This is a genomic window from Campylobacter sp. P0109, from assembly GCF_002138755.1.
Lineage (GTDB): Bacteria > Campylobacterota > Campylobacteria > Campylobacterales > Campylobacteraceae > Campylobacter > Campylobacter devanensis.
Genome location: NZ_MJKK01000006.1, coordinates 40,788 through 85,250, shown reverse-complemented (window position 1 = coordinate 85,250; position 44,463 = coordinate 40,788). Strand labels below are relative to the sequence as shown.

Annotated in this window: 44 protein-coding genes, 3 tRNA genes and 2 pseudogenes; 26 read left to right on the top strand and 23 right to left on the bottom strand. The window is 34.0% G+C overall.

Going from position 1 to position 44,463, the window contains the following annotated elements; all coding sequences use genetic code 11:
• Positions 1-311: pseudogene (locus tag CIGNP109_RS07015) on the top strand (acetyl-CoA carboxylase biotin carboxylase subunit); the annotation flags it as partial.
• A 268-nt stretch (positions 312-579) separates the two neighbouring features.
• Here CIGNP109_RS07015 and CIGNP109_RS07010 read toward each other — a convergent pair.
• Positions 580-2,393 (bottom strand): annotated as a pseudogene (locus tag CIGNP109_RS07010) (PhoX family protein).
• 124 nt (positions 2,394-2,517) lie between these two features.
• On the opposite strand from CIGNP109_RS07010, the gene bioD reads away from it, so the two are divergent.
• Both bioD and bioA read left to right on the top strand, forming a co-directional pair.
• Entirely contained in the window at positions 2,518-3,201 is a 684-nt protein-coding gene (gene bioD, locus CIGNP109_RS07005; RefSeq protein ID WP_086228732.1) for a dethiobiotin synthase, read from the top strand.
• Between the two features lie 9 nt (positions 3,202-3,210).
• Positions 3,211-4,566 carry an adenosylmethionine--8-amino-7-oxononanoate transaminase gene (gene bioA / locus CIGNP109_RS07000; RefSeq protein ID WP_201789957.1) on the top strand — a complete coding sequence of 452 codons (1,356 nt, stop codon included), beginning with the start codon at positions 3,211-3,213 and terminating at the stop codon, positions 4,564-4,566.
• On the opposite strand, the gene CIGNP109_RS06995 is transcribed toward bioA, so the two are convergent.
• The 9 genes from CIGNP109_RS06995 to ribE form a co-directional block, all read right to left on the bottom strand.
• A complete protein-coding gene (locus CIGNP109_RS06995; protein WP_086228731.1) occupies positions 4,563-5,243 on the bottom strand; it encodes a biotin synthase in 681 nt (226 codons plus the stop codon). The two genes, bioA and CIGNP109_RS06995, sit on opposite strands and share 4 nt — an antisense overlap.
• Entirely contained in the window at positions 5,233-5,847 is a 615-nt protein-coding gene (locus CIGNP109_RS06990) for a pimeloyl-ACP methyl esterase BioG family protein (protein WP_086228730.1), read from the bottom strand. The genes CIGNP109_RS06995 and CIGNP109_RS06990 overlap by 11 nt, the downstream gene beginning before the upstream one ends.
• Positions 5,828-6,925, bottom strand: a complete 1,098-nt coding sequence (locus CIGNP109_RS06985) for an aminotransferase class I/II-fold pyridoxal phosphate-dependent enzyme (protein WP_086228729.1) — start codon at positions 6,923-6,925, stop codon at positions 5,828-5,830. Before CIGNP109_RS06985 ends, CIGNP109_RS06990 begins: the two co-directional genes overlap by 20 nt.
• A 150-nt stretch (positions 6,926-7,075) precedes the next feature.
• Positions 7,076-7,711, bottom strand: a complete 636-nt coding sequence (locus CIGNP109_RS06980) for an ABC transporter ATP-binding protein (RefSeq protein ID WP_086228728.1) — start codon at positions 7,709-7,711, stop codon at positions 7,076-7,078.
• Positions 7,712-7,713: 2 nt separating this feature from the next.
• Entirely contained in the window at positions 7,714-8,778 is a 1,065-nt protein-coding gene (tsf, locus tag CIGNP109_RS06975) for a translation elongation factor Ts (RefSeq protein ID WP_086228727.1), read from the bottom strand.
• Positions 8,778-9,554 (bottom strand): 30S ribosomal protein S2, encoded by a 777-nt coding sequence (gene rpsB / locus CIGNP109_RS06970; protein ID WP_086226837.1) that lies wholly within the window; start codon positions 9,552-9,554, stop codon positions 8,778-8,780. The genes tsf and rpsB overlap by 1 nt, the downstream gene beginning before the upstream one ends.
• A 133-nt stretch (positions 9,555-9,687) precedes the next feature.
• Entirely contained in the window at positions 9,688-9,894 is a 207-nt protein-coding gene (locus CIGNP109_RS06965; RefSeq protein WP_086228726.1) for a hypothetical protein, read from the bottom strand.
• A gap of 3 nt (positions 9,895-9,897) precedes the next feature.
• Positions 9,898-10,578 (bottom strand): peptidoglycan editing factor PgeF, encoded by a 681-nt coding sequence (pgeF, locus tag CIGNP109_RS06960; protein ID WP_086228725.1) that lies wholly within the window; start codon positions 10,576-10,578, stop codon positions 9,898-9,900.
• Positions 10,562-11,173, bottom strand: coding sequence for a riboflavin synthase (ribE, locus tag CIGNP109_RS06955; RefSeq protein WP_086228724.1), 612 nt, complete (start codon positions 11,171-11,173; stop codon positions 10,562-10,564). The genes pgeF and ribE overlap by 17 nt, the downstream gene beginning before the upstream one ends.
• 97 nt (positions 11,174-11,270) lie before the next feature.
• Between ribE and mnmG the strand changes: the two genes are divergently transcribed.
• From mnmG to CIGNP109_RS06920, 7 genes are all read left to right on the top strand, one after another.
• Complete coding sequence (mnmG, locus tag CIGNP109_RS06950) at positions 11,271-13,136, top strand: tRNA uridine-5-carboxymethylaminomethyl(34) synthesis enzyme MnmG (RefSeq protein WP_086228723.1); 1,866 nt, start codon at positions 11,271-11,273, stop codon at positions 13,134-13,136.
• A gap of 155 nt (positions 13,137-13,291) precedes the next feature.
• On the top strand, positions 13,292-13,798 hold the full coding sequence (petA, locus tag CIGNP109_RS06945; protein WP_086228722.1) for a ubiquinol-cytochrome c reductase iron-sulfur subunit: 507 nt from the start codon (positions 13,292-13,294) through the stop codon (positions 13,796-13,798).
• A gap of 10 nt (positions 13,799-13,808) precedes the next feature.
• Positions 13,809-15,056 carry a cytochrome b gene (locus tag CIGNP109_RS06940; protein WP_086225558.1) on the top strand — a complete coding sequence of 416 codons (1,248 nt, stop codon included), beginning with the start codon at positions 13,809-13,811 and terminating at the stop codon, positions 15,054-15,056.
• Positions 15,053-16,078, top strand: coding sequence for a c-type cytochrome (locus tag CIGNP109_RS06935; protein WP_086228721.1), 1,026 nt, complete (start codon positions 15,053-15,055; stop codon positions 16,076-16,078). Before CIGNP109_RS06940 ends, CIGNP109_RS06935 begins: the two co-directional genes overlap by 4 nt.
• 462 nt (positions 16,079-16,540) lie before the next feature.
• The gene (locus CIGNP109_RS08675) at positions 16,541-16,909 is read left to right on the top strand and encodes a hypothetical protein (RefSeq protein WP_236847571.1); all 369 of its coding nucleotides are present in this window, start codon (positions 16,541-16,543) and stop codon (positions 16,907-16,909) included.
• A 187-nt stretch (positions 16,910-17,096) separates the two neighbouring features.
• A tRNA-Gln gene (locus CIGNP109_RS06925) sits at positions 17,097-17,171 on the top strand.
• Positions 17,172-17,181: 10 nt separating this feature from the next.
• Positions 17,182-17,256: transfer RNA gene (locus tag CIGNP109_RS06920), tRNA-Met, on the top strand.
• Between the two features lie 7 nt (positions 17,257-17,263).
• Here CIGNP109_RS06920 and CIGNP109_RS06915 read toward each other — a convergent pair.
• From CIGNP109_RS06915 to CIGNP109_RS06895, 5 genes are read right to left on the bottom strand one after another with little or no spacing between them, the layout of a single operon-like run.
• Positions 17,264-18,523 carry a tyrosine-type recombinase/integrase gene (locus CIGNP109_RS06915; protein ID WP_086228720.1) on the bottom strand — a complete coding sequence of 420 codons (1,260 nt, stop codon included), beginning with the start codon at positions 18,521-18,523 and terminating at the stop codon, positions 17,264-17,266.
• Positions 18,524-18,569: 46 nt separating this feature from the next.
• Positions 18,570-18,923 (bottom strand): hypothetical protein, encoded by a 354-nt coding sequence (locus CIGNP109_RS06910; RefSeq protein WP_086228719.1) that lies wholly within the window; start codon positions 18,921-18,923, stop codon positions 18,570-18,572.
• A gap of 11 nt (positions 18,924-18,934) precedes the next feature.
• Positions 18,935-19,906 carry a hypothetical protein gene (locus CIGNP109_RS06905; RefSeq protein ID WP_086228718.1) on the bottom strand — a complete coding sequence of 324 codons (972 nt, stop codon included), beginning with the start codon at positions 19,904-19,906 and terminating at the stop codon, positions 18,935-18,937.
• 18 nt (positions 19,907-19,924) lie between these two features.
• Positions 19,925-20,245: a hypothetical protein gene (locus tag CIGNP109_RS06900; protein WP_086228717.1), complete on the bottom strand. Its 321-nt coding sequence runs from the start codon at positions 20,243-20,245 to the stop codon at positions 19,925-19,927.
• A gap of 18 nt (positions 20,246-20,263) precedes the next feature.
• On the bottom strand, positions 20,264-20,548 hold the full coding sequence (locus tag CIGNP109_RS06895) for a hypothetical protein (protein WP_086228716.1): 285 nt from the start codon (positions 20,546-20,548) through the stop codon (positions 20,264-20,266).
• Positions 20,549-21,495: 947 nt separating this feature from the next.
• On the opposite strand from CIGNP109_RS06895, the gene gyrA reads away from it, so the two are divergent.
• The 13 genes from gyrA to CIGNP109_RS06830 all read left to right on the top strand — a co-directional run bounded on the left by gyrA (position 21,496) and on the right by CIGNP109_RS06830 (position 33,242).
• Complete coding sequence (gyrA, locus tag CIGNP109_RS06890) at positions 21,496-24,189, top strand: DNA gyrase subunit A (RefSeq protein ID WP_086228715.1); 2,694 nt, start codon at positions 21,496-21,498, stop codon at positions 24,187-24,189.
• Between the two features lie 46 nt (positions 24,190-24,235).
• Complete coding sequence (locus CIGNP109_RS06885) at positions 24,236-24,724, top strand: LPP20 family lipoprotein (protein ID WP_086225565.1); 489 nt, start codon at positions 24,236-24,238, stop codon at positions 24,722-24,724.
• Positions 24,700-25,092 carry a hypothetical protein gene (locus CIGNP109_RS06880; protein WP_086228714.1) on the top strand — a complete coding sequence of 131 codons (393 nt, stop codon included), beginning with the start codon at positions 24,700-24,702 and terminating at the stop codon, positions 25,090-25,092. The genes CIGNP109_RS06885 and CIGNP109_RS06880 overlap by 25 nt, the downstream gene beginning before the upstream one ends.
• Before the next feature lie 3 nt (positions 25,093-25,095).
• On the top strand, positions 25,096-26,244 hold the full coding sequence (locus CIGNP109_RS06875; RefSeq protein ID WP_086228713.1) for a sigma-54-dependent transcriptional regulator: 1,149 nt from the start codon (positions 25,096-25,098) through the stop codon (positions 26,242-26,244).
• Between the two features lie 75 nt (positions 26,245-26,319).
• Positions 26,320-27,354, top strand: coding sequence for an aspartate-semialdehyde dehydrogenase (locus CIGNP109_RS06870; RefSeq protein WP_086225568.1), 1,035 nt, complete (start codon positions 26,320-26,322; stop codon positions 27,352-27,354).
• Entirely contained in the window at positions 27,347-27,874 is a 528-nt protein-coding gene (locus CIGNP109_RS06865) for a YqhA family protein (protein ID WP_086228712.1), read from the top strand. The genes CIGNP109_RS06870 and CIGNP109_RS06865 overlap by 8 nt, the downstream gene beginning before the upstream one ends.
• Positions 27,875-27,889: 15 nt before the next feature.
• Positions 27,890-28,921: a uroporphyrinogen decarboxylase gene (hemE, locus tag CIGNP109_RS06860; RefSeq protein ID WP_086228711.1), complete on the top strand. Its 1,032-nt coding sequence runs from the start codon at positions 27,890-27,892 to the stop codon at positions 28,919-28,921.
• Positions 28,921-29,829, top strand: coding sequence for a radical SAM protein (locus CIGNP109_RS06855; RefSeq protein ID WP_086228710.1), 909 nt, complete (start codon positions 28,921-28,923; stop codon positions 29,827-29,829). The genes hemE and CIGNP109_RS06855 overlap by 1 nt, the downstream gene beginning before the upstream one ends.
• 78 nt (positions 29,830-29,907) lie before the next feature.
• A tRNA-Asn gene (locus CIGNP109_RS06850) sits at positions 29,908-29,982 on the top strand.
• A 175-nt stretch (positions 29,983-30,157) separates the two neighbouring features.
• A complete protein-coding gene (locus CIGNP109_RS06845) occupies positions 30,158-31,360 on the top strand; it encodes a tyrosine-type recombinase/integrase (protein WP_086228709.1) in 1,203 nt (400 codons plus the stop codon).
• A 353-nt stretch (positions 31,361-31,713) separates the two neighbouring features.
• Positions 31,714-31,935, top strand: a complete 222-nt coding sequence (locus CIGNP109_RS06840) for a helix-turn-helix transcriptional regulator (RefSeq protein ID WP_086228708.1) — start codon at positions 31,714-31,716, stop codon at positions 31,933-31,935.
• Positions 31,932-32,279 (top strand): hypothetical protein, encoded by a 348-nt coding sequence (locus CIGNP109_RS06835; RefSeq protein ID WP_086228707.1) that lies wholly within the window; start codon positions 31,932-31,934, stop codon positions 32,277-32,279. The genes CIGNP109_RS06840 and CIGNP109_RS06835 overlap by 4 nt, the downstream gene beginning before the upstream one ends.
• 201 nt (positions 32,280-32,480) lie before the next feature.
• Positions 32,481-33,242: a hypothetical protein gene (locus CIGNP109_RS06830; protein ID WP_086228706.1), complete on the top strand. Its 762-nt coding sequence runs from the start codon at positions 32,481-32,483 to the stop codon at positions 33,240-33,242.
• 1,344 nt (positions 33,243-34,586) lie between these two features.
• On the opposite strand, the gene CIGNP109_RS06825 is transcribed toward CIGNP109_RS06830, so the two are convergent.
• The 7 genes from CIGNP109_RS06825 to CIGNP109_RS06795 form a co-directional block, all read right to left on the bottom strand.
• Positions 34,587-34,778, bottom strand: coding sequence for a hypothetical protein (locus CIGNP109_RS06825; protein WP_141031563.1), 192 nt, complete (start codon positions 34,776-34,778; stop codon positions 34,587-34,589).
• A 316-nt stretch (positions 34,779-35,094) separates the two neighbouring features.
• Positions 35,095-36,804, bottom strand: coding sequence for a sensor histidine kinase (locus tag CIGNP109_RS06820; RefSeq protein WP_086228705.1), 1,710 nt, complete (start codon positions 36,802-36,804; stop codon positions 35,095-35,097).
• 1 nt (position 36,805) lies between these two features.
• Positions 36,806-37,477, bottom strand: a complete 672-nt coding sequence (locus tag CIGNP109_RS06815; protein WP_086228704.1) for a response regulator transcription factor — start codon at positions 37,475-37,477, stop codon at positions 36,806-36,808.
• Between the two features lie 35 nt (positions 37,478-37,512).
• Entirely contained in the window at positions 37,513-38,268 is a 756-nt protein-coding gene (gene pstB / locus CIGNP109_RS06810) for a phosphate ABC transporter ATP-binding protein PstB (RefSeq protein WP_086228703.1), read from the bottom strand.
• The gene (pstA, locus tag CIGNP109_RS06805; protein WP_086228702.1) at positions 38,268-39,089 is read right to left on the bottom strand and encodes a phosphate ABC transporter permease PstA; all 822 of its coding nucleotides are present in this window, start codon (positions 39,087-39,089) and stop codon (positions 38,268-38,270) included. Before pstA ends, pstB begins: the two co-directional genes overlap by 1 nt.
• Positions 39,086-39,931 carry a phosphate ABC transporter permease subunit PstC gene (pstC, locus tag CIGNP109_RS06800; protein ID WP_086228701.1) on the bottom strand — a complete coding sequence of 282 codons (846 nt, stop codon included), beginning with the start codon at positions 39,929-39,931 and terminating at the stop codon, positions 39,086-39,088. Before pstC ends, pstA begins: the two co-directional genes overlap by 4 nt.
• Positions 39,931-40,761: a substrate-binding domain-containing protein gene (locus CIGNP109_RS06795; RefSeq protein WP_086228700.1), complete on the bottom strand. Its 831-nt coding sequence runs from the start codon at positions 40,759-40,761 to the stop codon at positions 39,931-39,933. The genes pstC and CIGNP109_RS06795 overlap by 1 nt, the downstream gene beginning before the upstream one ends.
• Before the next feature lie 161 nt (positions 40,762-40,922).
• Between CIGNP109_RS06795 and CIGNP109_RS06790 the strand changes: the two genes are divergently transcribed.
• Positions 40,923-42,230 (top strand): MFS transporter, encoded by a 1,308-nt coding sequence (locus CIGNP109_RS06790; protein ID WP_086228699.1) that lies wholly within the window; start codon positions 40,923-40,925, stop codon positions 42,228-42,230.
• The gene (locus tag CIGNP109_RS06785; protein ID WP_086228698.1) at positions 42,217-43,401 is read left to right on the top strand and encodes a molybdopterin molybdotransferase MoeA; all 1,185 of its coding nucleotides are present in this window, start codon (positions 42,217-42,219) and stop codon (positions 43,399-43,401) included. The genes CIGNP109_RS06790 and CIGNP109_RS06785 overlap by 14 nt, the downstream gene beginning before the upstream one ends.
• Here CIGNP109_RS06785 and CIGNP109_RS06780 read toward each other — a convergent pair.
• Positions 43,398-44,081, bottom strand: a complete 684-nt coding sequence (locus CIGNP109_RS06780) for a hypothetical protein (protein WP_086228697.1) — start codon at positions 44,079-44,081, stop codon at positions 43,398-43,400. The two genes, CIGNP109_RS06785 and CIGNP109_RS06780, sit on opposite strands and share 4 nt — an antisense overlap.
• Before the next feature lie 150 nt (positions 44,082-44,231).
• Between CIGNP109_RS06780 and CIGNP109_RS08670 the strand changes: the two genes are divergently transcribed.
• A partial coding sequence (locus CIGNP109_RS08670) for a hypothetical protein (RefSeq protein ID WP_236847570.1) occupies positions 44,232-44,463 on the top strand: 232 nt, incomplete at its 3' end.

The following is a 44,463-nucleotide window of genomic DNA, read 5'->3' as shown; positions in this document are numbered from 1 at the left end:
CCGAAGACCCAAAAAGCTTCACTCCAAATCCAGGTAAAATCACAAAATATGTCGCCCCAGGCGGTAGAAATGTCAGAATGGATAGCCATGTCTATGAAGGTTATAGCGTTCCGCCGTATTATGATAGTATGATAGGCAAATTAATCGTCCATGATATAGATAGAAATAGAGCTATTGCTAAGATGAAAGTCGCACTTGATGAGCTAATCATACAAGGGATTAAAACAACTAAAGATTTCCATATAAATATGATGAATAATGATGATTTTATCAATAATTTATATGATACAAACTATTTGGCAAAGCATTAAATCTACTTAAATCAAATTTGGTTTAGATAGCCAAATTTGATTACTTAATTATATTTTTTATTTGAGAAAATATTTTTTGTTATTTTGAATTTATTTAATATTTCCAATTTATAAAACCAAAAAATCTTAAGTTCTAAAATCATTTTTATTAAAGCTTAAAGAGTTTTAATAAAATGGCGTAAATCTGCGTCTATCGCAGTAACCTTAAGAGGCTTGTACAAAATTTTCGCAAAGACTAGCTTTGCTAGTCTGCGAAGTCAAAAATATTTTATGAGCCAATTACGCCGCCATCTTTTTTACGGATTTGGACTATTGTGCTTCGTGGAGTTGAGTTGCCGCCATTTGGATAGTGGCTATTTGCTAGATTTTCGCCTGGGTGTTGGATTCCTACAAACATAGTTGTATAATCTTCATTAAAGGCAATGCCCGTAATCTCACAAGCAACTGGCCCAGTCAAAAATCTTCTAACCTCGCCGGTGATAGGATTGGCGCATAGCATTTGATTGTTTCCCATCCCTTCATAATCGCCTTTATTTGAGTATTTTCCATCGGTTTGTATCCAAAGTCTGCCAAATTTATCAAATTTCAATCCATCTGGGCTATTAAACATATTTTCTACATTGATATTGCTAGTTCCTTTTCTTAAATCATTTGGATATTTCAAAGGATTTCCCGCAAGTAAAAATATATCCCATTTAAAGCCACTATCAGCGTGATTACCACCTTTTGGGTACCATCTTAGAATGTGGCCATAGATATTATTGGCTCTTGGATTTGACTCGCTTACTTCTGTTTTTTGGTATTGTTGGTTAGAGTTATATATAGGTATTTTCCATCTGGGTCTGCTGCTATCCACTCTGGTCTATCCATAGGTGTAGCACCAACTATGCTAGCTGCTAATCTAACATTTATCAAGATATCGCCTTGATTATGAAAGCCATTTTTCTCATCTAAGCCATTTTTGCCATATTCTAAGGCCACCCACTCGCCTACGCCTTTGAAATCGCCGGTATCTTTTAGTTTGGCTACATATAGTGTGCCTTCATTTAAGATATCTTTATTTGGTTTGTTTGGATTGTATTTGGCTTTGCTGACAAATTTATACATAAACTCATTAACCTCATCATCGCCCATATATACCACGACTTCGCCATTTTTGGCTATTACTACTTCAGCATTTTCGTGTTTAAATCTACCTAGGGCGGTGCGTTTGATTGGGGTTGAGTTTGGATTATATGGGTCTATCTCTACTACCCAACCAAAGCGATTTGGCTCATTTTCGTTTTTAGCAATATCAAATCTCTCATCTAGTTTCCACTCATAATTCTCGCCTTTTACGCTAAGGCCATAGCGTTTTTGCGCTGGATTAAATGCGTAATTCTCATCACTAGACCCAAAGAAATCATCGAAATTCTCTTCACAAGTAAGATATGTTCCCCATGGCGTTTTGCCACTAGCGCAGTTATTCATAGTTCCATAGACTTCGCTACCGCTCTTATCGGCTTTTGTTTTCATAAGATTATGAGCTCTAGCTGGCCCTTGAATCTCCATTTTGGTATTGGCTGTGATTCTACGATTGTATGGCGAGTCTAGCACAACACTATAATCTCCATCGCTATTTTTAGCTATCTCAAATATACTTACTCCAACGGAATTTTGCTCATATTTAACATCATCTAAGCTCATATTTTTGCCATGGTGATTAAACATTAGTTCTGGATTCATATACTCATTATTAACAGCTAAAATCGCTCTATCTTCATCAAGATCAAACCACGCCATACCATCGGTATTATCGCCAAATACCAAATTCGCATTTGCTATGGCTGCTTTATTTATAGTTTTGCTCTCATCAAAAGGTGTTGCCTTGCTAAAGAGCGGATCACCCCAACTAATTAACTTTTTAGTCTCATAACCTTCAGGGACTATGACGCTATCGCTTGTACTAGGGGCGATTTGTTTAAATCCTATTAAAGGTTTTTTCTCATTGGCTAACACGCTAGAAGGCGAAAAAAACCCCGCATAAGCCAAAACAGCGCTAGAAACTTTCAGAAAATTTCTTCTTTCCATAAAAAACTCCATATGATAAATTATGACGAAATTATAAAATCAGCTTGTAAAATTTTTATGATATTTTGGTTAAAAATATGTAAAATTTAGCCTTAAAATTTTAAAATACAAATTTAGAATATCCAAAGGAAGTAAGATGAGTAAAAAAATATTTATTTTAGGTACTGGGACTGATGTGGGCAAGAGCTATATAAGCGCCTTAATAGTCAAAAAAATGCGTGAATTTGGATTAAATATAGGATATTTCAAGCCTGTTTCGAGTGGGAATTTGTTATGCGATGATGGAGATATAATCCCGCTTGATGTGAAGTTTGTGCGTGAGTTTTCTAAGATTGAGCTTAGCTACTCTCAAATGAGTGAGTATAACTTTATTAAGCCTTATTCTCCGCATTTATCAGCTATAAATGAGAAAAAGCAAGTAAATTTAGATAAAATTCTAGCTAAATTTAAAATCCTAGATGGGATTTGTGATTTTTTGGTGATTGAGGGTGCTGGCGGGGCGATCTGCCCTTTTAGATATGATGGAGTAAAATTAATGCTACTTGATATAGTAAAAGCTATAAACTCAAGCGTTATAATAGTCTCAGACGCAGCGCTAGGAGCGATAAATCAAGTGGGATTAACTAGCTTTTATCTAAGGCAAAATGGGATTGATATAAAGGGGGTAATATTAAATAATTTTGATGAGAATTGCCCTATTTGCGTTGATAATAAAAAGATGATAAAAGAGCTTTTTAGCTTAGAAATTCTCTCTTGCGTTAAAAGAGATGAGCTAAGCTTAGAAATCAATAAAAATGATATTTTAAATATATTTAATTAAGGATAAAATATGCTTTTGGATATAGCAAAGATGGATTTGGAGCTAATCTGGCATCCGTGTTCGCAAATGTATGATTATAAGGAGCTACCACCGATTGTGATAAAGCGTGGTAAGGGGGTAAAAATCTATGATGAAAATGATAAAGAGTATATAGATATTATCAGCTCTTGGTGGTGTAATCTACTAGGCCACTCAAATGAGTATATCAATCAAGCTATCACAAATCAGCTTAACAATATAGAGCATGTGATATTTGCCAATTTCACTCACGAAGGCGCTGTGAAATTAGCTAGTAGATTAAGGCGAATTCTCCCACCTAAGCTAGATAAATTCAACTTTTCAGATAATGGTAGCTCGGCTGTGGAGAGTGCGCTTAAAATGGCATTTCAATATCAGCACCAAGTAGGCAACACACATAAGAATAAATTTATCTGCCTTAGCAATGCTTATCACGGCGAAACTATCGGTGCTTTGAGCGTTGGGGCGCTTGATTTGTATGCTAAAATTTATGAGCCGATGCTCTTAAAAGCCATCCGCATAAAAGCCCCTGATATGTATAGAAGCGAATTTGAAGGTGATAGCGATGAGATAGCTAGAGAATATTTTGAGCATTATGCGGTGCCTGTGTTTGAGAAATATGGCAAAGAGAGTGTGGCCTTAATAGTTGAGCCTATACTTCAAGCTGCAGCTGGGATGATGATATATCCGCCTTTGTATCTTAAAAAGCTACGCCAAATTTGCGATGAATATGGGGTATTACTAATAGCTGATGAGATAGCTACTGGATTTGGGCGGACTGGGCGAATGTTTGCTTGTGAGCATGCTGGTATCAGCCCTGATATCATAACACTCTCAAAGGGTCTAACTGGCGGATATATGCCTATGTCCATCGTGGCTACGACTAATGAAATTTACAACGCCTTTTACGCTCCATACTCGCAAGGCAAGGCCTTTATGCACTCTCATACTTATAGCGGAAATCCACTTGGGTGTGCTGCAGCGAATGCGGTTTTGGATATATTTGAGAGTCAAAATATCTTAAATTTAGCTCAACAAAACGCAATTTATCTAAATAATGAGATAAACTCTGCTTTAAACTCGCATAAAAATGTAGGTCAAATTCGCTCCATCGGACTCATAAACGCAATAGAGTTAGTAGAGCAAAAAGATAGCAAAAAAGCCTTTCATAAAGATCTAAGAATCGGATATCAAATTTACAAAAAAGCTCTAAAAAATGGTCTTATATTAAGGCCACTTGGCGATGTGATATACTTCAATCCACCGCTAAATATCCAAAAAGATGAGATGGATGAAGCGATAAAAAGGTGCGTAAAAAGCATTGATGAGATTCTTGGGGGATTTTAGTTTTTTAAGATTAAAATTGCGAATTTATAGCTTAGCCTAAAATCATCATTAAAGTGCGAATTTAAAGCTTTATAAGAGCTTTTTGTAAGCTTAAATTCGCCCTTAATATTATTAACTCCAGTATGTTTAAGGTGAGTTAAAAGTTCTTTTAAATTGCTAAATTTTAGCTTTATTTCTTGCTCTTTTATTGTGAGAATTTTAAATTTTTGGCTAAAAATCGCTTTTAACTGGGCTAAATTTTTATACTCCAATCCTTGATTTGTAAAGCTAGAAAGCTCCCTTAAAGTCCCATCAATAAATATACTAAAAGCCAAAATTCCATCACTTTTTAAGCTAAATTTGAGCCTATCAGCCAAATTTTCAAGGGTATTAATCCATTGAAAAACAGAGCTTGAGATGATTAGATCTTGTCTATTTTGAATTTGTAAATTTGAAATATCTCCTATTTGAGTGCGGAATTTACTCATAAATTCACTCTCATAAAGGTCATTTAAAATCAAATTTTCATAGCTCAAATTATCTATAATCAACCTTGTCAAAACTCCGCTTCCAGCGCCAATTTCATAGATATCTTTGAAATTTTGCCTATAATCTTTAAGAGTTTGTATCAAAGCATTTGCCGCATAAATCTGCGGTTTAGCATAAAGGTCATAAAATTTCGCATTTTTAAATTTCAACTATCTCTCCAAAGCTTTTAAAATTAAAAAATGCAAAATGCGGAGCGTTTATAATCCTAGCTTTATCCTTAAAATATTCTAAAACCGCCCTATTATCAAAGACCAAATCACGCTTACTCACATAAGCCCTATCCCACGAAATAGCGTTCTCACAGGGCAAAATAGCGTTTTTATAAAGATTTATAAGCTCTATTTTGGCATTTGGATTAAATGTAAAATCTCTCAATTTTTGCTCATTAATACCTAAAAAACAGAGCCTTTTAAAGCCCTCAAAATCAAACTCACTTATACTTTTATAAAAGATATCTTTTTTAATCCCATATTTTTCATCTATTCCAAAAGGGGTGCCATTTATAGCAATTGCGACCTTTAATGGGGTGTTTTTCAGCACCAAATTCGCAGCCCAAACGCCCATTGACCACGCTATTAAATATATATCTTTATCTATTAACATTTCCTTATCAAAGCCCAAATCACTATAATCACTAACCACCAAAAGCCCATAATCCCCAAGTTCTAAGTGGCTAATGCTACTTTTATCAAATCCATAACCTAAAAATAACACAATAAGCTTTTTGCTATCTTTAACGAGATCCATTTTCATCTAAAATCCTTTTTAAGCTCACCAAATCATCAATTTCTAAATCCGCCCTTAAGCTAATTCTAAGTCTAGCCTTGCCCTCTGGCACCGTAGGTGGCCTAATGGCTGGTATGAAATATCCAAGACTTTTTAAGCTATTTGAAAGCTTTAAAGTCTTAGCATTATCTCCTACTATAAAGGGCGAAATATGAGTGGAATTTAGCCCCAAAAAATTGATTAAATTCGCTAGATTTTCACGCTCTTTTGTGTAGTCTTTGCTTAGCACAAAGTTACTCCAAGCTACATTTATAGGTGGTAAGGCGGTCGAATATATAAGGCTTCTAGCACTATTTATGAATATATCTTTAAACTTATTTGAGCTTAAAATCACAGCCCCGCTGCTACCTAGCGCCTTGCCAAGAGTAATAAGCATAAAATCAATATCACAACTCAATCTAGCACCAATCCCAAGCTCATCTAAAGCAAAAAATGAATGCGCCAGGTCGATATAGAGCATCACGCCATCATATCGCTTTTTCAAAGATAGCATAAACTCTATATCTGCCCTATCGCCATCCATGCTAAAAATCGCCTCGCTTAATATGATAATATACTTAAATTTATCACAATTTTGCTTAACCAAACTCTCTAATGCTTCATTGTCATTATGGGCGTAGCGTTTGAATTTCGCATTTGATAACTTCAATGCATCTATCATACTAGCATGAATTAATTTATCAGCTATAAAGAGCGTGTCATCACTATTTAAGGCGCTAATACAGCTTAAATTCGCACAATACCCAGAGTTGAAAATCACCGCACTTTTATGAAATTTAGCCTCAAACCAACTCTCCAAACGATCAAATTCATCACTTGAAGTATATACCAATCTACTAGCCCCAGAGCCAAAATACCACTCACTACCCAAACAAATTTGTAAAAATTCATCTCTTAATGCCCTATTACTAGCTATTCCAAGATAGTCGTTACTACCTAAATTCAAGAGATTTTTACCATCTAAACTTAGAAATTTTGAGTTTATCTTAGAGTGCTTTAGCTCCCTAAAACTGCTATTTTGCTTCGCTTTTTCTATATCAAACATTATAACTCGCTTAAATTTGCCTTTTGAAAAGTTATAATTATATCAAAATGTAGCTATGGATTTTTAAATTTTCAATATTTTTCCAAAAGCATTGGCTTAGAATTTGCGACTTTACCAAAGATTGTATCGGAATTATAGATTTGGAGTGGATTAGCATTGGGTTAAATGCTGATTAGATAGTTGGTATTTTATATCGCATAATTGGGCTATATCCTTATCGTGCGTTACTAAGACCAAAGCGGCGTTATTGGTTTTGACATAGTCAAAGATTACGCTCATGACCTCTTTAGCGGTGGTTTGATCTAGGTTTCCAGTCGGCTCATCAGCAAAAATAATTTTAGGATTTTTAGCTAATACTCTAGCGATACTAACTCTTTGCTGTTGGCCACCGCTAAGTTCGCCAATTTTTTGATTTATTACATTGTCGATTTTTAATGCTTTAAGGAGGTTTAAATTAATTTTTTGACCGCTTAATATAGTGGCGAGTTCGATATTTTCAAAGCCATTAAATCCTTTAAAAAGATAATGTGCTTGAAAAATAATCCCAAAATCATATCGGCGAATTTTTAAAAGTTCATCACTACTTAGCTTATAAAGTGATTTATCATTATATATAACTTCGCCATCAGTAGGCGATAAAAGTGTAGATAAAATGTGTAAAATTGTGGATTTTCCGCTACCACTAACACCCATAATAGCAGTAGTAGTAGCGGGTCTGATATCTAAATTTATATCGTTAAAGAGCAAATAGTCAAATTTATGAGATAAATTTAACGCCTTTAACATTATTAAGCCATTTGAGCAGCTACTTCAGCAGCAAAATCCTCAGTCTTTTTCTCTAAGCCTTCGCCAACTTCGAATCTTACATAGCTTACAATTTCTATTTCGCCACCAAGTTTTTTAGCCTCTTCAGCTATTACTTGTTCAACAGTTTTTTTGTCATCCATTACATAGAATTGCCCTAAAAGAGTAAGTCGTTGGTCAAGTTGAGTATTGTCAGCTATGTATCTCTCTATTTGACCTGGAAGGATTTTATCCCATATAGCTTCAGGTTTGCCTTGTTTTCTTAGCTCTTCTTTTAATTTTTCAGTTGCTTTGGCTATCACTTCATCACTTAATTGTGCTCTACTAGCAAATTCAGGTATTTTGTGAAGTGGTTTTTTAAGGCGGACTAGCTCTTCATTCTCTTTTTCAAGCTCACCTTTAAGAGCTAGATACTCTTTTTCTACAAAATCTGGGCTAAACTCTTTATAGCTTATAACTTGAGGCTTCATAGCCGCTGCGTGCATACAAAGATTTCTTAAAAAATCGCCAATTTTGCTAGCTGTCGCTTCAGAGTCGCAAGCAGCACCGATCAAAACACCAACACGGCTATTTGAGTGGATATATCCAGCTACAATTCCATTTTTGCTAGCTTTAATGGTTTCAAATCTTCTTACAACTAAATTTTCACCAATAGTAGCGATTTGGCTTTGGAAAAACTCTTCAAATTTAACCCCGCCAATGCTTGACTCTTTAAGCTCATCAATTGTGGTGATTGCGTTAGTTTGGACATGTAGAGTTGTATTTTTAACCAAATCAACAAATGTAGCATTTTTAGCCACAAAATCAGTTTCAGAGTTAATTTCTGTTATGGTAGCTGTTTTATTATCGCTACTTACAACTACGCTTACAAGACCTTCGCTAGCTAAGCGATCAGCTTTTTTCGCAGCTTTGCCAAGACCTTTTTCTCTTAGTATATCAACTGCTTTTTGCATATCTCCATTAGCTTCTTGAAGGGCCTTTTTGCAATCCATCATTCCAGCTCCAGTGCTTTCACGGAGCTCTTTTACCATATTTGCGCTAATTTCCATTACTCTTCCTCGCCTTCAGCCATAGCTTCTTCCAATATTTCATCTTTTTCTTCTTGAGTTGGAGCTTCTATCTCTTCGCTGATTTCGCCATCTTGATCTCTTAAAGCTTTACCCTCATTGATCGCTTCAGCCATCTCTTGGCAGAATAGCTGAACGCTTCTGATAGCGTCATCATTGCCCGGAATTGGGTAGTCAATGATATCTGGATCGCAGTTTGTATCTATAGGAGCCACTACTGGTATTTTAAGTTTGTTAGCTTCTGCTACTGCGATTCTCTCTTTTACTGTGTCAATTACAAATATCATATCAGGGAGTGTTTTTATATTTCTGATACCGCCTAGAGTTGCTATTAACTTCTCTTTTTTGCGTCTTAGCATCAAAGCTTCTTTTTTGGTAAGTAAATTTATAGAGCCGTCTTCTTCCATAGCTTCTATAACTTCAAGTTTTCTAATTGATTGTCTAATAGTCCCAAAATTCGTCATCATACCGCCAAGCCATCTGTGGTTTACATATGGCATACCGCATTTTTCTGCGTACTCTTTGATAGCTACGCCGGCTTGTTTTTTAGTACCGACAAATAGTATTGTTTTGCCTTCAGCTGCGGCGTCTCTTACTATATTATAAGTATATCTGAAATATCTAATAGTTTTTTGTAAATCTATTATATAAATGCCTTTTCTCTCGCCAAAAATGAATTTTTTCATCTTTGGATTCCAGCGTCTTGTTTGGTGACCAAAATGTACACCACACTCTAGTAAATCTCTCATAGTAACCATGAGTTTCTCCTTAAAAAATTTGATTAGTTTATTCCTCTATGCTCCTTAACAGCGACATTAACTGCAACTAAACAAGGATTAGCATATGTGAAATGAAGTGTGAATTGTAGCTAAATTTAACTTATTTTTTGCTTTATTTGCTAAGTTGAAATTTCTCTTTAATACTTTGAAGTGAAGAGAAAATTTCTGCGATTTTTTCTAGGTCGCTACTTTCTATTTCAAATTTTTTTGGACGAAAAAATAGCTCCAAAAGTGTCAAATTCTCTCCAAATTCCAATCCATAATTCCTAGCATTTTGTGAGATTTTTAAAAGCTCGATATCGGTGAATTTTTCATACATAATCTATCCTTTTAACATTATAAAACCAGCAAATCTACCAGTTAAACCGCTCTTGCGATATGAGTAAAATCTATCATCGCAGTGGCTACAAATATCGCTAAATTCATAATCTTTGACACCGATACCATCAAGCTCAAATCGCAAAGCCCCATCTAAATCAAATTTAAAACCATCTTTAAATTTATTAAATTCTCCCAAATTTAAATCCCCAATTTCGTAGCAATCTTTTTTGATATTTGGGCCAATTATTGCTTTGATATTTTCAGGATTTGAGCCCATTTTAGCTATTGTTTTGGTTATGATTTTTGAGATGGCTCCAGCTCTTCCAGCATGGATAGCTGAGACTAAATTTAGCTTTTTATCATATAAAAGCACAGGCGAACAATCAGCCACCATAACACATAGCCCAACTTGGGTTAAATTAGTAAAAATCGCATCGCAAGGCTCTAAAATTTGGCTAATATCGCTTAAATTTTGGACTATATCAGAGTGAATTTGCTCCATGAAAATTAATTTTTTGGTTTTGATTTTGTGGGCTAAAATCTCTCTATTTTGCTCTACTTTTAGCCTATCATCACCCACATGATAGGCTAAGTTTAAGCTCTCATAAACGCCCTTGCTCACACCATCAAATTTGGTTGTAAAACCAGCAATAATCTTATCATTATCAATAGATACTAGCATAAAAATCAGCCTGTTGCCAAGTGAGAGTTTGGTTTTTTGAGTTTAAAATTCTATCAATATAACGAGCTAAAATATCGCTTTCTATATGGACTCTTCTACCTATTTGAAACTCACCAAATAGCGTATCTTTCATACTTATAGGGATTAGGGTTAGACGCATTAAATTTGAGTTAATATCATTGATTGTTAGGCTCACGCCCTCAACTGCGATGGCGCCTTTTTTGGCTATTAGATGTAAAATTTCATTTGGTAATTCTATGATAAAATCCACCCCACTTGATAGTCTCTTAATATCTCTAATAACCCCAATAGCATCTATATGCCCTTGAATCAAATGCCCATCTATCCTATCACCAATTTTCATAGCTGGTTCTATATGGACTCTGTTTTTGTAATTTTCCAAAGCCAATATATTAGCGCTTTCGCTGCTTAATTCTACTACAAATCCATCTTTATCAATCTTTGTTACGCTCAAACAAGCCCCATTTACCGCTATGCTATCACCTAAATTTGGCTTATGAGTAGCCTTGATACTTAGATTTTTACCATCAAAACTACGCACAACACCAATCTCACGAATCAGTCCATTAAACATAATCACCTCAAATTCGAATTGAGAAATTATAATCTAAATTTATAAATCTTTTACTATAAATTAGATAAAATCGCCCATAAAAATCACAAGGCAAATTATGGAATATGATGTTATCGTAGTTGGTGGCGGACATGCTGGGATCGAGGCCTCGCTCGCAGCAGCTAAAATGGGAGCCAAAACTCTATTAATCACAATTTTAGCCGAGCAAATCGGCGCAGCTAGCTGTAATCCAGCAATTGGCGGATTAGCCAAGGGGCATTTAGTCAAAGAGATTGACGCTTTAGGTGGTCAAATGGGGCTTACTACTGATGAGTGCGGGATACAATTTCGCCTCTTAAATGAGAGTAAAGGTCCAGCAGTGCGTGGTAGTAGGGCTCAAATAGATATGGATAGATATCGAATTTATATGCGAAATTTGCTTTTAAACACGCCAAATTTACAGATTACCCAAGAGATCGCTACTGAAATTTTAACGCAAAATAACAAAATAATAGGGGTAAAAACCCATTTAGACAACACCTATCACACGCAAAAACTCATCATAACAACGGGGACATTTCTCAATGGCTTAATCCATGTTGGCACAAATAAACTCCAAGCCGGTCGTGTCGGTGAGTTAAGCTCAAAAGAGCTATCAAGCTCGCTAAAAAGCCTGAATTTAGAAATGGGAAGATTAAAAACTGGAACATGCCCAAGAGTACTAGCAAGCTCAATTGATTTTAGTGTTTTAGAAATTCAAGATGGAGACGCAGAGCCAGTGCCATTTAGTTTTAGAACTAAAAACTGGACTCCAAATCAACTTCCTTGCTACATAGCATACACAAATACAGACACCCACGATATCATCAGATCAAATTTCGATAGAGCGCCACTATTTACAGGTCAGATAGAAGGAGTAGGGCCAAGGTATTGTCCAAGTATCGAAGATAAGATAAACCGCTTTGGAGATAGAGATCGCCATCATCTATTTATAGAGCCTCAAACCTTAGAAGCAACTGAATACTATATAAATGGCTTTTCAACTTCACTTCCTTATGATGCACAAGTAGCAATGCTAAGGTCTATTAATGGTTTTGAAAATGCGATTATCGTGCGCCATGGATATGCTATAGAGTATGATTATGTTAATCCAACCGAGCTTAAACATACCTTAGAAACTAAAAAGATTAGTGGGCTATATCTAGCAGGGCAGATAAATGGCACCACAGGATATGAAGAGGCCGCCGCTCAAGGGTTGATGGCTGGTATAAATGCTGCGTTGAATTTACAAAATAAAGAGCCTTTGATTTTACGCAGAGATGAGAGTTATATAGGGGTTTTGATCGATGATCTAGTCACAAAAGGGACAAAAGAGCCTTATAGAATGTTTACTAGCAGGGCGGAATTTAGATTGCTTTTAAGAGAGGATAATGCGAATTTAAGGCTTAGTAAATATGGATTTGAGATAGGTTTGCTTGCAAAAGAGGCTTATGATGAGGTTGAGACTTTAAGAGATGAATTACAAAAAGCTATGGAAATTTTGCTTACAAAAGAGATAACGCCCAATAAAGAAACTTTGGAGTTTTTAGCCGCCATCGGTGAAGAGCCAATAAGTGAGAAGATAGCGCTACAAAAATTGGTCGCTAGAAAGAGCTTTGATGAAAATAAGCTTAGAAAGCTTGAGCCGTTTTTTGAGAATTTAAGCAAAAATTCAATAAACCAAATTCTCACAGAAGCGAAGTATTATCACTATATCGCACAACAGCATATAGAAGTTGAGAAGATGAAAGGGCTTTTAAATATCAAAATTCCAAATGATTTGGATTTTAAGACAATTAGTGGCTTGAGTAATGAAGTGGTCGAGAAGTTAATTAAATTTGCTCCACCGACTTTAGCGGCCGCATCAAATCTCAGCGGAATCACTCCAGCGGCGATAGATATCCTTCATATCGCTATTAAAAGGCACAAATCTACACTTAGCTAAGCCAATGAGCTTGGCTGCTTTTGTTTATAAAAACAATTCTAATTAAATAAAATTTTAACTTTAAAATGGTAGAATTGTAGCTTTAGTTTCACTTTTATATTATAAAAGTTAGCTTAATTTCAATGCTAATAATTAAATCAATAGAAAGGAAAGAAATGTCTGTTCAAAAGCAAGAAAGACGAGATTTCATCGGAATGGCATTTGGCGCTGTCGCAGCTGTGGGTGGTGCTTTTGCTTTAGTAGGGATGAAAAAGTCTTGGGATCCGCTTCCTAGCGTTAAAGCAGCAGGTTTTACCACAGTAGATCTAAGCCCTATGCAGCCTGGCGAATTTCGCCAAGTAGAGTGGCGTAAAAAGCCTATTTTTATCATTAAAAAAGATGAGAATATGAAGGCTAACCCTTCAAGAGATGTAGTGGTAGGTAATGAGAATTATATAGTTACAATCGGTCTTTGTACGCACCTTGGATGCATACCTAGCTGGAGTGCTAGTGATAAGATGTTTAAGTGTGCCTGTCATGGTGGAGAGTTTAATTCTGATGGTATGAATGTATTTGGTCCGCCACCACGCCCACTAGATATTCCACCATTTAAAATTGATGGGACTAAGCTTGTGCTAGGCGAAGAAGGCCCTGAGTACAAAAAATTAGTCGCTACAGCGTAAGGGAGAATTTATGGCACATATTACAAAAGCTACAAGTGTAAGAGATTGGTTCGATCAGCGTATAGCTCTTACAAAATTATGGAATGTCCTAGCAGGGCAATACTGGATACCTAAAAATATCAATTTTCTTTGGGCAATGGGTGTAGTTTTAACTGTACTTTTTACCCTACTTTTTATAAGCGGTTTATTATTGCTAATGTACTATAAACCAGATGCAAATTTAGCCTTTGATAGTGTGAATTACACTATTATGAAAGAGGTTGAGTATGGTTGGTTATGGCGACATATTCACGCAGTTGCGGCATCTGTGATTTTTTTAATTATCTATATTCACGCATTTGTTGGAATTTACTATGGTTCATATAAAAAAGGCCGTGAGATGATATGGATTAGCGGTATGTTGCTTTTCTTGATTTTCTCTGCTGAAGCATTTAGTGGATATATGCTACCATGGGGGCAGATGAGCTACTGGGCTGCGCAAGTTATCACTCAACTATTTGGCGGAATTCCATTTATTGGCGGTGCGTTAGTTGAATGGATTAGGGGGGATTACGCAGTTAGCGATCCTACACTTACAAGATTTTTTATGCTTCATGTTTGCTTATTACCAATTGTTATTATAATGGTTATAGGTGTTCACTTCTATACTTTACGTATCCCTCATGTTAATAACCTTGAAGGTGAAGAGATTGATTTTGAATTAGAAGCTGAAAAATATCTAAAAGGCGATACTGTAAATTCAAAAGTTATTCCATTTTGGCCAGGATTTTTAAGTAAAGATTTCTTCTATGTATCTTTATTTATGATTTTCTTCTTCTATTTAGTAAGTTTCCATTTCAATTTTGCTATGGATCCAATCAACTTCGATCCTGCAAATGCTGCTAAAACTCCAACTCATATCTATCCTGAGTGGTATTTCTTATGGCAATATGAAATTTTACGCGGTTTCTTCTTTGATATTGGACCTTTAAAAGCAGCTGATATTGGTGCTTTAGCTATGGCATTTGCTGGTATTTCGCTATTCTTTATGCCTCTATATGATAGAAGCGATGTAGTAGCTCCAGCTCATAAAAGAAAAGGTTTCTTTATATGGTTCTGGTTACTTATTATCGATTTAATTATCCTAACAGTGTATGGCAAACTTCCTCCAACGGGATTTAATGCTTGGATAGGATTCTTCTCTTCAGTTGGCTTCCTTGTGTTGCTACTTGTAGTACTTCCTATCATCACAATCAAGGAAAGAAAGGCAAATAAATGAAAGAATTAAAAGCGTTTTTAATTGTCGTCCTTGTTACAGGCGCTATTTATTGGGGTGTTGAGCCTTACGCACATTCAATTTTACACCCACATGTTGAACCAGCTAATTTTGACTTTGCCAAAGAGGATACAACTCTAGCAAAAACAAATGTAGAAAAAGCAGAAGCTGCTTTAAAAGCCGCTCAAACTAGCGGTGATAAAAGTATTATTGATGGTGCTACAAAAACTCTAGAAAATGCAAAAGCTGAACTAGAAAAATATAGTGCATTTTGGGCAGGTATCGAAAGTATAGACCTTACAAAAGGCGATGCAGCTTCAGGTGCAAATTTAGTAGCAGCTGCTGGATGTACAGCATGCCACAGCATTAAATCAGCTGGTTTTGAACCGGCAATGGATGATAAAAGTGCTAGCGAGGCTTATGGTGTTGCTCCTCCAGATCTTAGCAATATCGGATATCTTTATGATGGTAAATTCCTAGCTGCTCTTATTAAAGATCCAGCTATGGCGTTAAAAGTTACTCATAAATTTAATGATACAAACCCATTTCCTATGACAGCTTTCTATGGTGCTGGCGGTGATTTAAATCAAGAAATAGCAGACTTAGTAGCATATTTCAAAAGCATAGCACCAAAAGAGATGAGCGATAGAGATGTATTTATAGAGTCTTGTGCTAGATGCCATGATATGAAATATGTAAATGTATTTGCTAATGGCAACAAACAAAGCATAGCAAATTATCTAGGTATGACGCCTCCTGATCTATCTATGTATATTAGATCTAGAAGCGAACTATATCTAAATAATTTCATCAATGATACTCAAAAAATGCTTCCAGGCACATCTATGCCGCGTGTAGGCTTAAATGAAAAAGCTCAAAAGCAAGTTATTGAGTATATGAGAGAAGCCGGTGATAGCAAAAAAGAAGAAAGAGAGACAACAGGTATCTATATCATGATTTATTTTGCTATTCTTAGTGTATTTGCTTGGGCATGGAAACGCAAAATTTGGTCTAAACTACATTAATATACTTAAAAGATTTAGGGTGATTTTCACTCTAAATCTTAGTAAGTCTTACATATTTCTAACTTTTTGTATTGTCTATATTTTTTGAATTTTGTTTTGCCATGTTTAAGGGTGTATATTTTAAATTTCGTAATAAATTTTTATTTCTATTTAGATTGATGTGATATAACTATATTTTAATGCTAAATTTATAAAGGAGATTTAATAAAAAATTTCGCTTTAAAAATATCTCTTGTTGCCTCTATGGTTTATTCATTTGCACTTGCTGATGGTCTATTTACAGGAATTGAGAGCGACTACTCTTTTCAATGAAATTTAAAAGTAAAATATAATAACGCAGGAGATACTGGAATAATAAAATATAAAAAGGCTCAAGCAGGTATTAGGCTAAAAGCTGGTTACGACTTTGATAGATATAGGGTTTATAGCTCTTACATATATGATTTTCAAGCTAGTAAAGATATGAGTTATGATCCAGATTATACTGTAAAATGGCTAACTCATAAATTCATCCTTGGAGCTGACTATACCCCATCTATAACAGATAATTTCAAATTAGCAGTTGGTCCATATGGTGGATACTCTAGATTAAAAGTAAAAATCAACGATATTACAGGATATAGTGATAAAGATAGCAAAAATGGTTGGCTAATTGGTGCAAAAATAGGTGGAATTTATTCATTTGATAAAAATAATGAATTGGAAATTGGCTTTAAAGCTGATAGGACAAATTATGGGAAAATGGCAGAATTTGATTCTGAAGAATTTAACGCTGATAATGTAAAAGAGATAAACTATGGCTTATATTTAGGATATAACTATAAATTCTAAAAACTTAACAGATCCTATTTTATGGCCTACTTAAACTAACTTTATAATAAATTAAAACTATATTTATACAAACTTTTGCGATATTAAGTAAATTTATTTATTATAAATTTGATAATTTTGAGTAATTTTTGCCAAAATGCTTGACAAATATCAAAAAATATTGTATAATTACAACTCATTTTTAGATTGGGGTATCGCCAAGCGGTAAGGCAACAGGTTTTGGTCCTGTCATTCAGAGGTTCGAATCCTCTTACCCCATCCACCTCTTATGACGCGAGATGGAGCAGTGGTAGCTCATCGGGCTCATAACCCGAGGGTCGGGGGTTCAAGTCCCTCTCTCGCAACCAATCATCTTTAACATACACCTACACCAATTCCATCTCTTATATCATCGATATTTAGATGGACATACTTCAAACTACTCTGTATATTTTTATGTCCCAAATACTGCATTAACCTATAAGCTGAAAACTTCTTTAGGCTAACCAAACGACTTGCTACAGTATGTCTTAAGGCATATTGGTTATACTCTTTAGCGTTTATTCGCTTATCAAAACCTAAAGCCTTATTCATATCTTTCCACCTTGATACACATATGCTGTGTGTCAAATTATTTATCTTACAATTCTTATAATTTTCTCTATCTAATCCTTTGTAACGACCTCTAGCTATTGAGTAATAAACTCCCTTCAGATATCCTTCAGGTTCCTTCAGGTATAACTCCATAGCTTTTGACCTTTCTAAAGATAAAGCTAAATTAACCCTATCGCATATATCACTTAAAAGTTTTAAGGTTATGCCACCTAAGGGTAAGGTTCTACTATTAGCGTTCTTAGTAGTCCCTACTTTTAATGTAGTAGAGTGTGTTTTTAAAGCTCTACTGATGGTAATAGTCTTGTTTTCTAAGTCTATATCACCTACCCTAAGTTCATAGTATTCAGCTGGTCTTAGTCCTAGATTAGAGTTAATTACAAAATACTCATACATCTCTCTATCTACTAGGCTACCTGTCTTATCACTGATACTCTTAAAGTATTCAGCAATATCATTTATCTCAACATCGCTATAGCATACTATCTTAGTCTCTCTTATACTAGCTGCTAGCTTTTTAAAATTAGGTTTATTCTTAAACTCATAAACCCCAGTTCGCTCTAGCGTCTCAAAGGTTGTCCTAAGAGTGCTTAACAGGTGATTAAAGGTTCTCTCTTTGTACCGCTTACCATTTACACCACTGATTAACATAGTTCTTTTTAAGTTCATCAGTAGCTCTGTGGTAATAAGAGATAAGTCTAAATCACCAACCATTTTTATTAGAGTGTTAATCCTTGATGGTGGATTTTTATTGTCCTCCAAGTATTGCCACACACTCTCTACCATATAATCCCTAGCTTCACTAAGTAAGAAGGATTTGGTTTCTTTAGGTGGTTCTAATAACCACTCTAGATTATTAAAGCCTAATTGCGTAGGGGATAATAAGGCTGCTTGTAGGCTAACCCTTAAATCCTTTTCGCATTTCTCTGCCACTTCTATATCAGTGGTGTTCCAAGTTCTTTGGTATCTTTTACCATTTATATAAAAGTCGCTTTTGTAGCGACCATCTTTTAATTTAAACATACCTTACCGCCTTTGCTTATATTATAAGACCCTCTTATAATTTTGCTTAACTTCTCTCCTTTCTTAATAAGTTTTCTATAAACTCCCTTCCTTTTGGCGTTATAAATAACTTTCTAGCTAAGTTTCTCGTATCTCTATCATCATAGGCTTTACTTATAAAACCATTATCATAGAGATATCCTGTATGTATGCTAGTATTAGCCGTAGTCCAGTTTAATAACTCCGAATAGAAAGCCTGTGTTTCTCCTTCGTGTTTCGCTATTGTAAATAACAATATAAAAAGCTTTATAGAGTAGCTCTTTACATTCTTACCATCACCATTAGTAGGTGGTTTAAAATTATCTAATCTATTTAAAAGCGTTAGAGCTTCACTAACCCTATCTAAATATGTGTTTTGCATTCTGTTCTCCTTTATATTAACTTTGCTTTAATTGCTTTATCTAATGCTTTATCATCTTCTAATGCTCTATATGCATCAGGATTAAACCTTTCATCAACTAACTCTACTATTTCCCAGTCTTCTATCTCTTTATATACTGTAAAATCACCATAATCATTATCACTAATTTTAGGGTAAATTATTACAGCTAGCACCCTAAAAGCCTGTGGTTTTATCCCAACCGCTTTAGAGCTTCTATAACCACTATCTAAAACAACCCCTACATCATTATACACAGCCTTAGAGCTAAATAGCTTATTAAAAGACCTACCGTCCATCTCAAAATTATTCGTAAAGCCCCCCATACCTTGTATATATTTTTCATATTTCTTTAGCTTTGCTATCTCTATAACTACTTTTCTATCTTTCGTAGTTACTTCTATAGTTCTAACTCTATCAACAAGTTTAAAACATATCTTAGCATTTAACCAGTTATGGCAACGCCTACTTAAATGTATTTTCTCATAGGTTATAGGATACCTATACATAGTATGCCCCTTTAGTATCCTACACTCAGCTTCAGCCTTCTCCTTTAGCTCCTTTGGTATTAAGCTCATACCCATTAATTGTAACTGAGCTATGTAGGTAACATCACTATCACTATCATATCTAAACCCATTATTCCTAGCCGTTAGCCACAATGAGCGTCCTGAGTTGTGCCCTGATATTACCCCAGTAGCCCCTATACAGAATATAAACCCAATTACAATAACTGCTATAAACCAAGGGTTATATCCATAGGCTATACAAGCAAGTAAGGCTATACCCCACACAGCCCATATTCTTAATAGCAATTCATTAGCTTTTGCTATTTCTTCATCAGATTTCTTTGGCACTTCACCTGTTCTAAGTAATTCTATATCGTGCTTAAAATGTTTCCTAACCCATATAGGGTCAGCGTGGTGAGCTTCTATTATTCCACCTTGAGCTTTTATAATTGCCATCTTGCTTATCCTTTAGTATTATTTTTTGTTACATTTAGAGCATAAGCATAGCTCTATATTACCTTGTTTTTCTAATACTTCCTTAACTTCTGCTTCACTAATGGGATATATTCTTTCTCCGCATTCTTTACAACTGCGTTTATACTTATACTTAGTAGCCATTTCACAAAAACCTTTAACCCCACCTACTTCATTATAAAAATCTTTAGCTATCTTAAAGACTTCAAATAAAAATAATACAAACATAAATACTATTGAGAAAAGTATCCAAAAGGGGCTAAAAGCCAACTTAATTTTTTGCCTAGTTTTTATTACTTTTAATACTTCTGCTGCTCTCATTATATTCCTTTCACTATCTTAAAAATCAATACAATGTTTCATATCATATATAGCATCTTTAAAACCGTTGATATAAGCTATATACCACGGTTCAGCTCCCTTTAGGTTCTCTTTAGATAGTTCAGCTTTGGATATTTCATAACCTTGCTCCATAGCTGTATTATATCCTTCGATATACCATTGCTCCAGTTCTTTACTACTGTTATTATCCCAATAAGAATAATATAATTCACTCTTATACAACGCCTTATAAAGCGTATCATCATCTACAAAAAATGGCTTAGATGATAGCTCATCAACCATTAGGTAGGGGTATAGCCTAAAGGGTCTTTAGCTGTTTATGAGCCGTTTAGATAGCTTTATGAGCCTATATAACTTTAGCGTATCTCTTTTTATTTGAGTACTTAATATTATTGATATCTTTCATATACTCATTTAAGAGTTCTTCATCTACACGACGCTGGTAATCCTCTCTCGCAACCAATAATACTTTTTATATAATTCATCTTATTTTGTATAAATCTATTTAAATCTCAATATTGTAATTTTGATACGATTAATGTAAAATAATTTTTAGTATTTTAAGGAGTATTGTTACTCTTAGGAGTATTTTACACTAATCAAGGATATAAAATGAGCAGAGCATCAAATACAAATTTACAAGATAAAGACATAAGAAAATTACAAATATTAGACTAAAAGATATAGTAGAATAGTTAGTAAATTATATACTTAGCATTTATGCTATTTGAGCTACTATTTACAACTCTAGTAATATAATCAACAGTAGTTTTTCCTACACCCACCGCCTTTTTCGTTGATAATTGCAATAGTCATTTTATCTCTTTGATATAATAATTATTATATAAATATATATATTGATTATATTTCTTAGCATTATGGCGCAAATTAAACCCTAGTGTTTCATTATCTTTTTAACTATAGTCACTTTGGGATTAGCTTAGATCAGTTATTTTGCAATTTAAATAATTATCCTTGTCAAATCCTTAACTTTACCACTAGCTATAAGGGATCAAATCTCTCTATTTTAATCATAGTAGAATACGTTTTAACTGCTCTGATAATGGTCTATATACTAAAAATTGACAAAAACAATCAAGCATAGTATTGACTTCACCACTCTTATTATCTACTTTATAAAGTGTGATTTAAATAAAATAATTCCATACTTTTTAGCTAATATTTATTAAATTTGGATAAAATATTGAGCAGATTTTTCAAGGAAAAAGATGGAAGATAATATTTTTAACTCAAATCAAGATGTAACAACCATAGATGTAGAGGACTCGATAAAAGCTAGCTATCTAGACTATTCGATGAGCGTTATTATTGGTAGAGCTTTGCCTGATGCTAGAGATGGTCTAAAGCCAGTACATAGAAGAATCCTATATGCTATGAATGACTTAGGCGTAGGTAGTCGCAGCCCGTATAAAAAGTCTGCTCGTATAGTAGGTGATGTAATAGGTAAATACCATCCACATGGCGATACAGCTGTATATGATGCGTTAGTTAGAATGGCTCAGAGCTTCTCTATGAGAATTCCAGCTGTAGATGGCCAAGGAAACTTTGGCTCAGTAGATGGTGATAACGCAGCTGCGATGCGTTATACCGAGGCTAGAATGACTGTTTTAGCTGAAGAGTTATTAAAAGATTTAGATAAAGATACTGTTGATTTTATTCCAAACTATGATGATAGCATGGTTGAGCCAGATGTACTTCCAGCTAGAGTGCCAAATTTACTCTTAAATGGCTCAAGTGGTATTGCAGTAGGTATGGCAACAAATATTCCGCCACATAGCCTTGATGAGCTTGTAGATGGGCTTTTGGTATTACTTGATGACAAGGATGCCACACTAGAAGATATAATGGCTCATATCAAAGGGCCAGATTTTCCAACTGGTGGTATAATCTTTGGTAAAAAAGGGATAATAGAAGCTTATCGCACCGGTAGAGGTAGGATTAAGCTGCGAGCCAAAACTCATATAGAAAAAAAGCAAAATAAAGATGTAATAGTAGTAGATGAACTACCATATCAAGTAAATAAAAGCAAACTACACTCTGATATTGCTGAATTAGTCAAAGAGAAGCAAATAGAAGGCATTAGCGAAGTTCGTGATGAGAGCGATAGAGATGGAATTCGCCTTGTTATCGAGCTTAAGCGTGATGCGATGAGTGAAATAGTGCTAAATAATCTATTTAAATCCACCCAAATGGAAGTAACCTTTGGTGTGATTATGCTTGCTATAAACAACAAAGAACCAAAGATTTTTTCATTAATTGAGCTATTAAAACTATTTTTAAATCATAGAAAAACGGTAATAATCAGAAGAACTATATTTGATTTACAAAAAGCTAGAGCTAGAGCGCACATTTTAGAAGGGCTAAAAATCGCTTTAGACAATATAGATGATGTGATAGCTTTGATTAAGACCAGTGCTGATACAAATATCGCTAGAGATGGATTGATGGCTAAATTCGGTCTAAGCGAGCTACAAAGTAACGCAATTTTGGATATGAGATTAAGCAAACTCACTGGATTAGAGCGTGAAAAACTAGAGGCTGAGCTAAAAGAGATCTTAGAATTAATTAATAAGCTTGATGCGATCTTAAAAAGCGAGGAGCTAATTGAAGCCATTATAAAAGATGAGCTTTTAGAGATCAAATCTAAATTTAAATGTCCAAGAATTACTGAAATTATCGATGATTATGACGATATTGACGTAGAAGACCTAATCCCTAATGAAAATATGGTAGTAACCATCACTCATAGGGGCTATATCAAGCGTGTACCAAGTAAAAGTTATGAAAAACAAAAACGTGGCGGTAAAGGCAAAGTCGCAGTAACTACATATGATGATGATTTTATAGAGAGTTTCTTTACTTGTATGAGTCATGATACGCTGATGTTTGTAACTGATCGTGGGCAACTATATTGGCTAAAAGTATATAAAATCCCAGAAGGCAGTCGCACCGCTAAAGGAAAAGCTGTAGTAAATTTAATCAATCTTCAACCAGATGAAAAGATTAAAGCAATTATTCCGACTACTGATTTTTCTAAAAATAAATCTTTAGCATTCTTTACTAAAAATGGTCTTGTAAAAAGAACAAATTTAAGCGAATATCAAAACATCAGAAGTATCGGTGTTAAAGCTATAAATTTAGATGAAAACGATGAATTAGTAACAGTAGTTATAGCCACAAGTGACTATGATGAAAAAGTATTAGATGACCCAGATATAATAGTAGAAAATGAGCTTGAAGAGAGTGGATTTGATGCTCTTGAAGAGGTTATTGATAGCGAAATAGAAGCAATATCCGAACTTGAAGAGAGCGAGATAGAACATATTCTTGAAAGTATTGATGAGCTTCCAGAATCTAGTGATGAAAAGATGTTATTTGTCGTAACTAAAAAAGGTATGTGTATTAAATTTCCACTAAGCAAAGTTAGACAAATTGGCCGTGTAGCCCGCGGAGTAACTGCTATCAGATTTAAAGAAAAAGGCGATGAAGTAGTAGGTGCTGTCGTTATAGAGAACGATACGCAAGAAATTCTAAGCGTTAGCCAAAAAGGTATAGGCAAACGTACAACTGCTGATGAGTATAGACTTCAAAGTCGTGGCGGTAAAGGTGTTATTTGTATGAAACTAACATCAAAAACCAAAGACCTAGTCGGTGTAGTTATGGTGGATGAAAGCATGGATTTAATGGCTCTTACAAGCAGCGGTAAGATGATTAGAGTAGATATGCAAACAATCAGAAAAGCTGGTCGCAACACAAGCGGCGTAATCGTTGTCAATGTCGGTAGTGATGAAGTTGTCAGCATTGCAAGATGCCCTAAAGAAGAGAGCGATGATCAAGATATGGATATCATCGATGATGATTTTATAGCTGAACAAATGGCTAAAATTGAAGAAGTGGAATAATATTTGCTTTATGAAATTTAAATTCAAATTTAAAAGGTTGTAAGGTATGAAAAGAGTTTTATACACACTGGTTGCAGGTTTAGCATTAGCAGGTTGTGCAAATGCATCTGGTTCTAATCAACAACCAGCTGAAGTAATTGTCCAAAAAGTCGATAAAGAGGATATTAGAGAGATCATTCAAAATGAAAAAATGATCCCAGCTATGAATGCTGATAATGAGGTAGCATTTAGTGCTATTGGCGAGGGAATTCCGCCGCTTGATACTGTGAGTCCGGCTCAGGCTCGTGCATTAGCTAAACGTTCAGCAATTACAGATGGTCATAGACAGCTAGCAGCTAAACTTTATGGTGTTAAAATTAATGCTAAAGATACAGTAAAAGATGCAATGTTGCAAAGTTCAGTTATTGAAGGCAGAGTTTTAGGCCTTATCAAAAATGCTTCAGTAATCAACCAAGACTTTAAAGATGGTCTATATAGAGTTGAAATGGAGCTAAAAATAGATAGAGAAAAGTGGCTAGAACTTTTTGCTTATTAATATTTGCACTAAATAACCTATTTGGCGGTGATGAGTTTATCTTTTGGGCTAGATTAATTACCGTCAATGGGATACTTAGTAGCGATGAGATCACTATATCTAGATCGATGGTTAAAGGATATAAAAGTAGTCAAATTATATGTTCTATCCCAATCTCAAAACCGACAAATTTAACTGCTTATGAGTATTTAAATTTACACAAAAATGAACTATTTGACTGCTTTGTTTCAGAAGAAGTAAGAATTCTAGATAACTCAACTACATATCCAAACTCAGCTCTTTTTACCACAGAATTAACTATCATCCCTATCCGCTTTATAGTGGAATTTAAGCCCCAAGGTGCTACAATAAGCAAAATTATAAGGTAAATCATGAATGTTGTAATTGTAGAAGATGATATAAATATGCGTAAATCCCTTGAGATCGCTTTAGGTGATTATAATGAGTTTAATGTAAAATCTTATAAAAGTGCTACTGAAGCACTTAAAAAATTAAGTAATGATACTAATGTCATAGTAACTGATATAAACATGCCTGGAATGGATGGACTAGAGTTTATAAAAGAACTTGGTGGCAAATACGATGTAATTATTATGACAGGAAATGCTACACTAAATAGGGCTATTGAGAGTGTTCGCCTTGGGGTGAAGGATTTTTTGACCAAGCCATTTGATATTGATACTTTAGCTACAGCAATTAAACGAACTAGCGCAATAACTCAAAAAACTAAAACTAAAACACCAGATACCACCACAGAGATAAAAAGTAGTAATTTTTTAGCCGCTTCTGCAAATTTAGACAAAACTCTAAATATTGCCAAAAAGGCAGCCCAAACCGATGTAAGCGTGATGATAATGGGAGAGAGTGGCGTAGGTAAAGAGCTTTTTAGCAGATATATCCATGAAAATTCAAAGCGAAAAAATTCAGCATTAATGGCTATTAATATGGCTGCAATACCTGAAAATTTACTTGAAAGTGAACTATATGGATATGAAAAGGGTGCTTTTACCGATGCTACAGCAACTAAAAAAGGGCTTTTTGAACTAGCAAATGGTGGAACTCTATTTTTAGATGAGATTGGAGAGATGCCACTAAATTTACAACCTAAGCTTTTGCGTGCGATTCAAGAGCGTGAGATCGTTCGTGTAGGAGCTAGCAAACCAATTAAAATAGATGTAAGAATCGTAAGCGCAACCAATGCGAATTTAGAACAAAAAGTTGCAAATGGTGAGTTTAGAGAGGATCTATTTTATCGTTTAAATACTGTTCCGCTTAAAATCCCACCACTTAGAGAACGCAAAGATGAGATTGTAGATATCGCAAATGCTACACTTAAGCGAGTTTGTGTTGAGTATGAATTAGGTCAAAAAGAGTTTAGTCAAGAGGCTATTGATGAGCTTTTAAATTATGATTATCCAGGTAATATTAGGGAGCTTATTAGTATTGTTGAGCGTGCTGCTATACTAAGTGAAGGTGGTAGTATTAGTAAAGAGGATCTGTTTATTTACGCTAAAAAGTAATTTAAATTCGAATTTGACTTATATTAAGCTAAATTTAGATAAAATAGCGACCTAAATTTAAATCTAAGGCGTAGTATGAGAAAGTATAGTATAGCAGTAGTTGGAGCTACCGGAGCTGTAGGCGAAGAGATTTTTCGTGTTTTAGAAGAGATGGATTTTCCAGTTGGTGATGTGTTGCCACTTGCAAGTGCAAAGAGTGTTGGGAAAGAGATTGAATTTAAAGGCAAAAATTATCCAATTGTAGAGCTTACTGATACTGTATTTGACGAGCATGAAGTAGATATTGCATTTTTTAGTGCTGGCGGTAGCATATCGGCTCATTTTGTACCATTTGCAGCAGCAAGTGGAGCAATAGTTATAGATAATACTAGCCATTTTAGAATGGATCCAGAAGTACCATTAGTAGTGCCTGAGTGCAATCCAGGAGACATTGCTCAATGGCAAAATAAAGGCATAATAGCAAATCCAAACTGCTCTACAATCCAGATGGTCCAAGTGTTAAAGCCTCTTGATGATGCTTTTGGTATCCAAAGAGTAGATGTAAGCACATATCAAGCTACAAGTGGTGCGGGTAAAAAAGGAATGGAAGAGTTGGTTATGCAGATGCAAAAATTCTTTGAATTTAAGCTTGATGAGTGTGAGCCAAGTGCATTTAAACACCAAATAGCACTAAATGTAATTCCACATATTGATGTGTTCTTAGATAATGATTACACAAAAGAAGAGATGAAAATGGTTAAAGAGACCCAAAAAATCCTTCACAAAGATATACAAGTGAGTGCAACTTGTGTGCGTGTGCCAGTTCTTAGAAGTCATAGCGAGAGCATAACTATTAAATTTAAAACTCCAATTGATGCACAAAAAGCAACTCAAATTCTAAAAAATGCTCCAAGCGTTGTAGTTCAAGATAGTCCAAAAGATAATCTTTATCCAATGCCAATTCACGCAAGTGATACAAATGAGACATATGTAGGCAGAATCAGAAAAGATAATTATGATGATAGCATATTACATTTATGGTGTGTGGCTGATCAGATTAGAGTTGGTGCAGCGACAAATGCGGTTAGAATCGCACAAAAATGGATAGAGATGCAAGAGCAGAATGGATAATATTAAAAACAAGATAGAAAAGCTATTTGAAGGGCTTTTGTGGAAGTCTAGAATGGTAACCTTGCTTCCAGTGATCTTTGGATTGCTAGGAGCTTTTGTGATGTTTATTGTTGCTAGTTATGATATTGTTAAGGTAATAGTTTATGCATGGAATTACCTAATTCTAGGCGACCATAGTGTAGATCTGCATAGCGATGGCGTAGCTCTTATTATTGGGGCTATAGATCTGTATTTGATGGCATTGGTCTTTTTTATCTTTAGTTTTGGGATTTATGAGCTTTTTATTAGTGAGATTGATACAACTAAGAGTTCTAGACAGGCTAGAGTGCTTGAAGTGCATAGTTTAGACCAGCTAAAAGATAAGATAGGTAAAGTCATTGTGATGGTTTTAGTGGTTAATTTCTTTCAGCGTGTTTTGCATGCTAAATTTACTACACCTCTTGAGATGGTCTATCTAGCGTTATCTATTTTAGCTCTTTGTTTAGGCTTATATTTCTTGCATAAGAGCTCACATCATTAGGATTAAAGGATATTTATGATTTTTATAGATGCATGTTTAGGCAAAAAAACTCCTTATACTCCAGTTTGGATGATGCGTCAAGCTGGTAGATATCTGCCTGAGTATATGAGAGTTAGAGCTGAGGCTGGGGATTTTTTATCACTTTGTAAGGATTATGAAAAAGCTAGCGAGGTTACACTTCAACCAGTTGATATTTTAGGCGTAGATGCAGCAATTTTATTTAGTGATATATTGGTAGTACCTATGGAGATGGGTATGGAGCTTAAATTTGTAAAAGGCGAAGGCCCGGTATTTCCTAAGCCAATTGCTACAATGGAGGACTTAGATAGACTAAGTAGCGATAAAGCAATTAAAAATCTAAGCTATGTCTATGATACAATTAAATTAACTAGAAATAAGCTAGCTAAAGATAAAGCTTTAATAGGATTTTGTGGTGCTCCATGGACGATTGCTACATATATGATAGAAGGAGGCAGCACAAAAACATATAATATCTGTAAAAAGATGGTATATGATAATCCTCAATTCCTTCATGCTATTCTTCGCAAGGTAACAAATGCTCTTAAATTATATCTAGCTGAGCAGATAAAATCTGGAGTAAATGCTGTTCAGATTTTTGATAGTTGGGCTGGAGCATTAGAAAAAAGTGCTTATATGGAATTTGGATTTAGCTATATTAATGAGATTGTTGATTATCTAAAAGCAAACTTCCCAGATACTCCTATAATAGTATTTCCTAAAGGAATTAGCGGATTTTTAGATGATATTAGTGGTAATTTTGATGTATTTGGTGTGGATTGGAGCACCCCGCTTGCTAATGCTAAAAAATCTTTAGGTGCTAAATATATTTTACAAGGCAATATGGAGCCTACAAGATTGTATAACAAAGATGCGATTGATGAAGGCGTAGATGAAATTCTATCTATAATGGGCGGCAAAAGACATATATTTAATCTTGGTCATGGTATTTTACCAGATATTCCAGTTGAACATGCTAAATATTTTATCAAATCTGTCCAAGAAAAATCTGCAAAATATGCAAAATAATGGGATATAAATTTATATTTGGTCCAGTGAGTAGCCGCCGCTTTGGCAGCTCTCTTGGGATTGACCTTAGTCCAGATCAAAAAAGCTGTAATTTTGATTGCTTATATTGTGAGTTAAAAAAAGCTAAAACCATCAGAGCTATAAAAAATGAACCAAATTCCAAAGTTATAATAAATGAGCTTAAAAATGCTCTTAATGAGTTTAAAGATATCGATGTTATCACGCTTACAGCTAATGGAGAGCCAAGTCTATATAGTGATTTATTAAATTTAATTACTCAGATAAATACTCTTAAAACCACGCAAAAATCACTAATTCTTAGCAATGGTAGTGCTGTTTTAAATCCTAATGCTATTGAGGCTCTTTTAAACCTTGATATTGTTAAGTTTAGCCTTGATAGTGCAAATCAAAAGACATTTCGCAAAATTGATAGAAGTATTGATAATATAGATGTAGATAAGTTAGTAGGGCTTATGTCGCAATTTAGATCTAAATTTAAAGGCGAGCTTATTATGGAGGTTTTGGTTGTAGCTGGATATAATGATAGCGATGATGAGTTTATGGCTTTAAATAGAGCTTTTAAAAAGATTTTACCTAATAGAATAGATATCAGCACTATAGATCGCCCACCAGCTCATAATGTTAGAGGCGTTAGTAGTGAAACATTACACTATTTAGCAACTTTTATAGATGCTGCACCAGTTAGTATAGCCTCTAGAACCCCTTTAAAATCTAAATTTGATTATAGTAAAGATGAACTTGAAAAGCTTTTAAAACTTCGCCCTCAAAGTTTATATGATATAGAAAACAACTTTACTACAAATGCAAAGATAAATTTAGAAACGCTGATAAATGAAGGCAAGGTTATAGAATGCGATTTAGCTGGGATGAAATTTTATAGAATTTAAAAAAATTTCTAATTTAAGCTAAATTTAATTGACAAATAGCTAATTATTAGCTATAATTCCAACTCATTTATACGATATTCCGGATTAGCTCAGCGGTAGAGTAGTCGGCTGTTAACCGATTGGTCGCTGGTTCGAATCCAGCATCCGGAGCCATTACCCTTTTTTATCACTTTCCTTAAACTCTAAAAAGTCTTAAAAACCCCCAAAAATACGAGCTCTCAAGTAATTTAAGCTTTATTTTGATATTATTTCTTTTCAGTTATTTTCAATCTAAAGTATATACAAAAGTATACACACGAAAAAACGAGCTCTAAGCCAAGGAATATAAATGAGTTTTACAACTGATAGCCAATTAAAATTTTTAACTCTTACAGATGGTAAAAAAGAACAATATGTAAAAGATGGAAGTGCTACAAATCTTTTTATATTATTACGAGAAACTAGCAAGGCTTTTATATTTAGATATAAAATAAACGGAAGCAAGATTAAAAGCATCACCATAGGGCAATACCCATCTATATCGCTAGCAGAAGCAAGACAAAAGGCTAACGAGTTTAAAGCTCTACTAGCTAAAGGGATAGACCCAAGAGAATACACAAACGAAAACGAGCTAACCTTTCAAGATATAGCGGATAAATGGCTACAAGATAGAGCCAAACAAAAGCTAACCAATTATAAAGATATACAAGGGCGACTAAATAACCATATATTACCAAAGATAGGCAATATCAAAATAAAAGATTTAAAGCGAGATAAGCTAATAAAGTGCATTTTAGAAGTAAAGCTAAAAGGAGCGGGAAAAGATGGACACGAGACTAAACAAAGAATATTTATACTTTTAAAAGATATTTTAAATTATATCGCTATCCAAGGAATTATCCAAGATTATACCAGCCCACTAGCGGGATTTAAATTTAATAATATTTGCAAAGATAAACACGAAGTAACAAACCATAGATTTATAAAAGACCCTACAAAGCTAAGAGAGTTTTTAACCGCTATTGATAGCTATAAAGGCAACATTTTAACAAAATACGCCTTACAGCTAGGAGCCTACACGGCTTTAAGAAGCGGGACTATAAGAGCACTCAAGTGGGATTATATAGATTTTAAGCAAAATATCATCAATATCCCAGCCGAGTTAATGAAAATGAAAAAGCCCTTTATAATGCCTATCAGCTCACAAGCAAAGGCAATTTTAAAAGAGCTAGAGACCTACCGGCTAGGCCAATATCTATTTAGCATTAATTCAAAAATAATGAGCGAAAACACGCTAAACAAAGCTATAAAAATCCTAGGATTTGGAGATGAAGCCACATTTCACGGATTTAGAAGCCAATTCTCTACTATTTGTAACGAACACACACAAGACCACGGGCTAACAAGTGAAGTAATAGAGCTATGCCTTGCCCACGAAGATAAAAACAAGGTTAGAAGCACTTACAATAAATCCGAAAGACTACAAGAGAAAGCCCAATTAATGGAGTGGTATGGAAATTATATTAATAATCTAAAAAAGAGTAACTATTGACAAGCTAAAAAAAATATTATAGAATTAGAATTGTAATTAAAGAGTTATAGCCAAGAGATAGCAATTTATTTATCTTTAAGGTTTGTAACTTTATAATTACAACATAAAAAAGGAGCAATCCTAAGATAATTAACTTTTTAATGTTATGTTAGCTAAGATTTGGTTATAACTCCAATCAATAAAACACTTCGCCAAAAGTTTTTTTTATTGATGGAATTATAACCTATTGGAGCTTAAACCCCGCTTATACAATTGTCAAGTTGATTAAGCCCTTATTCTCTTATACTAACACATTAAAATCATTAATTACGGATGGATATTCTCCTTTAAAAATTATATTTTAGGAGAACTAAATGAGTAATTTGGATAAATTCCAAAATAATGGCGGTATCGTTTTATTAGATACTAAGCAATTAAAAACCCTACTACACATCAAAGGAGACGCTACATTATGGCGTTATTTAAAAGACGGGATAATACCACAACCAAGATTAATAGTAAGCAGGAGCAAACGCTTATGGGCTTTGGATGAAGTTTTATCTTATCTAAGCAAAAATAACGGGGGTGAGATATGAGCCCCGCTAAAGCTATAATCGCCCCAAGAGTTAGGGGAAGTAATAGGAGCATTAAAATGCTTTTAAATGCCTTGTTGGATGGTAAAAAGATTACCAACCACGAAAATAGTAAATACGCTACCAATAGCGTTAAAGATATTTTGGGCGATTTAAAGCGAGATTATGGCTTAAAATTGCTTGATGAGTGGGTAAGAGACCCTAAAACGGATATTAGATATAAAAAATATTATATCAATAAATCCGGAGTAGCATATGCTCGTTTATTGCTTAGCTATTTTACTACAAAGAATAGAGCAATCCTTGCCAAGCTCAAAATCAGAGCAAAGGAGCCTAAAAATGGATAAAATATTAGGGGCAATTATCATTCAGTCCCTAATAAGCGTTTTATGCTTTATTTGTGCCGGATGTTTGTATTTAATCCGCCATCTATAAGCTAAATACGCAAGATAATCAAATATAAATAAATCGATTTTAGACCTAAGGAGATATCCTAATATCTCTTTAGGCGTGTAATCCTTTTGTAAATCACATATAAAAGGATTTTAATGGCGTTTAGCCTTATAGAAGCGATTTATCAAAGCATAGGCGAGAAAGAAGCACAAAAAGCCCAAAGCAATATCACGCAATTTGCCCAGCCTAGCTCTCTTAATTGTGATAGCTTAAGATTTATAGCTACCAAAAGTTTTTATAGCAAGTTTAGCAAATGGCTAAAAGATTTAAATATACAAATGCACGAAACGCAAATTAACGATAAAAAGTTTAATCTATTTGACCTTTATACCCCACAAGCTCCAAAAATAGCTTTTAAATGCAAAATAACCGACAAGGTAACACTAATCACCTATTACTCTAGCATTAGCTTTAAAAAGGCAAGACAAGCCAAAAGAACATTAAATAATTTTATCTTTATAGAGCTACACGGATTAGCACAATACAACCCACAATCAAAAATCCCAATAAAGCTAACCAACCCCATCATAAGAATTTTAAAATATATATTCAAATATTGCGATAATCTAAAGGAGCGTAAAACGCTAAATTTACTTAGCTTTGATATAGCATTAGATTATCACGATAACGAGCCAATAACAAAAGAATATGCAATAAACAAAGCCGCATATTTAGAGCATATACCAGCCGATTTTAAAACCTACCAAGAGAGCATTTACATACAAACCGATAAAAAGCATAATGCACCTAATATCAATAGCAACTTACAAAAAATTATAATTTATAGCAAAACAACAAAAAACGCCCTATCCTATCCGCTCAACCGCTTTGAGCTAAGATTTTTAATAAATGACTAAAAATAAGTGACTAAAACCTATAGTAGCCAGTAAAGCTATATGAACCTAATTCACCCAGCTTTAAAGGGTGCAGTATTTTGCCACGCCCTTTAAACTCCAAGCCCTAAAAGTCAATTTAAGTGATAATTGTTACCAAAATCCCGCCTATGCTAATAATTAATTATTCTTAAATAAAAAATTAATTAATCATCAATATTTTTTTAATAGTGTGAAAGGAATTGAAATAAGTCCCCGCACTATTTCGGGGTTTTTGTAACTTTACAAAATGGGCTTAAAGCACTATACGCACGAGCGGGGGCGGTATTTGGCTTTTTGGCTCTCTAATGGAGATAAAACTAAATTATAAATTCTCTACCAATTTCATTTACTTTACAGCTCCCATAAATAGAGAGTTTAGAGAATATAGGCTATATAATCGGGGCTTTTTTCTTGCCTAAACAACACTAAATCAAGTTAGCAATCATATCTAAATCCTATATGACCTAACCGGCAGTTACCCCACCCAGCTAATTTACTATTTAAGCATTTTTAGATATAATATCGCTATTCAAATTAGCTTTTAATATCAAAGCTATTTTTAACCATATTGATTTTTAAATAATCTTAATAACCTATAATCATAGGCTATTAACTTTTAACTAAAAATCAAGGGATAAAGCTATCCAGATTAAATCTAGACAGCTTATTAAAGCGTGTACATCAGATGTACGCCCTTTACAAAGTCAAAGCTCTCCACGCATAAGGTGGATAGCCAAAACACAAGCTAATACAACCCCAATCTAATCAGCCAAAAAAGATAAAATCTAAAGCAAAATAAAAGGGGTGATTTTATCAAAGTATACATAAAAGTATACACACGCAAACCTTAAGACCTTTAGCTAATAGCGGTATAATAGATATTAGAGCCATTTTCTAATTGCTCCAGCATCCGGATCCACTTATTTCTTGAATATCCATATATTAATCAATTATCAGTTTTAATAAATATCAATTAACTAATATATAGCTTTAATTAATTCTATACAATGACTAAACAAAATACACTTTGCTATTTGATAATATTAATTTTTAGAGTTTATAAATCCTATCTAGATAAAATTTATAAACTCCTTTTAGCAATAAGCTATGCTTCATTTGACTAAAGTATTTAATTTAGATTTTGTATGCAATATTTTCTTTAGCTTTTCGTTCAATACAAAACACTATTCTTCTGTTGTACTCATATTCTTGGAATTTATCATATCTATAGTTTTAATATTTTATGCTCTTTAATTATTAATTGGCTCACTATTTTAATTAAGCTAATATACTAATGATTCATAAATCTAAAAATCAAAGTATATATCAATAACAAAAATTCTCACCAGATGAATAACATTCATAGCTATCTATTGCCTCTTGAATCTTATTACGAGATTCGCTTACTACACACTTTGTATATCTCTCTAAATCTTTAATATAATCTTCTACATCATCTCTACAAGAATTTTTAAATGTTTTAAAAGATGTCGATGAACCAATACATATAGGTTTCATTGGCTCTCTACAATAACTATATAAAGTAGATACTAAAACTAAAGAAACAAAAATATATCTAAACATATTACGCTCCAAAATAAACATATAATAAAATAAAAAATAGATTCTACAATAAAAGAACTTATATAGAAATTACCTCTTAGGCTAAATCAAAAGTTAAAGGATAAGCTAAACATAAGAGTTCTTATTATTTTACATAGTTATAAACTATGCAATAATCTTTTGCATTGCTTTAATTAGCACAGTTTACTTTATTAATATTATTTTTTAACTAATCTAATCGTTTTATTGCTTATATTTACTTAATTTTTATCTATTTTATATCCTTAGCAAATGTGATAATAAACTCGCTTCCCATATCTTTTTGGCTTTTTAGCTTTACTTTGGCGTGGTGCATATTTAAAACTGATTTAACTATTGATAGTCCTAATCCTGTGCCACCTACTTTTTTGCTATAACTTTTATCCACGCAATAAAATCTCTCAAATATCCGCTCTTGTGAGCTTGGCTCAATTCCTATGCCACTATCTTTTATGCTAAGCTCTACACAATCTTTTAAATTTTTTATCTTGATTTTGACATATCCGCCTGGGTGATTGTATTTAATAGCGTTATCGCATAGATTGAAAATAGCGTGTTCTAATAGCTCCTTTGAGCCGTGTATATAGGCCTCTTCAAGCTCAAATTTAAACTCAATATCATATTTTTTAGCTACGCTTTTTAAGTTAGAATAGACTTTTAAGAGTAGATTTTTAAGCTCTACTTTGGCAAATGGGATATTCTTAGTGCTAGATTCATCTAAAAATGATAATTTCAAAATATCTTCTATTAGGTGTAATAATCTTTTAGATTCATTATAAATTGTATCTATAAAATGCGGAATATCATCACTTTTTACAAGATTATTTCTAATCATCTCGGCATTTCCCATTATAGAAGTTAGCGGAGTTTTAAGCTCGTGAGTTACATTAGCGCTAAATTCTTTGCTTAAATTTTGGTTTCGCTTAAACTCTGTAATATCGCAAATAACGATAATTAGCCCTTTAAATTTGCCTTTTTGCGAAAAAATCGGCGAAAAGACAATCTCACACTCCACCAAAGTCTCTTGCATAAATACTATCTGCTCTCTTATCTCGCAAGATATCTTGCCATCTTTGAAATCTCTTAAATTTTGTAATAAAAGCTTTAAAAATAGATCATTTTGAATTTGAGATATATTTGTATTTTTAGCCAAATTTGAAAAATATCGCTGAGCACTTGGATTTATGCTTAGTATCTCGCCGGAGCGATTGATGATGATAAGACCATCTTTCATACCTTTGGTTAGGGATTGTAGCTCTTGTCTTTTTTGTTTTAGATGCTTAAATTGGCTTTTGATAATTTTGTTTTGTTTTTTGAGAGTTTCTATCAAAACTCTAAGCTCTGGATATGGTAAATTCTCATCTAAATTCTTTAAATCTATATTGTAAATTGGGCGTAAAATTATATGCGTAAGGTATTTAGCTAATAAAAATGAAAATATCAGCACCGCTATAATCTCAGCAACAATATAAGGGATAAAGCTCATAAATATCGCATATAGATAATCTTGTTCTTTTGAAATTCTTAAAACAAATTCCCCTTTTTCATTAGAGATTTTAAGCCCATAATATAAATTTCGCTTTAAAAGTGTATTGGAATAGCGTATATTTGTGGATTCTCCATCTTCTATCGCCTCTTTAAACTCGGCTCTATTGCTGTGATTATCCAAATTTAGATTATTGGCAAAATTATCATATATCACAACTCCATTTTGGTCAATTATGCTAATTCTATAAGTCTCATCTAGGTCTTTTAAGCTTTGTATAGAGCCATTTTGGATAGATGATAAAACCTCACTTTTAATGCTATAAGCATAATTTTTCAATCTATCAAAAAGCTCATTTTTAAGCACAGATTCTATAGAAAATATCAAAAATATATTGATAAATAAAGCTAGTGCTAATGTAGAAAAAATAATGAAATAAAATACCCTTTTTTGCATCCTACTCTCTTACTAACTTATAGCCAACTCCGTGAATTGTCCTAATCATATCTGACATATTGCCAAGCTTTTTTCTTAGTGTTTTAATATGCATATCTATCGTTCTACTCTCTTTATCATAGCTATAGCCCCATATCATCTCCAAAAGCATATCACGGCTAAAAACTTGATTTGGATTTTGTAATAAAAACCCAAGTAATTCAAATTCTTTTAAGGTTAATTCCAAAGGCCTGCCATCAACCTTAACAATATGATTTTTATATGAAAACTCCAATCCATCAAAGCTTATATCGCTATTTGGCTCTTCTTTGGCTTTGCGTCTAGAAATCACCCTAATACGAGCCAAAAGCTCCATCACTCCAAAAGGTTTTGCGATATAGTCATCTGCACCTAGATCAAGGCCTTTTACCTTATTTATCTCACTATCAAGAGCTGTAAGCATCAAAACGCAAATATCTTTATATTTAGCACTATTTTTAAGATCTTTTAAAATCTCAAATCCATCACCATCTGGAAGCATAACATCCAAAACCAAAATTTGAGGGATTTGATCTTTTAAAGCTTTATAAAAATCTTTAGCTAGGCTAAAGCCTTTTACTGGGATATTTTGGGATTTTAAAGCATAGCAAATAAGATCTAAAATCGCCCCTTCATCTTCTAAGACATAGATCACTTAAATTCCTTTAAATTTACCAAATTATAGCAAACTTACCCAAATTTCCCCATAACATAATCTTGAGTTTTTTTGTTTTTTGGTTTGTTAAATACATTTTTTGTATCATCGTATTCGATCACTTCGCCCATCAAGAAAAACGCCGTTTTATCCGAAATTCTATGAGCTTGTTGCATATTGTGAGTTACTATTATGATTGTATAATCTTTTTTGAGCTTTAAGACTAACTCCTCTATTTTGGCCGTAGATATAGGATCAAGTGCGCTAGTTGGCTCATCCATCAAGATAACTTCTGGATCTACAGCTAAGGTTCTAGCGATACATAATCTTTGTTGTTGGCCGCCACTAAGCCCTAAAGCCGAGCTATATAATCTATCTTTTAAATCATCCCATAAAGCAGCGTCTTTTAAGCTCTTTTCTACTATGCTATCTAGGGTATCTTTATCTTTTACGCCATGAGTCTTAGGGCCAAAGGTGATATTATCATATATGCTCATAGCAAATGGATTTGGCTTTTGAAATACCATTCCTACACGCTTTCTAAGCAAATTTATATCATAATCTTTGCTATAAATATCCCTATCATGAAACAATATCTCCCCTTCAATCTTACAACCTTCTACTAAATCATTCATACGATTAAGGGTTTTGATAAATGTAGATTTACCACAACCACTAGGGCCAATAAAGGCCGTAACTTCGCCTTTGGTAATCTCCATATTGATATTTTTTAATGCGTGAAATGTCCCATAATGTAAATTTAGTTTATTAATATCAAAGCACTTTTTCATCAACTATCCTTTAAAATCTTTTTAGCTACAAAATTTGAGATAAAATTCATAAAAAATACAATAACAATAAGCACCATCGCCGTGCTATAAGCTTCATTTATGTGAAGGCCTTCGCTAGATATAGCATACATATGAACGCTTAGAGTCCGCCCAGAATCCAATGCCCCAGCGATTTGCGCTACACTTCCAGAGGTATAAAGTAGCGCCGCACTCTCACCAACTATCCTACCAATGCTTAGGATAACACCGGCCAATATCCCAGCTGTGGCGCTAGGCAAGATGATAGCAAATATAGTGCGAAGTTTGCTAGCCCCAAGAGCCAAAGATGCCTCTTTATAACCCATTGGGACAGATTTTAGAGCCTCTTCGCTACTTCTTAAAATCAAAGGCAAAATCATAATACTAAGAGTCAAAACCCCCGCTATAAAGCTAGTTTTAAATCCAAAATATATAACAAAAGCAAGATAACCAAATAACCCATACACAATACTTGGAATTCCCACCAAAGTATCAGAAGTAACCCTAATGAGATTTAAAATTTTGCTATCTTTTTTGCTATATTCATTTAGATAAATCGCCCCAAAAATCCCAAGCGGCATAGCAATAGCCAAAGAGCAAATAACCATATTTATAGTATTTATAAGTGCTGGCATTAAAGAGACATTTGTGCTATTATACTCCCACTCAAAGAGACTTGGCGAGATATAGATAATCCCTTTGATGAAGATAAAAAGCGTAATCCCCAAAAATACAAATAAAACGCTAAAAATAGAAAATTTAAGTAAAAATGATAAAAATATAGATAGATAATCCCTACTCACTTTTTACCCCCTTTTAAAGCGCTAAAGCTAATATTTATAATCAAAATAAAGACAAAAAGCACAACCGCATTAGCTATCAATACATCTTTATGTAAATCTGCTGCATAGCCCATCTCAAGCACGATATTTGTAGTTAGAGTTCTTACTCCATCACTTAGTGAGTGCGGGATTTGGACTTGGTTACCTGCTACCATGATAACGGTCATCGCCTCGCCAATAGCTCTACCAACGCCTAAAATCACAGAGGCCAAAATACCGCTTTTGGCTGCTGGGACTATAGCGAAAAAGACAGCTCTCTCAGGCGATGCCCCAAGGGCCAAAGCTCCTTCATAATAACTCTTTGGTAAAGCCTCAATCGCTGCTTTTGATACTAAGATAATTGTAGGTAAAACCATAATTGCCAAGATCAAAGAAGCTGCCAAAATACTCTTTCCAGATACACCATCAAAGATATTAGATACCAAAGGCACCACTATCACAAGCCCGAAAAATCCATAAACAACAGATGGAATAGCGCCTAATAGCTCAACGGCTGGCATGATAATCTTTTTTAACCCTTTTGGGCAAAAATATGCCAAATACACAGCACTCAAAACCCCAATAGGCACGCCCAAAACTATAGCCAAAGCCGTTACATATATACTTCCTACAATCATAGGAAATATACCAAATATCTCCTCATCTGGATACCAATCCATACCAAAAATAAACTCCAAAAAGCCTATTTGTGATATAGTTGTAAAAGCGTTAAAAAACAAAAATAGAGCTATAGCGCCAACAGCAAAGATAGAAAAGCCGGCGCTAAGGGCAAAAAGCCCTCGAAAAAATCTCTCTTTAAGCATTATTTTACTTTTTCCCAAGTGGTAATATCGCCTGTAAAGATCTTTTTAACACTATCTTTGCTTAGCGAGTCGATTGGATTTGATTTATTTACTATTACAGCTAGTCCATCTAGGGCTAAAACTTGAGTTTTTAAGCCATTTTTTAACTCACTATCTTTAAATTCTCTTGATACCATTGCGATATCGGCTATTTTTTCTATAGCTGAGTTAATCCCTGTTGTAGAGTCGCTTTGTTGGATCTCTATAGTTGCGTTTGGATTTAGTGATTTATAGCTCTCTTTTAATTTTTCCATTAATGGAGTAATTGAGCTAGACCCAGCAACTACAATTTTACCGCTAGGTTTTTTTGAGCTAAATTCATTATCATATAGTGCGATATAGCCAGCTTTTTGGATTATGCTTTTAGCTTGATTTGAGCTAGTGTAACCTAAAAAGTCATTTACTAACTCATTATCGCTACTTATAGCTAGATTAAATGGGCGAAAAACTGTGTAAGATTTGTTATTGATATTTTCTACACTTGGTGCTACACCATCTATTTTAACAGCTTTTACTGAATCATTTAAAGAGCCAAGCGAGATATAGCCAATAGCATTTTTTGAGTTTGCAACTGTGGTTATCATAACGCCTGTTGAGTTTGTAACTTCAGCTTTTTTAGAAGTTGCGTCGATTTTTTTCTTACCAACTTGCTCTTTAACATCAAATATATCCACAAATGCGCCCCTTGTACCAGAGCCCATCTCACGAGATATAGGATAGATATTTTCAGCTAATAAATAGCTATTAAGACCAAATAGCACAAATAGTGCAACGAGATATTTTTTAACCATTTTAACTCCTTGAATTTTAAGTTGCAAAATTATAAATAATAGTTGTAAAGTCAAAATGTAAAAAATGTAAATTTGATGTAAAGTTTGAAAATTTAAATTTAAAAGAGTTTAATCTTAATTATGATAAAATTACTCTTTTTTAAATTTAAGGATTTTTTGATATGATAAGATCAGTTTTGCCGCTTGGATTTATCGCAGCTTCTAGGTTTTTTGGGCTTTTTATTATTTTACCTGTTCTTAGTCTTTATGCGCTTGAGCTTGATGGGGCTAATGAGTTTTTAGCCGGGCTTACTATCGGTGCTTATGCTATTACTCAGATGATTTTTCAACTCCCTTTTGGTAGCTTAAGTGATAGATTTGGGCGTAAATTTATGATATTTGTAGGGCTAATTATATTTATAATCGGCTCATTAATTTGTGCTATTTCAACTGATATTTATACAATGCTATTTGGTAGATTGCTCCAAGGTTGCGGTGCTGTGGGTGCTGTAGCAACTGCTATGATAAGCGATCTAGTTAGCGAAGATAAACGCTCCAAAGCTATGGCTATGATGGGTGGGATGATTGGGATTGCTTTTGCTATTTCTATGATTCTTAGTCCGTTATTAAGCCGTGAATTTGGGCTTTCTAGTCTATTTTATCTATCTATTATCGTAACTATTTTTTGTATATTTTTACTCTTTAGCGCTGTGCCAAAAGAGCCAAAAATTCATCATCACGACCCTAAAATTCCACTCACTAAACTACTTAAACAAAAAGATCTAGCCATAATGAATTTAACAAATCTAATGCAAAAAATGCTTATGAGCTGTGCCTTTGTGGCTATCCCGATAGTTTTAGTAAAATCCTTAGAATATAGCGGAGATAACTTATGGATTGTATATTTGATCTCTATGATTTTTGGATTTTTGGCTATGGGAATGGCAGGATTTTTAGGTGATGGCAAAGGGCATAGCAAGAAGCTTTTATTGATCGGTGTAGTGCTATTTATCATCTCATTTATAGGCTTTGGTGTAGCAAATTCAGCTGTGAGCTTCATCATATTTGTAGTTATATTTTTCATAGGATTTAATATCCATGAGCCAATCATGCAAAGCTGTGCTAGTAAATTCGCCAAATCAAACCAAAGAGGCTCGGCACTTGGTATATTCAACTCATTTGGCTATTTAGGTAGCTTTCTTGGTGGGGCAGTGGGCGGATATCTATTACATAGCTATAATATCATGGCTTTAGCTGCTGTTTTAGCTGTGGCCTCAGCTATTTGGCTTTTAATCTTATTTCAATTAAGCGACCCAAGAATATTTCAAATCATACGCCTTAAAAACGCCGATATATCAATATTAGATAGCGTTAATGGTATAGTAGATCGCTACAAACAAAATGGATATAGTGTAGTAAAATTCAACTCTCATATAATAAGCCGTGATGAGATTATCTCTATTTTAGGAGTAAGCAATGAAGAGCTATAATGAAAATCTACAAAATTTACTAAATCTCGCCCCAAAATGGGACTTTATAGAGAGAGTTTCGCTTGATAGAGCACTTGGGAGAATTTTAGCAGATGATATAATAACCAAAAGTCCATATCCAGCCTATCCAACTTCAAGTATGGACGGCTATGCCATTAAATTTACAAATCAAAATAACAAAATTAAAGTAATAAACATAGCCCCCGCCGGAAATAGCGATGATATTACCATATCTGAAAATGAGTGTGTCAAGACTCTTACTGGCGCCTTAGTATGCGGTGGAGCTGATGCTATCGTGCCTATAGAAAATGTCAAATTAAGCGGTGAGTATATAGAGATTACTAGGCCTGTATCGCAAGGATTTGCCATTAGAGAAGTTGGTGAGAGTTATAAAGAATCAGAGCTACTACTAAGCTCTCGCACCAAACTTGGATATTGTGAGCTAGCTCTTTTGGCTGAATTAGGATATAGCTATATCAATGTCTTAGCCCGACCTAGAGTTGCGATATTAAGCACTGGTAGTGAAGTTTTGGATATAGGCCAAATAAAAGAGCATAAAGCTCAAATTTATAGCTCAAATAGCATATCTATCTCATCTTTACTCAAAGATATGGGATGCGAGCCGATCATCATGCCAATCATCAAAGATGATAAACAAGCGATCCAAACCGCACTCCAAAACGCCCTAATCTCAGCGGATTTCATCATCACCACAGGTGGCGTTAGCGTGGGGGATTTTGACTTTATGCGTGATATCACAAGAGAGTCGAAAATCATCATAGATGGTGCTAGCATCAAGCCTGGTAGGCATATCAAAGTAGCGAAAATCAATGATAAATTTATATTTGCCTTGCCTGGATTTGCCTATTCGGCGATGGTGACTTGTGTGCTGTTTTTTAGAGAATTTATAGAGCATATCTTTAGGCTAAACAAAAAAAATAGATTTAAAGCGATTTTAAAAGATGACTATACCAAAAAATCACTATTTGAAGAGTTCAGTGCCGCTAGTATAACCAACGAAAACGGCACTATCAAAATCTCCACCGCAACCAAAAAATCCGGTAGCTCAGCCATCGTAGGAAATCTCATAAATGGCGGTGTATTGTTAATCTGCCCAAGCGATAAAGATGGTTTAAAAGCTGGTGAAATAGTAGAATATATAGAAATTTAGCCAACCAAAGGGCTAAATTTCAAAACTTCAAAACCATATTTCGCCCCTTCAAAGCCTAAAAATCCTATGGTTCCTTTGATAGATTCATCTATTGAAAGTTTAGCTTTTATATCTTTTTGTCTTAAATGTATATTGATCTCATCGCCATCTTTTAACTTAGCAGCAATCCCAAAGTAATTCCCCGCCCTAAACTCATCGCAATGCGGATGGGTAAATACCACAGCACTATCATAATTTGGGATCGCTTCAAGCTCTATTAATTCGCCATTTAATTCTACCTCATCGCCATTTAAATTTACTATTTTAAAGCCAAATTTGCCTTTAAACAGCGACAAAATCGCCTTTACACTACTCTCATTACTCTCAAAAATCTCATCACTAATAACGCAAATATCACAATTTTTGATAAATTCGCAAATAGACGGCAACTCCTCTTCGCCTATATTTGACTCACCACTTAACTCACCACAATCTAGCTCATCCCAAAACTCCCCGCCAAAGCCAAACTCCAAGCCTATAAGAGCCAAAGCGTAGCTTATAGCACCGATTTCGCACTTGATAAAATTCGCATTTATACTATCATCAAGCGGACTAATCACCATAATTTCATCATTTTTAAACTTATCAACAAGCTTAGGAGATTGTAAAGATAGCTTACTAGCAAGGCTTAAAATTTTCATCTATGATCCTTTAAAATTTGATTAATTATATCAAATTTGGATTATATGAAGTTTAACGACCCAAGTTTATTAAAACAAACAATCAAGTTTTTATAAATTATAAAGTTAATATATTTTATAATAAGAAAATTTATCTATTAGGTAGCAAATATGGGTTATTTTCACAATAAAAAATTATGGATTATGTCGCTTTTAAGGAATAATGCTCAGCATAGAAAACTAAGATCTAGCATTGATTTTTTACAAAATCAGATAGATAAAATTAACCATAACTTGATTAATAATTTTAAAAAACTAAATGAGCAAAATAATATTCTATCTCAAACTTATAGTGCGCTAAAAGATAAAAATATGATTTTAGAAAAAGAAAATCAAAATCTAA

Coding starts and splice junctions, on each gene's coding strand:
- bioD (WP_086228732.1), top strand. CDS start 2,518: ATGAGTAAAAAAATATTTATTTTAGGTACTGGGACTGATGTGGGCAAG.
- bioA (WP_201789957.1), top strand. CDS start 3,211: ATGCTTTTGGATATAGCAAAGATGGATTTGGAGCTAATCTGGCATCCG.
- CIGNP109_RS06990 (WP_086228730.1), bottom strand. CDS start 5,847: ATGAAAATGGATCTCGTTAAAGATAGCAAAAAGCTTATTGTGTTATTT.
- CIGNP109_RS06985 (WP_086228729.1), bottom strand. CDS start 6,925: ATGTTTGATATAGAAAAAGCGAAGCAAAATAGCAGTTTTAGGGAGCTA.
- CIGNP109_RS06980 (WP_086228728.1), bottom strand. CDS start 7,711: ATGTTAAAGGCGTTAAATTTATCTCATAAATTTGACTATTTGCTCTTT.
- tsf (WP_086228727.1), bottom strand. CDS start 8,778: ATGGAAATTAGCGCAAATATGGTAAAAGAGCTCCGTGAAAGCACTGGA.
- rpsB (WP_086226837.1), bottom strand. CDS start 9,554: ATGGTTACTATGAGAGATTTACTAGAGTGTGGTGTACATTTTGGTCAC.
- CIGNP109_RS06965 (WP_086228726.1), bottom strand. CDS start 9,894: ATGTATGAAAAATTCACCGATATCGAGCTTTTAAAAATCTCACAAAAT.
- pgeF (WP_086228725.1), bottom strand. CDS start 10,578: ATGCTAGTATCTATTGATAATGATAAGATTATTGCTGGTTTTACAACC.
- ribE (WP_086228724.1), bottom strand. CDS start 11,173: ATGTTTAATGGACTGATTCGTGAGATTGGTGTTGTGCGTAGTTTTGAT.
- mnmG (WP_086228723.1), top strand. CDS start 11,271: ATGGAATATGATGTTATCGTAGTTGGTGGCGGACATGCTGGGATCGAG.
- petA (WP_086228722.1), top strand. CDS start 13,292: ATGTCTGTTCAAAAGCAAGAAAGACGAGATTTCATCGGAATGGCATTT.
- CIGNP109_RS06940 (WP_086225558.1), top strand. CDS start 13,809: ATGGCACATATTACAAAAGCTACAAGTGTAAGAGATTGGTTCGATCAG.
- CIGNP109_RS06935 (WP_086228721.1), top strand. CDS start 15,053: ATGAAAGAATTAAAAGCGTTTTTAATTGTCGTCCTTGTTACAGGCGCT.
- CIGNP109_RS08675 (WP_236847571.1), top strand. CDS start 16,541: ATGAGTTATGATCCAGATTATACTGTAAAATGGCTAACTCATAAATTC.
- CIGNP109_RS06915 (WP_086228720.1), bottom strand. CDS start 18,523: ATGTTTAAATTAAAAGATGGTCGCTACAAAAGCGACTTTTATATAAAT.
- CIGNP109_RS06910 (WP_086228719.1), bottom strand. CDS start 18,923: ATGCAAAACACATATTTAGATAGGGTTAGTGAAGCTCTAACGCTTTTA.
- CIGNP109_RS06905 (WP_086228718.1), bottom strand. CDS start 19,906: ATGGCAATTATAAAAGCTCAAGGTGGAATAATAGAAGCTCACCACGCT.
- CIGNP109_RS06900 (WP_086228717.1), bottom strand. CDS start 20,245: ATGAGAGCAGCAGAAGTATTAAAAGTAATAAAAACTAGGCAAAAAATT.
- CIGNP109_RS06895 (WP_086228716.1), bottom strand. CDS start 20,548: ATGGTTGATGAGCTATCATCTAAGCCATTTTTTGTAGATGATGATACG.
- gyrA (WP_086228715.1), top strand. CDS start 21,496: ATGGAAGATAATATTTTTAACTCAAATCAAGATGTAACAACCATAGAT.
- CIGNP109_RS06885 (WP_086225565.1), top strand. CDS start 24,236: ATGAAAAGAGTTTTATACACACTGGTTGCAGGTTTAGCATTAGCAGGT.
- CIGNP109_RS06875 (WP_086228713.1), top strand. CDS start 25,096: ATGAATGTTGTAATTGTAGAAGATGATATAAATATGCGTAAATCCCTT.
- CIGNP109_RS06870 (WP_086225568.1), top strand. CDS start 26,320: ATGAGAAAGTATAGTATAGCAGTAGTTGGAGCTACCGGAGCTGTAGGC.
- CIGNP109_RS06865 (WP_086228712.1), top strand. CDS start 27,347: ATGGATAATATTAAAAACAAGATAGAAAAGCTATTTGAAGGGCTTTTG.
- hemE (WP_086228711.1), top strand. CDS start 27,890: ATGATTTTTATAGATGCATGTTTAGGCAAAAAAACTCCTTATACTCCA.
- CIGNP109_RS06855 (WP_086228710.1), top strand. CDS start 28,921: ATGGGATATAAATTTATATTTGGTCCAGTGAGTAGCCGCCGCTTTGGC.
- CIGNP109_RS06845 (WP_086228709.1), top strand. CDS start 30,158: ATGAGTTTTACAACTGATAGCCAATTAAAATTTTTAACTCTTACAGAT.
- CIGNP109_RS06840 (WP_086228708.1), top strand. CDS start 31,714: ATGAGTAATTTGGATAAATTCCAAAATAATGGCGGTATCGTTTTATTA.
- CIGNP109_RS06835 (WP_086228707.1), top strand. CDS start 31,932: ATGAGCCCCGCTAAAGCTATAATCGCCCCAAGAGTTAGGGGAAGTAAT.
- CIGNP109_RS06830 (WP_086228706.1), top strand. CDS start 32,481: ATGGCGTTTAGCCTTATAGAAGCGATTTATCAAAGCATAGGCGAGAAA.
- CIGNP109_RS06825 (WP_141031563.1), bottom strand. CDS start 34,778: ATGAAACCTATATGTATTGGTTCATCGACATCTTTTAAAACATTTAAA.
- CIGNP109_RS06820 (WP_086228705.1), bottom strand. CDS start 36,804: ATGCAAAAAAGGGTATTTTATTTCATTATTTTTTCTACATTAGCACTA.
- pstB (WP_086228703.1), bottom strand. CDS start 38,268: ATGAAAAAGTGCTTTGATATTAATAAACTAAATTTACATTATGGGACA.
- pstC (WP_086228701.1), bottom strand. CDS start 39,931: ATGCTTAAAGAGAGATTTTTTCGAGGGCTTTTTGCCCTTAGCGCCGGC.
- CIGNP109_RS06795 (WP_086228700.1), bottom strand. CDS start 40,761: ATGGTTAAAAAATATCTCGTTGCACTATTTGTGCTATTTGGTCTTAAT.
- CIGNP109_RS06790 (WP_086228699.1), top strand. CDS start 40,923: ATGATAAGATCAGTTTTGCCGCTTGGATTTATCGCAGCTTCTAGGTTT.
- CIGNP109_RS06785 (WP_086228698.1), top strand. CDS start 42,217: ATGAAGAGCTATAATGAAAATCTACAAAATTTACTAAATCTCGCCCCA.
- CIGNP109_RS06780 (WP_086228697.1), bottom strand. CDS start 44,081: ATGAAAATTTTAAGCCTTGCTAGTAAGCTATCTTTACAATCTCCTAAG.